This window comes from Rodentibacter myodis, from assembly GCF_001999305.1.
Taxonomy (GTDB): Bacteria; Pseudomonadota; Gammaproteobacteria; order Enterobacterales; family Pasteurellaceae; genus Rodentibacter; species Rodentibacter myodis.
The window spans coordinates 1-57,671 of sequence record NZ_MLHQ01000022.1 but is presented as its reverse complement, the minus strand read 5'-3'; the positions used below and the strand labels follow the sequence as shown (position 1 = coordinate 57,671).

Below are 57,671 nucleotides of genomic sequence, written 5' to 3'. Positions count from 1 at the left end.
AAAATCCTATAAAAAATGACCGCACTTTGATATAAAGTGCGGTCATTTTAAAGCCTGTTTTGATGCTTAATACACGCCCTGTGCCAACATTGCATCTGCAACTTTCACAAAGCCTGCCACATTTGCCCCCACCACATAGTTGATGTTTTCTTGACCTTCCACCGTACCGTATTTTTTACAGTTTGCGTGAATATCAAGCATAATGCGGTGTAATTTGGCATCCACTTCTTCCGAAGTCCAATATAAACGTTGTGAGCTTTGCGCCATTTCCAAACCGGAAGTTGCCACACCACCGGCATTGGCTGCTTTACCCGGGCCAAATAATACACCGGCTTCTAAGAAGGCATCCGTAGCTTCAATTGAAGTCGGCATATTCGCGCCTTCTACAACCAATTTCACACCATTTGCAATTAAGGCTTTGGCATCTGCAATTTCAAGTTCATTTTGCGTTGCGCAAGGTAAGGCGATATCCACTTTCACTTCCCAAGGGCGTTTACCTTCCACATATTGCAAGCCAAATTGTGCCGCATAATCTTTCACGCGACCACGTTTTACATTTTTAATTTCTAAAAGTGCGGCCAATTTTTCAGCAGTAAAACCTTCCGGATCATAAACATAACCTGAAGAATCCGAACAGGTTACCACTTTTGCCCCTAACGCCAAGGCTTTTTCAATGGCATATTGTGCCACATTACCGGAACCTGAAACCGACACCACTTTATCTTTAAAGCTATCCCCTTTTTCCGCCAACATCGCTTGGGCGAAGTAAACCAAACCATAACCGGTGGCTTCAGGACGAATCAAACTTCCCCCAAAAGATAAGCCACGACCGGTAAACACACAAGCCGCTTGGTTAGATAATTTTTTCATATAGCCGGCAAGGTAACCTACTTCACGTCCACCCACGCCAATATCGCCTGCCGGTACATCCGTATCAGGGCCGATATGGCGATATAATTCAGCCATTAATGCTTGACAGAAACGCATCACTTCTGCGTCAGATTTGCCTTTCGGATCAAAATCCGAACCGCCTTTACCACCGCCCATTGGCAAAGTCGTTAAAGCATTTTTAAAAATTTGTTCAAAGCCTAAGAATTTTAAAATAGATAAGTTTACGGAAGGATGAAAACGCATACCGCCTTTATAGGGGCCAATCGCACTATTATATTGAACACGGAATGCACGGTTTACCTGCACTTGACCTTTGTCATCCGTCCAAGCCACACGGAATTGGAAGGCACGTTCAGGCTCAACCAAACGCTCTAATAAGGCTTCCGAACGATATTTAGGGTTTGCTTCCAAAAACGGCCAAATAGAAGTGAAAACTTCACGAACCGCTTGTAAAAATTCAGGTTGGTGTCCATCGCGTTGAGCGACTTTTGCTAAGAATGCTTCTAAAGATGCGACTGTTGACATATTGTGTTTCCTCTTAATGGTTGATGTTGTGTATTTATTTTTTTATTTGCCACCGTTTTTGAAAACAGCGTGGACACAATATGCAATGGCACAATTAATATTGCAACGACTTTTTTATGGAAAAAATCAAGAAAAACAAAAAAACGAGAAAATATTTAATATTTTCTCGTTTTTATTAAATTAGATCTAAGCAAGTCAATAAAAAACTATAACTGTTAAAAAATTGTTATTTATTTTTACCTTCCAGATATAGCCATTCCGCTACCTGTTTCGCAAAATAGGTCAAAATCCCATCCGCACCGGCACGTTTGAAACAAAGTAACGATTCCATAATACATTCTTTTTCTTTTAACCAGCCATTTTGAATGGCAGCCATATGCATTGCATATTCACCGGAGACTTGGTAGGCAAAAGTTGGCACGCCAAAATGGGTTTTAACACGATAAACCATATCTAAATACGGCATTCCCGGTTTCACCATCACCATATCCGCCCCTTCTTGTAAATCCAGCGCGACTTCCTGCAAACCTTCATCACCATTTGCCGGATCAAGTTGATAAGTTTTCTTATCACCGCCTTTTAGATTACCTGATGATCCCACCGCATCACGGAAAGGCCCATAATAATTAGAGGCATATTTTGCCGAATACGCCATAATTTGCGTGTTAATAAACCCTTTTTCTTCCAACGCTTGACGAATTCGTCCAATACGTCCGTCCATCATATCGCTCGGGGCAACAATATCCGCACCGGCTTCTGCGTGGGAAAGGGCTTGTTTAATCAAGACTTCGGTGGTGATGTCATTTAATACATAACTTTCTTCATCAATAATCCCATCTTGACCGTGAATCGTGTAAGGATCAAGTGCCACATCGGTTAATACGCCCAATTCCGGATAAGCCGCTTTTAAAGCACGCACTGCACGTTGCACAAGCCCCTGCGGATTGTATGCTTCTTCAGCCATAAGGGATTTTTTATCTTGTCCAATAACAGGAAACAGCGCGATAACCGGTACACCGTATTTCACTAAAAGCCCGGCTTCAATTAATAATTGATCGATAGTTAAACGCTCCACGCCCGGCATAGACGGCACGGCTTCACGATAATTTTCCCCTTCTAAAATAAAAACCGGATAAATTAAATCATCTACCGTCAGTTTGTTTTCCGCCACCAAACGGCGGCTAAAATCGTGTTTACGCAAACGGCGTAAACGGCGGGTTGGAAAGCCTGTGAAAATTTGTTGAGTCATTTTGTCATCCTTTTTATTTACTACTTAATAATGAGAAAGGGGGCATTGCCCCCGTTTGTTTATTCCATTTTGGTTGATTCTTCCGAATTTTCAACCGCACTTTCGTCCTCTTTGGGTTGATAGAAGCGTGCTATCAATAAACCGATTTCAAACAATAAGCACATTGGCACGGCAAGTAAGGTCTGAGAAAACATATCCGGCGGCGTTAAAATCATTCCGATAAAAAATGCCGCGACAATAATATAAGGGCGTTTTTCGGCAAGGGCTTTTACCGTGGTAACACCTGTCCAACAAAGTAAAATAATCGCAATCGGCACTTCAAAACAAACCCCAAAAGCCAAAAATAACGCCAAGGCAAAATCAAGGTAACTGCTGATGTCCGTTGCAATTGCCACACCTTCCGGAGCGGTTTGGGTAAAAAATCCAAACACAAAAGGAAACACCACATAATAAGCAAATGCCACACCGCAATAAAATAAAATGGTACTGGAAATCAGCAGAGGATAAATCATTCGTTTTTCGTGCTGATATAACGCCGGCGCAACAAACGCCCAAATTTGGTAAAGCAAATAAGGCACTGAAATAAACACAGCAACAATTGCCGTTAATTTAATTGGCGTGAAAAAAGGCGTTTGAATATTCGTTGCAATCATTGTTGCCCCTTCCGGCATTACTGCGGTTAAAGGTGCGGCAACGAAGTGATAAATATCATTAGAAAAATACACTAAGGCGATAAACACCACCAAAATGCAAATCACACAACGTAATAGTCGATTTCTTAATTCAACAAGATGAGTGATAAGAGGTTGAGATTCATCCACATTACTCATAAAAAACTCACTATGATGGGGATTTTGGTGTAGATGATGGCGTGATGTCCATATCATCCGGTGGGTAGTAATCCGATAGACGTTCGGTCAATTCCGCTTGTTCGTGGGCTTCAAGTGCGGTCAAATCCGATGTTGTTTTTTCAATTGTTTCTACGCTTTCGGTTTGGGTTTCATTTGAAGATGAAATATGTTCAGAAACTGGGGATTTATCGCCATTTTCAACCGCACTTTTCATTTCTTTAATTTGTTCTTCCACCGTTGTGCCGGCCTCTGCCGCTTTGGCTTCTAATTCTGCCCGCATTTTATCCGCCTGCACTTTTAATTCATCAACGGTTTTACTCAATTCGGGGGAAAGGGATTGTAAATTTAACGCTTCTGCTTTCTTAATGCTCTCTTGCAATTCCTGCAATTTTAGCTCTTGTTTTAATTCATTTTGAACATTTGCCGCCAATCCACGAATCGTTTTCACCCAGCCCATCACGGTTCTAATTGCCACAGGCAAACGTTTAGGGCCTAGTACCACTAAGCCCACAATCATCAATAAAACAAGTTCGGAAAAACCAATATCAAACACAGATTACGCCTGTTCTTTCTCTTTTACGGTTTCAGTTTTTGCAGTATTTGTCGATTCATCTTGAATCGATTTAAATTCCGCATCTTTGGCTTTTGGTTCATCATCCTGCATTGCTTTTTTAAAGCCTTTCACCGCCGCCCCAAGATCAGAACCCGCATTTCTTAATTTTTTTGTACCAAAAACCAATAAAATCACCACCAACAAGATGATCATTTGTGTAGGGGATAAACCAAACATAATAAAAACTCCGTGCTTTAAAAAAGAAAAATTTGGGGCTGAATATACTCTTTTTGCCCACATTGAACAATAGCTAAGGGGGATTATTTTCTTAGGGGGAACAAAAGTGCGGTCAATATTAAGCGTAAATTTAAAAGTTGGAAGAAAAGCAAAAATTGCTATAATCTCCCGCCTATTTTTTATGAGGACAACGAAGAATGAACGAAATTTCTTATTGGCAACGTCTAAAAGTTGCCTTTCAATATGTAATGCCACAGCATTATTTAACCCAATTTGCAGGTTGGTTTGCCAAGCAAAAATGGGGCGCGGTGACACATCTTGCCATCAAGGCATTTGCCAAAAAATACAATATTGATATGAGCATTGCGCAAAAGGAACAATTCAACCAATACGCCAGTTTTAACGAATTTTTCATTCGCCCATTAAAAGAAAATGCCCGTCCGATTAATCAAAACCCAACGGCACTTTGTCTGCCGGCAGACGGTCGTATCAGCGAATGTGGTCATATCGATGACAACCGTTTATTACAAGCCAAAGGGCATTTTTTCCGTTTAGAAGATTTGCTGGCGGAAGATAAAGAATTGATTGAAGCCTTTAAAAATGGTGAGTTTGCCACCACTTACCTCTCGCCACGTGATTATCACCGCGTGCATATGCCTTGTGACGGCACATTACGCAAAATGATTTATGTACCGGGTGAACTCTTTTCCGTAAACCCTTTTTTAGCGCGGCATATACCCAATTTGTTTGCCCGTAACGAGCGTGTCATTTGTGTCTTTGATACCGAATTTGGCACAGTGGTGCAAATTTTAGTCGGTGCAACCATCACGGCAAGCATTGGTACCACTTGGGCAGGGGTGATTAACCCGCCACGTCACAATGAAGTGAAAACTTGGACTTACGAAGGCGAAAGTGCGGTCAAATTATTGAAAGGTCAAGAAATGGGTTGGTTCCAGCTCGGATCTACCGTGATCAATTTATTCCAAGCAAACCAAGTCCGTCTTGCCGACCATTTAAGTGCGGATGAACCGGTGCGAATGGGTGAAATCTTGGCATACAAACACTAATTTTTTTAACAAAGGAAAACAACAATGAGTTTTGAAAACGTAAAATTAGAGAGTATCTCTGAAAAAGGCAGTTACGGCATCGGTTTACAAATCGGTCAACAATTATTAGATAGCCAAATGGACATCGCTGTTGAAGCGGTGGCAAAAGGGATTTTTGATGCCTTAAATCACAACCAACCGGCATTAGACATTAATGATTTAATGCTTTCCGTACAGCAACTTCAACAACAAGCGGCGGAAGCGCAACAGGCGCAATTTAAAGTCATTGAAGAAGAAGGCAAAGCATTCCTTGCCGAAAATGCCAAAAAAGACGGAGTAAACATCACCGATAGCGGTCTTCAATATGAAATCATCACCGAAGGTAACGGGGCAAAACCTGCCGCAACAGATAAAGTGCGCGTTCACTACATCGGTACATTACCAAATGGTACGGTTTTCGACAGCTCTGTCGCCCGTGGTCAACCGGCTGAATTTCCGGTAAAAGGCGTAATTCGTGGTTGGGTCGAAGCATTGCAAATGATGCCGGTGGGATCTAAATGGAAATTAACCATTCCACACGAATTAGCCTATGGTGAACGTGGTGCCGGTGCGTCCATTCCACCATTCTCGCCATTAGTGTTTGAAGTGGAATTGTTAGATATTCTTTAATTTTTAGAATAAAAAGTGCGGTCAAAAATCTTCGTGTTTTTGACCGCACTTTATTATTTCCGCTAAGTCAACTTCTCCATTTATAGAATAATCATATCATCACGATGAAGGGCTACTGCACCGTATTCATAACCAAGAATTGCTTCAATTTCGTGTGATTGTTTGCCCTTAATTAATTGCAATGCCTCATTGTTATAACGAGGCATACCAAGCGCAATATTTTTGCCTGCAAGATTGCGAATTTTTACCACTTCACCACGGGAAAAACGTCCTTCTACAGTAATAATGCCTGCCGGTAATAAGGATTTATTTTGAGTAAGCATTGCCAGTTCTGCACCATTATCAATAGTAATTACCCCTGCGGAAGGAGCGGCAAAGAGCCATTGTTTGCGGCTTTCTAAACGATCTGATTGGTGGGCAACAAATTTTGTGCCAATATTTTGACCGTGGGCTAAATCTACAATCACATTCGGGCAGTTCCCCGGCGCGATAATGGTTTCAATGCCTGAACGGGTTGCCACATCGGCAGCAATGATTTTTGTACTCATCCCGCCGGTGCCAAGATTTGTTCCGCTGCCACCGGCAATCGCACGGATATGATCGGTAATTTTTTCTACCACGGAAATTAATTTTGCATTTGGATTTTTACGCGGATCACTCTCAAATAAACCTTGTTGATCCGTTAATAAATAAAGCTGTTCTGCTTGCACCAAAATAGCAACCAACGCCGATAGATTATCGTTATCCCCCACTTTAATTTCTGCCGTGGCTACGGCATCGTTTTCATTAATCACCGGAATAATTTGATTATCAAGCAAGGCGTGCAAGGTATCGCGGGCATTGAGGAAACGTTCTCGATCTTCAATATCTGCACGGGTTAGCAAAATTTGTCCAATATGAATATCATAAATTGCAAACAATTTTTCCCACGTTTGAATGAGTTGGCTCTGCCCTACGGCGGCGAGCAGTTGTTTAGACGCGATGGTTGGCGGTAATTGTGGATGATTCAAATAATGTCGCCCTGCAGCAATCGCCCCTGAAGTGACGATCACAATGCGAAAACCTTCGTGGTGAAGTTGTGCAATTTGACGCACAATTTCCATCATATGGGAGGAATTTAGCTTTGCTGAACCTTGCGTTAACGTGCTTGTACCAAATTTGACAACAATGGTTTTATTATTCATTTTCTTTCTCTTTTTAATCTGGAAAATGCCGCCCACATTAACACTAAACTTTTTAAAAAGCATTAAAATTATTTAATGCTGTGATATAGTTCCCGCCAATTTAATAAGGGGTTTTTATGACACTCAGTTTAATTGTTGCCACAACACTCAATAATGTTATCGGCAAAGAAAATCAAATGCCTTGGCACTTGCCCGCAGATCTGGCGTGGTTTCGTCAAAACACTACGGGAAAACCGGTGATTATGGGGCGCAAAACCTTTGAAAGCATTGGTCGCCCCTTGCCAAAGCGGGTGAATATTGTGCTATCCCGAAAGCCCTATAAACACGAGGGGATCATTTGGAAAAACAGCCTTGAAAGTGCGGTGGATTTTGTCAAAGATTCGGAAGAAATTATGCTAATCGGTGGGGGAGAACTGTTTAAACAATATTTACCAAAAGCCGATAAACTTTATTTAACCCAAATCCAAGCAGAAATTGAAGGCGATACTTTTTTCCCTACCTTAAATTGGAATGAATGGCACATTGAATTTGAACAATTCCGAGAAAAAGATGAAAACAATTCTTATGATTGCCGTTTTTTGATTTTGTGTAGAAAGTAAAAATGCGCTCAAAATTGACCGCACTTAGGTTAAAAAACAGTGTTGTGTAGGAGTTGCACAATAAACAATTCTTAATGAAACGTTGGGACGCCACACTTAGCGTCCCCATTAAAAATTCAAACAATTTCAATGGATGAATATTCCAAACACCAAGTACCATTCCCTCAAGAATTGTCCATAATACAAGCAATCATATTATTAAACTCCACATCCCCCAACAAGGCGGCATATTTCACTGTATTTGGCGAGGATTCCAAGGCGATTTTTAATGCCATTGTGAGCGGGACGGAAAGAAGCATTCCCACGGTGCCGAGTAACCAGCCCCAAAATAAAAGGGAAAGGAAAACCACAAGCGTTGAAAGCCCAAGGCGTTTTCCCATCATTTTAGGTTCGAGGATGTTGCCGATAATCATATTGATCGCAATCACGCCAATCGCTACCCCAAAGCCGATACCAAAACCGTTTAATAATAACGCCTGTACGATAATCGGAATTGCCGCGATAATCGAGCCAATATTTGGAATGTAATTAAGTAAAAAGCTCAATGTCGCCCATAAAATCGCATATTGTACATTGCAAACTTCAAGCAAAATGAAAATGCCAATGCCGGTCAATAGGCTGGTGATACTTTTTATCCCTAAATAACCGATAACGCCTTGTAAAATGCGGTTAATGTGCCGTTCTTCTTTGGCTATCTCCGTAGGATTGGCACTCATTACCAAGGCGAATTTATGTTTCATTGTCGGGGCTTCGGCAAGCATAAAAATCACCACCAGCACCAATACAAACACATTGCTCACCACACCTGAAAAATTCAGCAATAAACGGCTGACAAAATTCATAATAATGCTTGGGTCAAAATGATCTTGAATGGTTTCCCGCGAGAAATGAATCGGCAGGTTAAAACGTTGAGCCAGTGCCATGACATCATTCACCCGTTCGGCAAGTAGTGTTTTATATTGCGGAATAGATTGGGTAAATTCCCGCACGCTACTGTTAATTAACCCCGCCAAAAAGAAGAAGATTAGGCTTATCAAAACGAAAAGTAGCACCATAGCAAGCCAATGGGGTATGCGGCGATCTGTCATTGATTTAATGATGGGTGAACAAATAATGGCAATAAAAAGGGAAAGTAAAAACGGCACCACAATTTCTGCCGCCAGTTTTATTCCCGCCAAAATGATCACCAATGCCGCCATACTGAGCAAAGTGCGGTGTAAATTCAGGTTATTTTTCACTAAATGGCTTCCTCATTTTCTTCACCGGTACGAATGCGGATCACGCGTTCCACATCGTAAACAAAAATTTTGCCGTCACCGATTTTTCCTGTCTGACAGGTTTCCACAATGGTTTCAAGGCATTGTTCCAATAAATCGTCCGGTACGACAATTTCCATTTTAACTTTAGGCAGAAAATCCACCATATATTCCGCCCCACGGTAAAGTTCCGTATGCCCTTTTTGGCGGCCAAAACCCCGCACTTCCGTTACCGTCATACCGCTAATGCCAATATCGGACAGGTTTTCCCGTACGTCATCTAATTTAAAAGGTTTAATGATGGCTTCAATTTTTTTCATTTTATTTCTCCACGTTTTCCCGTTTGGCTGTTTTTCCATCTAGCTGATTGGGGGCGGAAACTTTCAATAATTTCAGGGTGTGTGTCAATATACAAGCCATTGATAAGCTGTAAACAATAAGGCACGGCACTAAAAATCCCTTTCACTACTACCTTGCCTGTTTGATCTTTCACGCCCTCAAGGGTTTCTTTAATGGCTTTGGGTTGCCCCGGTAAATTTAAAATAAGGCTTTCTTTGCGAATCACCCCCACTTGGCGGGATAAGATCGCCGTTGGTACAAAATGCAAACTGACTTGTCGCATTTGCTCACCAAATCCCGGCATTTCCCGATCTGCCACGGCAAGGGTGGCATCGGGCGTAACATCTCGTTTCGCAGGCCCTGTGCCACCGGTAGTCAGCACCAGATGACATCCTCGTTCATCCACTAATTCTTTGAGTGTTTGTTCAATCATTGGCTGTTCATCAGGAATCAATCGGGTTTCAACCTCGAAAGGATCGATTAACGCCTGTTCCAACCAAGCCTGTAATTCGGGAATACCTTGATCTTGATACACGCCTGACGAAGCACGATCCGAGACGGAAACCAAGCCTATTTTTAAAAGTGCGGTCATATTTTTCCTTATTTTAGAATGGAAAGAAGAGAGGAATTAAAAATACGCTCACCAACATCACAATCAATGTGAAAGGAACGCCTATTTTTAAGAAATCACTAAATTTATAGCCGCCCGGCCCGAGTACCATCGTATTCACCGGCGAGGAAACCGGGGTCATAAAGGCTGCGGAAGCGGCAATGGCAACAACCATAGCAAATGGAATCGGGGAAACATTTAATTGTTGAGCCAATGAAATCGCAATGGGGGCAACCAAGATTGCCGTTGCCGTGTTGGAAATAAACAAGCCCACCACCGCACAAAAACTAAATAACATCATCAGCACCAAATACATTCCCCAATCGCCCACCAGTTGCAACATTGCTTCTACGGCAAGTTGAATCCCACCGGTTTTCTGCAATGCGGTGGCAAAGGGCATCATTCCGATAATTAAAATTAAACTCGGCCAGTGAATGGCATCGTAAGCACTTTTGGCATCCACACAGCGAAAATAGCCCAACATTAAACACCCAATCAACGCAGCAATCACATTCGGCACAATACCCGATACCATCAATGCCACCATCACCAACACAGAAATTAAGGCTTGCGGAGCTTGGCTTTGTGCAGGGGCAACACGTTCTATTTCTTTTGGATAATTCAATACCACGAAATCTTTTGTACGGCTGCGCATTTGTTGGATTTGTTTCCAATCACCAATGACAAGAATTAAATCGCCAAGTTTGTAGGGCGTGCCTGTAAAACTATCGGAAATTAATTCCCCGTCCCGTTTAATCCCCACCACATTTAAACCATAACGAGAACGAAATTCCACTTCTGCCGTTGTTTTTCCGATAATGCCGGAACCCGGTACAAGGGTGAGTTCCGCCATTCCAATGGATTTAGCCTGCTCGTTAAAAGATTGTGATTTAATTTCGGCGGGTTCTAAATGATGGCTTTGACAAAATTCCGTTAAATCAAAATCTTGTCGCCCGATATCAATCATCAAAATATCTTTCTCGTGAATTTCCGATGTGCTAAGGGGCATCGTATAGATGGGGCGAAAACGTTTCCAGCGTTCAATCGCCAACACGTTCAAGCCGTAACTTGCACGCAAATTCAGTTCAATCAAACTTTTACCGATAAAAGATGAACCGGCACGCACCACAAAACGTTTTGTTCGATCACGCAAACCATATTCATCAATCAATTCCGCCATAGAACGTTGTGGGTTTTCCTGATTTTCTGCGCTCATCTTTGCCCCCAACCAACGGCGGATGAGTAACATATAGCCGATACCAAGTAATAAAATCACCAAACCGATAGGGGTAAAATCAAAAAAACGCAGACGTGAACCGGTATCTTTGATCAATTCCGCATTCACCACCAAGTTTGGCGCGGTGGCAATTAAGGTCATCATTCCGCTAATCAAGCCTGCCACACTCAAGGGCATCATTAAACGTTTAGGCGAGAGATTCATTTGCCGACAAATCATCAACACCACCGGAATAAAAATCGCCACCACACCGGTCGAACTCATAAAAGCACCAAGTCCGGCAACTGCCAACATCAATAAAATTAATACTTTTGTTTCACTGTTTCCTGCAAGTTTTAAGATACCGTCACTCACTTGGTAAGCAACGCCGGTTCGCACCAATCCTTCGCCCACAATAAACAATAAGGCAATCAAAATAATATTCGGATCACTAAATCCGGCAAAAATTTCATCGGTGGTTAAAATGCCGCTTAAATAAAATGCCAACATCACCAAGAGTGCCACCGCATCCATTCGCACTTTATTGCGAACAAAAAGCAGCACGGCAACCGTAAGTAACACCAATGTCCAAAACAATGGGCTAACCCAAAGTGCGTTGCTGAAGATGGTGTGCATAATGCTCTCCTAACGATTTTCCAAGGCTTTTTTAACCGGTGCAAAACTACGGCGATGTTGTGGCAATGCCCCAAGTTCTGCCAATTTTTCTAAATGTAATTTTGTGGGATACCCCTTGTGTTGGGCGAAAGCATAATCGGGATATTGGCGATCCAAGTCTTCCATTTCCAGATCTCGTGCGACTTTTGCCAAAATAGAGGCGGCACTAATCTCCGCCACCAAACTGTCGCCCTTCACAATAGCCTGTGCCGGAATATCAAGATCTTTCGGAATTTTATTGCCATCCACCAACACAAAGTGCGGTTGAATTTTTAGGGATTTTACCGCACGGGTCATTGCCAATAAGGAAGCCTGCAAAATGTTTATCTCATCAATTTCATCCGCCTCGGCACGCCCTAATGCCCAAGCCAGTGCTTTTTCCTTAATTTCTTTTGCTAACGCAAGGCGTTTTTTTTCCGTCAATTTTTTAGAATCTGCCAAACCTTCAATAGGATTATTCGGATCTAAAATAACCGCCGCCGTCACCACGGCCCCCACTAAAGGCCCACGCCCGACTTCATCGACACCGGCGATGAGTGTATAACCTTGCGGATACTCAAACATTTTCCCTTCCTTCTAATAAATCAATCACGGCCTGTGCTGCCTGTTTGTCGGCATCACATTGAATTTGTTGGTGTAAATCGGTAAAACGCTGAATCAAAATATGACGATTTTTGACCGCACTTTCTTCTTCTGAAAGGTAGTCTGCAAGTTTTTCCGCCAACAGGGTTGGCTCGCATTGTGCTTGAATCATTTCCGGTACCAGCATTTCATTTGCCAATAAATTCGGTAGTGAAATATACTCGGTTTTCACCAAGCGTTTCGCTAAAAAATAGGTGAGCGGTTTCATTTTATACCCCACCACCATTGGCGATTTACAAAGCATTGCTTCCAACGCCGCCGTGCCGGAAGCCAATAAAGTGGCATTGGCTGCGATCAAAACTTGTCGGGCATTGCCATCAATAAGATGCATTGCTAAATCAGGGGCAACATGGGCTTTAATCGCCTCAAATTGTTGACGGCGTTTTTCATTCACCAATGGCACAAGGAATTGTAAATCGGGGAATTGGGCTTTCAACAATAATGCGGTTTTGAGGAAAGGCTCGGTTAAAAATTCCACTTCCGAACCCCGACTTCCTACCAAAATTGCCAAATAACGTTGCGAAGGATCAATCTTCAGAAATTGACAGGCTTCTAGGCGATTTGGTTTGAGGGGAATGGCATCTGCCATTGTGTGGCCGATAAAACGACAAGGCACATTGAATTTATCGTAAAAAGCCTTTTCAAAAGGCAAGAAAGCCAAAACTTGATTGGTGGCTTTCGCGATTTTATGAATACGATTTTGCCGCCACGCCCATACGGACGGACTGACATAATGAATAGTTTTGATACCTTTTGCTTTCAGTTTCAGTTCAATATCCAAATTAAAATCCGGTGCATCAATGCCAATATAAACATCGGGCTTTTCCCGCAACATTGTTTGAATAACGTTTTGGCGAATTTTAAGTAAACGGGGCAGATGTTTGAGAATTTCAGCCAACCCCATCACGGAAAGGGCTTCCATATCGACCAAGGTTTCACAACCTTCTGCGATCATACGCGGGCCGGCGATACCGATAAAACGCGCTTGAGGGTAACGAACTTTCAGCTGTTGAATTAAACCTGCGCCTAAAATATCGCCCGAAACCTCGCCTGCCACAAGGGCAATGGTTGGATTTTCTTTGCTCATTAAATTTATCCTAAAAAACAACCGCACTTTGGAAAAAAAAGTGCGGTTGATTTGTTCATTGTTTTTTATCCTCTCATTGACAATATTAGGTCGTCTTCATAAGAAAAAATAATTCCGATAAACGGCACTGCGGACGCCAACGTGACATCCCGACTTTTTCCAAGCATTCTTCGCTCATCAATGGCTACATAATATTGCTGATTAAGAGATTAATTGTTTTAACGAATAATCCCGCGTGTTGAACGTTTAAAGAAATCCGTAAAGAAACTGATCGCGGAATCGGTTTCTGCGATTTGTTCAATTTCCGGCATTACTTCATCAAGGGTTTTGCCACTGCGGTAGATCATTTTATACACATTGCGAATGGCGTGCATTGTCGGTTTATCAAAGCCTCGGCGTTTTAAACCTTCTAAATTGACACCAAACGGACGGGCGTGATTGCCTTGCGCCATAACATAAGGCGGTACATCTTGGCTTACCATTGAACCGCCCCCCAACATAACGTGCGCCCCCACCACCACAAATTGGTGAATTGCCGACATTCCGCCGACAATCACGAAATCATCCAACTCAACGTGGCCGGCAAGAGTCGCATTGTTTGCCAAAATACAGTTATTTTTAATTTGGCAATCGTGTGCTACGTGGACGTTAATCATTAATAGGTTGTTGTTACCAATACGGGTTATCCCCCCACCCTGAATGGTGCCACGGTGAATGGTCACGTGTTCACGAATACGGTTAGCATTACCAATAATGGTTTTTGTCGCTTCGCCTTTGTATTTTAAATCTTGGTTCACTTCACCAATGCTGGCGAATTGATAAATTTCGTTATCTTCACCAATAATGGTATCGCCACGCACAACTACGTGTGATTTCAACAGGGTGCGGGCTTTAATTTCAACAGAACCTTCAACAATACAGAAAGGGCCGATAACAACCTCTTCACCAATGATCGCCCCTTCTTCAACAAGGGCGGCTGGGTGGATTTTTGCACTTGGATGGATCATCATTATCCCCTTTATTAGCGGCGTGCGCACATTAATTTTGCTTCACAAGCAACTTCACCGTTGACACTTGCCACACCGGTGAACGCAGTGATTCCGCGGCGTTCTTTAATCACTTGAACCTGTAATTCCATTTGATCTCCCGGTAACACAGGGCGTTTAAAACGTGCTTCATCAATACCGGCAAAATAGAACAATTCTCCGCCTTTTAATTCGTGGGTTTTAAATGCAAGTATCCCCATTGATTGTGCCAACGCCTCTAAAATAAGTACACCGGGTAAAATAGGCTCACCCGGGAAATGACCGGTAAAACAAGGCTCATTCACGCTGATGTTTTTAATGGCTTTTAGCCATTCACCTTCTTTGTAATCAAGCACGCGATCCACTAATAAAAATGGATAACGGTGCGGTAATAAGGTCATAATTTCTTTTGCTTCGATCACTCGGGATTGTTGTTCTGACACGTTAAGATCCTTAAAAATAACTAAAAAATAATGGCGGATTATACGATATTTGCAGTTAAAAACAAAACGCACCACAAAAGTGCGGTGCGTTTTCCAAGAGAATTAGCCGATTTTCTTTTCAAGGGCTTTCAGTCGTTTATTCATCCCATCAATGCCTAAGGTTAAGGCTGCGGTTTTACGCCATTCTTTGTTGGTTTGTAGCGGAATACCTGAAGAATATACTCCCGGTTCGGTGATTGGTCTCATCACCATTCCCATACCGGTTACGGTGACTTTATCGCAAATTTCCATATGACCGTTGATCACACTTGCGCCACCAATTAAACAATAACGCCCCACCGTTAAACTACCCGCCATAATCACCCCACCGGCGACTGCTGTGCCTGTGCCAATATGCACATTATGGGCAATCTGGCAAAGGTTATCGATAATGACATTATCTTCAATCACGGTGGCATCTAATGCGCCGCGGTCGATACAGGTACAGGCCCCGATTTCAACATTGTTGCCGATAATCACCTGCCCTACTTGTGGAATTTTAATCCAACGGCCGCGATCATTGGCATAACCAAAACCATCGCTACCAATGACGGTACCGGATTGAATGAGGCAGTTCGCACCAATTTCAACATCGTGATAAACGGTCACATTCGCCCAAAGTTGTGTACCCGCACCAATTTTGGTGTTTTTACCCACAAAACAATTCGCCCCGATAGTCACGTTATCGCCAAGCACAACCCCTTCTTCAATCACTGCATTTGCACCGATAGAGACGTTCTCCCCCAAAGAAACACCGTCAAAAATGACCGCACTTGGAGCAATGCCTTGTGCCGCTTTTGGTGTAGTGTCCATATACTGTGCCAAAATCGCATAGGCAACATAAGGATCTTTTACGATAAGCAAATTGCTTTCCAGCGCACAAAATTCTACATCGGCTTCCGACACCACTAAAATGCCTGCCTTAGCCTCTTTTAATAACGGACGAAATTTTGCGTTAGAAATGAAAGTGAGTTGATTTGATTGGGCTTTATCAAGGGGGGCGATATTGGTAACAACGACATCGGCGTTACCGCGAACGGTAGCGCCGATTTGATTCGCCAATTCTTGTAAAGAATAGGATTTTTGCATAATGAGAACCTATTATTTTTTCTCTTCTGCTTTAGCAGGTGCAGCGGCTTTTTCTGTTGCCGGAATAGATTTTAATACTTCTTCCGTAATATCTTTGCCCTCTACCGCAAACACCACAGAGTTTGCATCAAGCACATAGGTATAACCTTTTTCTTTTGCAATTTTATTTGTTGCGGTTTGAATGCTTGCTAACAATTTCTCACGTGCTTCTGCTTGACGTTTCTCATTTTGTTCTTGGAACTCGGCAACTTTTTTATCTTGCTCTTGCATTAATTTCGTAATTGCCGCTTCTTCATTTGCCGCTAATTTATTAATTTCCGCTTCACGTTTTTGCAATTCGGAAGGACGTTGTTTAGGATCTTTAGCATCTTTTTGCAGTGCGGCAACTTTTGCTTCTACTTTTTTGCGGGATGCCACAATTTTTTCATCAATTTCTTTTTTGCTTGCAGCTAATTTATCCGCAATCGGTTTAAATTCCGCATCTAATTTATCCGCAATGGCTTGGCGATCCGGATGGTTTTGGAATAAATAACCGGCGTTGATGAAGGCAATATTTTCATCTGCTGCGGCAAAACCGGAAGCAAGGGCAAGACCTAAAGAAAGTGCGGTTACTTTTAAAACATTTTTCATTGAAATTTCCTCGTTAAATTAATTTGTTAATTGGAACTTGCACGACATTTTGTCTGCCGTGCAAGGCGTTGATATTGACCGAATAATTAAAAAAAAGTTCGATTAGAAAGAACCACCAATGCTAAATTGGAATTGCTCTACATCATCGTTGTCATATTTTTTAATCGGTTTGGCATAAGAGAATACCAAAGGCCCAATCGGTGATTGCCATTGGAAACCAATACCGGCAGAAGCACGAATTCGGCTTGGATCACTATAATCCGGTAAATTGCTGAATATTCTTTTATCCTGCTCTGTCCATTTTGTATTCCATACACTCGCTGCATCCACAAAGAGTGAGGTTCTGACCGAATTTTGATTTTTATCTGCCACAAACGGGGTTGGGATAATTAATTCGGCACTTGCTGTGGCAATCGCATTACCGCCAACAATATCTGTGCTTCCGTTGGTATTATATCCCTCTTCATTACGGGCTTGATCTCTCACCCAGTAAATGGCATTAGGGCCGACCGCACCATAGGCAAAGCCACGTAATGAACCGATTCCCCCTGCGGTATAGTTTTGATAGAACGGTAAACGTTTACCGCCAAAGCCATTTGCATAGCCTAAACCTGCTTTACCGGAAACCACCCAACGATGATCACGATCAAGCGGATAATAGCCTTGAATATCGGCATTTAATTTGTAGTATTTATTATCCGAACCCGGAATTGTTACACGCCCACCAATGCTTGCTTTCACCCCTTTAGTTGGGAAATAACCTCGGTTTAAGCTGTTATAATTCCAACCAAACGATAAATCAAAATCGTGTGTTCTCACAGAAAGAGAATCGGAACGTGTCGGATCTAAACCCATTGAGACTAAATAGAGATCACGGTTGTATTCACGAGAGAAGTTACTAATTTTATTGTAGGTATAACCCAAACCGACATAGTATGAATTGTTTTCATTCACCGGGAAACCAAGGGTAACATTACCGCCGTAGGTGGTACGTTTATAGTTTGATGCGGTGTCGCTGTCGGAGTTATCGTAAGTTTCATAGAATACGTTTCCGCCCAGACTCACACCATCTTTTGTGAAATAGGGTTCGGTATAGCCTAAATTAATGGTTGTGCCGTAGTCATTGCGTGAACCCGCTAAACTGACTGCCGCACCTGTTCCCAAAAAGTTATCCTGTTTTACACTGGCTTGGTAACTGATACCGCTTTCCGTACCATAACCTACACCAAAGTTGATACTACCGGTATTACGTTCTTTTACTTTGTAAACAACGTTAATTTCATCATTTGTGCCTTCGACAGGATCAATTCGGCTTTCTACGCTTTCAAAAAAGCCGGTTCTGTCTAAACGAATTTTACCCAACTCAACCAATTGTGAGTTATACCAAGAACCTTCTTGTTGGCGCATTTCTTGACGCAAGGTACTATCGGCTGAAACCGTATTACCTTCAAACTGAACTTGGCGAACGGATAAACGGCGACCGGCATCTACCACAAAAGTTAATGCCACGGTTTTATTGGCTTCATCAAAGGTTGGTGCAGTCGTGACTGTAGCACTACCATAGCCACGCTCACCCAATCTTGCTTTAATAGCCCCTTCAACTTCCAATACATCGGCTCGGCTAAAAGTATCATTTAAATGGAGACGATTTAATAATGGCTGTAATTCATTTGCCATACCACCCACATTTCCTACAATACGTGCGCTACTTAAATCGTATTTTTCGCCTTCATTAATATCAATCACCACTTCGGCTTTGGTTTGATCATCATTTAATTGAACATCGGTATGCGTGATACGGGCTTTGGCATAACCATTGTTTTGATAATATTCTTGGATTGCCTGTAAATCTTTATCAAACTGGCTACCGTCAAATTTATTGCCCCAAAGTTTCCACCACGCATCCGGTTGCAATTCCATTTGTTCCTGCAACGTGCTACTTGAAATGGCTTGGTTACCGTTAAAAGTAATGGAGGCTAATTTTGCCGTATCATCTTCATCAATTTGAAGGGTGATTTCCGCACGATTATTTGGAAGTGTGTTCACAATGGCATCCACTTTGGCATTATAGCGACCGACACTTTGATAATGCTCTTTCACCCCTTTTACAAATTCATTCAATTTGGCACGATTAAGCACATCGCCGGATTTAAAACCGTTTGCATCCAAATTTTGTTTGAGGGCTTCCGTTGGAATTAATGAATTACCTTTAATATGTACTTCTGAGATGATCGGTTTTGCAATTACGCTCACCACTAACGCATCACCTTCTTGGTAGGCTTTTACATCATCAAATCGACCGCTTACGAATAAAGTACGAACAATATTCGCCACATCATTATCCGTGACACGTTGACCCGAACGAACCGGTAAACTCGCAAGAATTTGTTGTTCTAAATCCCCTTGAACGCCATCCACACGAATGTCTTTTGCCACAAAAGGTGCCGCAAATACGCTTGCTGTCGTACCGAATAATAAACTTGCGATTAGAAGTTTTTTCATCGATTTTGTCCTATTAAATAATATTTATAAACGTAAGAAATCATTGAACAGCGCAAAAACCATTAAGGTTAATAGCAGTGCCGCACCAATGCGATAACTTAAATTCTGAACCCGTTCCGAAACGGGCTTTCCTTTAATTGCTTCCGCCGCCAAGAACACCAAATGACCACCATCTAATACCGGCAACGGAAATAAATTCATAATGCCTAAATTTACACTAATAAGTGCCATAAAGCTCAAAAAATATACCAATCCAATACTTGAAGAAGCACCCGCACCTTTTGCAATGGAAATCGGCCCGCTTAAATTATTCAGGGAAAGATCACCGGTAAATAATTTACCGATCACTTTAACCGTCAACCAAGATAACTGTACGGTTTTTTCTACGCCTTTAGACAGGGCGTCAAGAATACCATATTTTAATTCGGTTCGATACTGCTCGCCTATATTTAAAAAAGTAGGGCTGACCCCAACAAACCAACGTTTATCTTTCTGTTCCGGTTGCAGGGTTTTGTCAAAAATTTGTCCGTCCCGTTCGAGCTTAATTGTAAAAGGCTGCCCTTGTTCGACCTGTTTTATAAAATCCTGCCAGAGAAGTGCGGTCAAATTTTCCGTTAAAATTTTATCCCCCACCTGCAAGCCTGCTTTTTGTGCCGGTGAATTTTCAACAACTTTGGATAAAGTCATTTCAACTTTTGGACGAATCGGATTCATTCCTAAGGATTCAAAGGCACTTTCTTTTTCCGGATCAAATTTCCAGCCCGACAAATCCAATTGTTTTTCATAAGTAACATTGGAACCAAAAGGGGAAAATGTCATCTCCACTTGATCATTCCCCAGCTTTGCCGCAAGCAACATATTAATGGTTTCCCAATCTTCTGCCGCCTCGCCGTCAATTGCGATAATTTGTGAGTTCGGCTCAATTTTTGCCTGTGCCGCAATGGAATGTGGTGAAATATTTTCAATCACCGGTTTAACACTCGGGACACCAACGGAATAAATTACCCAATACGCCATCATCGCAAAAATAAAATTGGCAAATGGCCCTGCGGCAATAATAAAGGCTCGTTGCAGAATGGATTTTTGATCAAAGGCTTGTGATTTTAAGTCGTCCGGTACATTTTCCACCCGCCCATCAAGCATTTTGACATAGCCACCAAGCGGCATTAAGGAAAGCGCAAATTCAGTTCCTTGTTTATCGGTTCGCCGCCAAATCACCTTACCAAAGCCGATAGAAAAACGATGTACTTTTACACCGCACTTTCGTGCAGCCCAAAAGTGTCCAAATTCGTGAACTGCCACTAAGACAGAAATAGCAATAAGAAAAGAGCCAAGCGACCACAAAAATGACATCAACAATCCTTACAACATAAAGAAATAGAAATAAGTGAAAAACGGTACTGCCGCCGTTAAGCTGTCAATGCGATCCAAAATACCACCGTGTCCGGGAATAAGTTGACTGCTATCTTTAATGCCGGCTTCCCGCTTAAACATACTTTCGGTTAAATCCCCTAAAACGGAAATTGCCACCGTTACCACAGAAAGTACCACAAAACCTGCCATTGCACGGTTTCCCAATAAACTTTCGGCGGCAAAATGAATAAATACAAAAGCAAGCACTGCCGCCGTGATTAAACCGCCTAACACCCCCTCCCAAGTTTTACCGGGGGACACTTTCGGCGCAAGTTTATGTTTACCAAAAGCCCGACCGGCAAAATAAGCACCGGAATCAGCCGCCCAAACCAACACAAATACGTAAAGTAATAAGAATAAACCGTGATGAGGATCAAGCGTGTAATTATCTAAACGCAGGCGGAGTACCGCGGCAACAAAAGGGATTAATGTGGAAAAAGCAAAAAGTAATTGAAGTGGTTTATTTTTACGCCAATACTTCGCCGAGTTTGGATAAGTGACCACCAACAACAAGGCAAGTCCCCACCAACCGACCGAATTAATTAATAAAAGCGGGAGATAACTTTCAAATACTCTTCCCGCATCAAGATAATTGCCTTCGGTAAAAAGCCATAAAAAGATAAAAGCACCAAGAAATGCGGCAAGACATAGGCGAACCAAAGGCTGTTTAAAATGCGCAAATTGTGTCCACTCCCATACGCCTAATACCGCAATCAAGCCTAATGCCAACGCAAAATAGAAAGGGGTAAATAAAAATAAGGCACATAGCACCAATGCAATCAGTACAATTGCTGATAATACACGTTCTTTAAGCATAAAATCTCCGCATTATTCTGTCCCGCCAAAACGGCGATGACGTTGTTGATAATCGGCAATCGCCCGATTAAATTCTTTTTCACCAAAATCAGGCCACAACACATCTAAAAAACAAAGCTCTGCATAGGCAATTTGCCAAAGTAAAAAGTTACTAATACGTTGTTCGCCACTGGTGCGAATTAACAGATCCACCGGCGGTTGATTCTGTGTCAGTAAATACTGTTGGAACATCTGTTCTGTAATTTCTTCCGCCGATATATCGCTGTTTTTCACTTTTATGGCAAGTTGTCGGGCGGCTTGAACAATATCCCAACAACCACCGTAATTTGCTGCGATATTTAAGGTAAGTGCGGTATTTTTTTCCGTTAAATGTTCAGCCTTTGCAATTTTTTCTTGCAGTTTTTCGCTAAAACGGGATGTATCGCCAATAATGTTGAGCCGAATATCGTTTTTGTGTAATTTTTTTACTTCGCGATCGAGTGCCTGTATAAAAAGCGTCATTAAGGCATTCACTTCTTGTTCAGGCCGGTTCCAGTTCTCGCTACTGAAAGCATAAAGCGTTAACACTTTCACCCCCACCTCTCGGGCATAACTCACCGCTCGGCGTACGGCGGCAACACCATTGGTATGCCCAAAGATGCGTAATTTATTCCGTTGTTTTGCCCAACGCCCGTTGCCATCCATAATAATAGCAACGTGTTCGGGAATATTATTCTTATCGAGTTCTAACATAAAATAAGAGGATTTATGACCGCACTTTTAATGGCGATCAATCAGTTGTTGTGCAATGACACGTGCCTGAGCATCGACCGCTAATACATCATCAATCGCAGAAATTGTAATACGTGGTATTTTTGCTATGGTTTCTTGATTAATGCGTGCAATATCCATAAAGGAAATTTGACGATCTAAAAAGGCTTGTACGGCGATTTCATTTGCCGCATTCATTGCCGTTGTCGCATACTGCCCTTCTGCAAAGGCATCCATTGCAAGTTTTAAATTAGGATAACGGTTGAAATCCGGTTCAATAAACGTCAATTCTTTGATTTTAAAGAAGTCTAAAGGTTCAACGCCGGCAAGAGTACGGTGCGGATACGCCATCGTTTCTGCAATTGGTGTTCGCATATCCGGATTGCCCATTTGTGCGATGACCGAGCCATCCACATAACGCACCATTGAATGAATGATTGATTGCGGGTGAATAATCACTTCCATTTCATCGGCATTCGCATTAAACAGCCATCGTGCTTCAATATATTCCAAGCCTTTATTCATCATTGTGGCAGAATCTACGGAGATCTTTTTCCCCATTGACCAATTCGGATGTGCCACCGCTTGTTCCGGTGTAATCGTTGCAAATTCATTTAATGGCATATAACGAAAAGGCCCGCCTGAACCGGTCAATATAATTTTACTGATTCCCAGTTCACCTAAAGGGCAAAAACCGATTTGTTGTTGCGCTTCAGGTGGTAAGGACTGAAAAATCGCATTGTGTTCGCTATCTACCGGTAACAACCTTGCCCCATATTGTTTTACCGCATCAATAAAAATCTGCCCACAAGTGACCAAGGCTTCTTTATTGGCTAATAACACGCGTTTACCGGCTTTTACGGCAGATAATGTCGGGAGCAAACCTGCCGCCCCTACAATCGCCGCCATCACTTGATCCGCCTCAGGATGTGCCGCCAAATCACAGATTGCTTGTTGTCCGGCTAATACCTCGGTGGCAACGCCGTGAATTTTGAGTTTTTCACGCAATAGATGCGCTGCATTCAGATCATCAAGTGCAGCAAAGTGCGGTCGAAATTTCACGCATTTTTCAAACATTGTTTCCACATTTTTACCGCCAACCAAGGCAAAAGCGTGGTACTTTTCAGGATTATGTTCAATCACCGATAAGGTACTTTGCCCGATAGATCCGGTAGCCCCCAGAATCACTATATTTTGTTTTTGCATAAAATATCGACCGCACTTTTTAAATAAGAGAATAGAACAAGGGCAGACACGCCGGTCTGCCCCAATAATCGGTTCAGAAATTAGAAATCCATTAGTTCTTTTTCTTTATCCGCCAAAATTTCATCCACTTTTTTGATGTATTGATCGGTTAATTTTTGGATGATTTCTTCTGCTTTATGCTGATCGTTTTCACTGATTTCTTTATCTTTCAATAAGGCTTTGATTTTATCATTGGCATCACGGCGCACATTACGAATTGCCACTTTGCCTTGCTCGCCTTCGCCTTTGACAATTTTGATTAAATCACGGCGACGTTCTTCCGTTAATGGTGGAAGTGGAACACGAATCGTTGTACCCGCAGAAGACGGATTCAACCCTAAATCGGAAGTTAAAATCGCTTTTTCTACCGCACTAATTAATGAACGATCGAACACGGTTACCGCTAACGTACGGGCATCTTCCGCCACCACATTGGCTAATTGGCGTAGAGGGGTTGCCGCACCATAATATTCCACTTGAATCGCATCTAACAAACTTGGTTGCGCACGACCGGTACGGATTTTTGCGATATGCCCTTTTAACGCTTCAAGGCTTTTTTCCATACGCTGTTCGGCATCTTGTCTAATTTCATTAATCATTGAGTTGTCCTTTTATATTTGGCAAAAATAAAACGGGGTGATTTTACTGGATTTTTTACCGTTTTTGAATTGTTTTATTTAGAAAGCATTAAACCCAAATTGATGTTTAATTTTGTCGATTTTCACGATCTTTGCCGCAAAATTTGCAAGATGAAATTGAGGCAATCGATAAGGCTAAGTTATCTTAAACAAAAATGAGATTTAGGATAATGATGATGTGGGATCTTTTTAAACGTCCAATTAATAAAGACAGTCTAGAATCTTGGGTGAAAATTTTGGATGATATTGCCAAAGTTGCAATTTTAGCAATGCCTGTTATAGTGTACGGCGAAAAGTCGATTTTATTTAAAATAACAAATGTCATCTTGTTAGTAGTAACAACCTATCTATTACTCTTTATCTCAAATGTATTGAGAAAAAATAAACAATCCTTAACAGAGGAGAAATGAAAATGGATATTATGATTGGTTTGTTAGTTATCATAATGCTTCTACTTGCATTTAATTTTGCAATTCAACGGGCAATTAAGGAAGCGGAAAAAGAAAAATCTCAAAAATAATAAACAAAACGGCAGAACCCAATTCTGCCGTTTTTACATTTAATATCCGATTAACAAATCGTTGTCCCTTCATCTGTGCCTAACACCACATTGCGTAACGCACCCGGTCTTCCCATATTAAACACGCGAATCGGCATACCGTGATCACGCGCTAAAGTAAACGCAGCTAAATCCATCACTTGTAATTCTTTATCAATCACTTCTGCATAAGTCAGGTTTTTATAAAGTTTTGCATCGGTATTTTTTGCCGGATCGCAATCATACACGCCATCTACTTTGGTTGCCTTCAATACCACATCCGCTTCAATTTCAATACCGCGTAAGCAAGCGGCGGAATCGGTGGTGAAAAATGGACTACCCGTACCGGCGGAGAAAATCACCACACGTTTCTCACGTAACATTTTGATCGCTTCAGACCAGTTATAAGTGTCACAAATCCCGTTTAATTGAAATGCCGACATTAATTTGGCATTCACATCCGCACGATGTAGGGCATCACGCATTGCCAACCCATTCATTACCGTTGCAAGCATTCCCATATGGTCACCCACCACACGATTCATTCCGGCTTTAGCGAGTTTTGCACCACGGAATAAGTTACCGCCACCAAGTACAACGCCCACTTCCACGCCCATTTCCACCAGCTCTTTAATCTCTAATGCCATACGATCAAGAATGGAGGGATCAATGCCAAATCCTTCCTCACCCTGTAATGCTTCACCACTTAATTTCAATAAAATACGTTTATAAATTGGTTGGCTCATTGTCTTTTCCTTTTTGGGGTTAAAAAATTGTCTTATTTTATAGAATAAGCGTGCAAGAGTGAAGAAGTTAAGGATGGAAATTCCAATTAAAAAAGGGATAATAAGCGCGTTTATTTTTAGCAAAGAGAGAATATGAAAACACAAAAAACTCCGCCAATTTTGACCGCACTTTTTATTATTGTTTGTGCGGCGGCTGCCGGCTACTTTATGTTGATTGGCTCAGGAATGTTTCCCCACCCCAATATTGAGCTAATTTTACTTGCCACCACTATTATTCTTTTATTAAGCAGTAGCAAAAAAATCTTCTACATTGTGCTGCTTCCGCTTTCCTTTGTGTATGCGATTTACACGCCAACAGGATTAAATTTTGGTGCACCGAGTTATCAGTATATCGCCTCCCTTTTCGCCACAGATATGTTGGAAACCAAAGAATTCTTGTTGCAAATTCCGCTGAGCAGTTACTTCATCGCGTTGGCTATCCCTCTTTTGGTATTTCTGCAATATAAAAGTGCGGTCAAATTCGGCGTTAAATTTTATCGCAATAAAACCTTCATTGCCGTTGCTGCCCTGCTTTTCGCTTACCATCTTCCACTTGCCGATCCATTGAAAGAAACCATTAATTCAACGGCAAAAATTTACGATGAAATGAATAAATTAAAACAAATGTCGCAATCGGATAATTGGGGAAAATCCACCTTAGAAAACAGTCGGTACGATGATTATGTGATTGTATTGGGGGAAAGTGCGCGCAGTGATTATCATCAGGCTTATGGTTATCCCATTGAAAATACGCCCTTTATGTCAAATGCAAAAGGCACGTTGATTAATGGCTTTCGCTCCGCCGGAACAAACACCGTGGCTTCGCTACGCCTAATGCTCACCCTTCCCAACAAAGAAAAATGGGAACCCGACTATGAACTCAGTTTAGTGGATTTAATTAAATCGGCAGGCATCAAAACCTATTGGCTTTCCAACCAAGGATTTTTAGGGGAATTTGATACACCGGTTTCTTCCCTCGCCTCAAAATCGGATGAAACCGTTTTCTTGAAAAAAGGCGGCAGTTTTAACTCTAACAATTACAGTGATTTTGATCTCTTACCCAAATTCGCTCAAGTATTGGAAGCGCCAATTCAGGGAAAACGCTTTATTTTGTTACACCTTTATGGCTCGCATCCACTGGCTTGTGATCGCTTGGAAGATTACCCCAAAATTTTTAACGAAAAAGAAATTGATCCCAAATTCGGTTACTTAAATTGCTATATTTCTTCCATCAAAAAAACCGATGAATTTTTAAAGCGAGTGTATGAAAAACTGCAAGAAAACGGGCAAAAAACGCACCGCACTTTTTCGATGATTTACCTTTCCGATCACGGTTTATGCCATCAGCAAGATGAAAAACACAATGTACTGTTATTCAATCAAAACTGTTTTAGTCGTGAACATCATAATATTCCATTGTTTAAGATTTCTTCCGATGATACCGAACGCCGGGAATATAAGGTGTTTAAATCCGGTTTAAATTTCTTGGAAGGCATTGCAAATTGGATAGGCATAAAAAATCCTAAACTTACACCGGAAGAAGATTTATTTTCTAATGAATCGGACAAGGATGACTTTGGTTTGCAAAAACGAATTGATGAAAAATATCGTCAAGATGATGATCCGGCGATAGATATTCGCCCGGCACAAAAATAGAAAAGCAAAAATAAAAAAACAAAAAAGCCGATAAATATCGGCTTTTTTATGATTCCACAAAGGAAAGAATTAAGCGTTACCGCCGGTGATTTTTGCCACTTCTGCTGCGAAATCTTCTTCCACTTTTTCAATACCTTCGCCCACTTCTAAACGAATAAAGTTGGTTACTTTGGTATTAACAGATTTTAAGTAATCGCCTACAGTAACGGAAGGATCCATAACGAATGCTTGACCGGTTAAAGAAACTTCGCCGGTGAATTTTTTCATACGGCCTTCAACCATTTTCTCAGCGATTTCTTTTGGTTTACCGGAGTTGATTGCAATATCAATTTGGATTTGACGTTCGTGTTCAACCACTTCGGCAGACACATCTTCCGGATTCACAAACTCAGGTTTAGATGCCGCAACGTGCATTGCCACTTTACGTAATTCTTCTTCAGAACCTTCACCTGCAACCAATACGCCAATTTTCGCACCGTGTAAGTATTGTGCGATCACTTGACCGTCTAAGTAAGCAACACGGCGGATTGTCATATTTTCACCAATTTTTGCCACTAATGCCGCACGTTTTTCTTCAAACTGTGCTTGTAATTGCTCAATTGTTGTACCTTTGTTTGCCGCTGCGAAGTCTGCTACTTCATTTGCTAAACCTAAGAAACCGGCATCTTTTGCTACGAAGTCGGTTTCACAGTTCATTTCAACCAACACACCGAAACCTGCGCCAACACGTGCAAGGATAACACCTTCAGCCGCTACACGACCTGCTTTTTTCGCCGCTTTTGCTTGGCCTGATTTACGCATATTGTCGATGGCTAACTCAATATCGCCGTTTGCTTCAACTAATGCTTTTTTACATTCCATCATACCTGCGCCGGTACGTTCACGAAGTTCTTTTACTAATGACGCTGTAATTTCAGCCATTTTAAAAATCCTCAGTCTTAAAGTGCGGTCGTTTTTGCCACACTTTTTTAGATAAAATAACAGGGACTAAATTTAGCCCCTGTGCCAATTAATCGTCTTGATTAATAAGGGCTAAGCCTTATTTCGATAACTTGAATTATTCTGCGTCTGCCGCTGATTCTTCAGCAACTTGTGCTTCGTTACCACGACCTTCTTTCATCGCAGCCGCTGCCGCCGTTAAGTAAAGTTGGATTGCACGGGTTGCGTCATCGTTACCCGGGATAACAAAATCCACACCAGCCGGCGTAGAGTTGGTATCAACGATAGCAAATACAGGAATACCCAAGTTGTTTGCTTCTTTTACGGCGATATGTTCGTGGTCGGCACCGATAACAAATAATGCATCCGGTAAACCACCCATATCTTTGATACCGCCAAGGCTTAATTCAAGTTTTTCCATCTCACGGCTACGCATTAACGCTTCTTTTTTGGTTAATTTGTCGAAAGTGCCGTCTTGAGATTGTGCTTCTAAATCTTTTAAACGTTTAATTGATTGACGAACCGTTTTCCAGTTAGTCAACATACCACCTAACCAACGGTGGTTTACATAATATTGTTGACAATCTAATGCTGCCGCTTGAACCGCTTCAGACGCTGCACGTTTTGTACCCACAAATAAAACTTTACCGTTATTGCTCGCAATGCGGGTTAATTCTGCTAATGCTTCATTAAATAAAGGTAAGGTTTTTTCAAGGTTGATGATGTGAACACCATTACGCGCACCAAAAATGAAAGGTTTCATTTGTGGGTTCCAGTAACGTGTTTGGTGTCCGAAGTGTACGCCCGCGTTGATCATATCGCGCATTGAAACTTGTGCCATAATATTTTCCTTTTAATTGGGGTTGAGCCTCCACATATCAGCCCATCGACCGTTTGGCACCCCGATGAAGCCTTGATGATATGTGTGTGTTGTTTAAATTAAAAATTTACTCTTTTTTAACGGCAAAAGAGCGGTGCGTTTTATATCACAAAGTGCGGTCGGATTCCAGCTTATTTTTAACAATTTTCCGCAGCACGCTGTTGCAAATGGCGTAATGTCGTCATTGCAAGATCAGCCTTTTCGTAGGGAACAAAAATATGATCGTGAAAATTTCCCGCCACCACATTGCAACTAATATTGACTTCGCCTAAGGCTTTCGCAAAAGCGGCGGTGAGTCCTACCGCCGCCAAATCAGAATGAACGGTTAAAGTAATCCACGCGGCTTTAAATTGCGCCTCTAATTTATAATATTGAGCCGTTTCTTCTGTCACCACCACTGACAAGCCTTCTTCTTCACGAATGGTTGCGATTAAGGCTGAAAGCGGTAAATCTTGTCCGTTTTTTAATGTCGCAAAATAATAAATGCCCTCATTTAAAGTGGGTGCCATTGAAGCTAATAACACCTCAAGATCATTAATAGGATTGGTCATTTTTTCTCTCCAATTTTGTTGCTTTCACAAATAACAACACCGGACGATGCTGTAAATCTTTAAATTCTGCGTGCCACTCGGGTTGCGCTGTGAGCATTGGTTCGGCAATGTGATCAATATGAAAACCTGCCGAAATCAAATCATTGAGAATAGTCGCCATCGTGCGGTGGTAGGTTTTGAAAGGCTGTTTAAACCAATTTCTATCACGTTCCCCTTCATCACGATAATAATTAAGGCGATATGCCACTTGTTGTTTATTTTCGTCTTTTTCCCAACGTTCGCCCGTTTTATGGCAGGTCGTGATGGGATGTTCTTGAGAAAAAATTAACGTGCCGTTTGGCGCAAGTTTATGGAAAATTGCCGCTAACAATGCCGGAAAATCCTGCACATAATGGAAAGCAAAAGAACTTGTGATGACATCAAAATTGCCATTCGGCAGATCAGCAAGTTTTTCCATTGGCAGTTGATACAATGAAAAACGCCCTTGAAATTGACCGCACTTTTCCAGATCGGCTTTCGCCTGTTGGAGCATATTGGCAGAGAGATCGATCCCCGTCACTGTCTCCGCTCCTCGTTCTAAATAAAGCTGTAAATGCCCACCCGTACCGCAACCCAGATCAAGTAATTTTTTATGATGAAGATCGGGTAAAAGTGAAAGCATTGTCGGTTTTTCCACAATTTCATTCAGACTGATAGGGTTTGAACGCAGTTTTTGGTAAAGGGTAAAGAAGTTTTCTCTGTCGTAAACACTGGTTTGATGGGTCATTTTATTCTTCCAAAATATTCCCTCCGCTTAGGGAGAAAATAACCCAAAACGGAGGGAAGAAAAAGTGCGGTTATATTGATAAGCGTTTTTTATCTTTAAACAGAAAAAACGAAAATTAACCGTTAAAACTTGCAAACCAACCTAAGTTTGCCCCAATTTGCGCCACAATATTTAATACGCCAAAAAGAATAATGAAACCGATCATAAAATTACCACCATAGACTTTATAGGTCGCCTTCGGAAATTTTTGGCGACTGGCTCGGGCAAGCAATGCCGGTACGATTGCCGCCCAAATGGTGGCGGCCAATCCTGCATAGCCAATTGCAATCACGAAGCCATAAGGGAATTGAAGGCTCAATAATAATGGCGGTAAGAAGGTGACTAAAGTTGTTTTGGTTCTGCCTGACAGGCTATCGTCAAATTTGCATAAATCCGCAATATAATCGAATAGCCCCAAGGTTACACCTAAGAAGGAACTGGCAATCGCCATATAAGCAAAGAAATTCAAAATCACAGCGATATAATCTGTTTCAATATAATGATGTAACGCAGCCAACAGAGCGGAAACATCGCCCCCTTTTTCAATCACCGGCGCGAATTCGGCACGCGGTAAATTACCTTGAATGGCAAGCTGCCACAAAATATAGATCACCAATGCCAATCCTGTGCCGATAAAGATCGATTTCATCACACGTTTGCCGTCACGATTATAATATTTCACCAAACTTGGCACATTGCCGTGAAAGCCAAAAGAAACCAAACACACGGGAAGTGCGGTCAATAAATAAGGTAAATATTGTTGTTCGCCTTGTGCAAGGGTGTTGAATAACACATCGCTTTTAACCGAACCCAATAATCCTGCGGTAGAAAGGAAAAAGGCAATCACCATTCCGCCAATTAAAATGGTGGTGAAGCGATCCACGGCTTTGGTCGAAAACCATACAAACGCCGCCAATACAATACAGAAAATTAACGATCCGACCGTTCGCCCAATATCAACCGCACTTTCTGCCGAACCCAAGGCTTGATTTAATAAATTTTGTGTAATGCCACCGCCGGAGGTGATATAAGCATAGGTTAAGATATAAAGCACAAATGCAACAGATAAGCCGTTCACCGCATTCCAGCCCTTACCGAGCAAGTCTTTTACAATTGTGTCAAAACTTGAACCGGTGGGATAATGCAAGTTTGCTTCTAAAATCATTAAACCGGATGTGGTCATACAAAACCAAGTATAAATTAAGGCAAAAATGGAGCCGATAAACCAAACACCGGCAGTAGAAGTGGGGTTAGCCAGCATACCGGCACCGATCGCCGTGCCTGCGATAATCATTGCGCCGCCAAGTAAAGAAGGCGTTTTTTGTTGTTCCATAGGTCGTCCCTGAAAGTAAAAAAAGTTGCACTATTATAATAGTGCAAATTCAAAACTCAATTGTTTTTTATTAGACAAATAAAGTCGGTTTTACTTATAATTCGGTAGCTTTATTCCTTTAATCTTCACGAGAGAATCTCACAATGAAAAAACAAATTAAATCCTTTGTCTTAGCGGCGATGACCGCTTTTGTTCTCAATGCCTGTGCCGATTCGGCATCTATTAATCAACAAGCGGCTTCAAGCTATGCTCAGGAAATGAATAAAATCCGTAGCCAAGGTGCGGTTGATACTTCCTCCCTAACCGCCCAACGTATCCACCGTGTTTTTAACAAAATTGTGCCTTATGCCAACAAAGAAAATCAAACAGGCCAGCCATTCAACTGGCAAATTACGGTGATCAGATCAAAAGAATTAAATGCGTGGGCAATGCCGGGTGGGAAAATGGCGTTCTATACCGGACTGGTTGATACATTAAAATTGAATGATGATGAAATTGCCACCGTGATGGGACACGAAATGGCACACGCTTTAAAAGAACACGGCAAAGCGAAAACCAATTTCGGAATGGTAACAGGCATTGCCGCTCAATTAGGCCATATTGCACTTTCTACCGTGGTTGGTTCTGATTTAAGTGGTGTGGCAATTAGCCTCACCAAAGACTATGCCCTCGATAAACCCTATTCCCGCAGTGCCGAAACCGAAGCCGATGAAGTGGGGTTACTCTTAATGGCAAAATCGGGCTTTAATCCGCAAGCCGCACCGGGGTTGTGGGATAAAATGAAAAAAGCCTCCGGGGGTTCTAAAGGGGCATTGGATGCACTTGCTTCCACCCACCCAACCGATGAAGATCGCCAAGAAAACTTACGCCGTTTACTACCTGAAGCGATGAAATATTACGAAGCATCAAAAAAATAGTGATAAAAATGACCGCACTTCAATGTGCGGTTTTTATTTACTTTTTCTGCTTAAAACAAAACCGCACTTTCGTTTCCAAAAGTGCGGTTAAATTTTAAGGTGTTTTATTAATGTGCCGGTTTCGTTTCGCTTTCTTCAAATTCCGGCAATGGTTTGTGTTCGGTTGCAACATAGCTGTAAATCACCGGTAACACAAAGAGGGTGAAAATCGTACCGATTGATAAGCCCGCTACGATAACGATACCGATACTGAAGCGGGATACCGCCCCTGCGCCGGTAGCATAAAGCAATGGAATCAAACCTGCCACCATTGCACCGGTTGTCATCAAAATCGGGCGTAAACGCACTTTTGCCGCCGCCGTAATGGCATCAATACGGCTTTTACCGTGCAATAATTGTTCTTCTTTTGCCACTTCACACATCAAAATACCGTGTTTGGTGATCAATCCCACCAGCGTAATCAACCCAACCTGAGAATAAATATTCAAGGTTGTGCCTGAAATACCGAAGAAGGATAAGAAGTTGAGTGTTAATAATGCTCCACTCACCGCCAATGGTACGGAAATCATAATCACCATTGGGTCACGAACGGATTCAAACTGAATCGCCAACACCAAGAAAATAATGATAACCGCTAAAGCAAAGGTAACCACCAACGCATTCCCTTCTTGAACCAACTGACGGGATTCCGAACGGAAATCGTATGTATAACCTTGCGGTAATGTCGTATCGGCGTGTTGTTGTAACCACGCCACCGCATCACCGGTTGATGTTCCCGGCATTGGTACGGCTTGAATTGTCGCCGAATTCAACTGACTAAAACGCGGTAACGAAGTCGGTTGGGTTTCAAGTTTCATCGTTACCAAACTGCTTAACGGAATAGATTCACCATTACTTGCATTTAAATAGTAATTTTTGAAACTTTCCGGTGATAAGCGATCATCACGTTTTACTTGTGAAATTACTTTATACGCACGTCCGTCCACATCAACACGGGTAATGGTTGCACCGGAGAGGAAACTTCCCAAAGTGGTACTAATTTGCTGCATCGTAATGCCGTAAGTACCGGCTTTTTCTTTATCCACAGAAATGGTCATTTGTGCCGTGTCGTATTTTAAGTCAAGGTTGGTATAAACAAACTTGCCTGACGCACGCATTGCCTCTAAGAATTGTCCTGCGGTATTCGCCAGTGCGTTATAACCTTCAGCGGTTTTTAACACGATAGAAACCGGCGGCCCTTGTTCCCCGGTATCAATCTCCGGGAAGTTAAACGCAGAAACAGACACTTCCGGTAATTCTTTTGCTTTGGCGTTGAGTTCATTCATTATTTCCGGTTGTTTGCGTGAACGTTTTTTCCAATCTTCCAAGGTAATGATATTCAATGATTGATTAGAATTTGGCGCACCGGCAATACTCATCCCAAAAGAAACTTCCGGCGTATCCATCACCGTTTTCATATAAGGTTGCATTGCATCTTGAATGTAATCCAAATTCACATTAGACGGTGCCGTCCCCATTGCAATAAATGCCCCTTTGTCTTCATTCGGCGTTAATTCACCGGAAAGTGAATTAAACAAGAATGGCAAGGTTGCAAAAATTGCGACAGCAAACACCACCATTGATTTGCGATTCAACATCACAATATCGAGCATATAGTTATACACATTATTCATTTTAGATAATGTATGCTCAACTTTACGCTCTAACCAAGAAGGCTCCGCATTAGATTTGAGTAACTTACTCGACATCATCGGAGAAAGCGTTAATGCCACAATCCCTGAAATAAATACCGCCCCGGCTAGGGTTAATGCAAACTCTTTAAAGAGTGTTCCGGTAATTCCCCCCATTAATGCCATTGGCGAGTACACCGCAATCAAAGAGATGGTCATAGAAATAACCGGTAAGGCAATTTCACGTGTACCAATAATTGCAGCACGGAATGGGGTTTCGCCTTCTTTAATATGACGGTCAACGTTTTCAAGTACCACAATCGCATCATCCACCACCAACCCGATAGCGAGAATCAACGCCAGCAATGTCATCAAGTTAATGGAGAAATCCAAACTTTGTAGCATCATCAATACCCCGATCAAGGAAATCGGAATCGTGATAACCGGAATTAAAATGGCGCGGAATGAACCGATAAACATCAAAATCACCACTAATACGATAACGGTCGCTTCAAAGATCGTTTTTACCACCTCATTGATTGAACTGTTGATGGCGATCGTGCGGTCATAAAGAATATCGGTTTCCATACTGTCCGGAAGTTGCTTCTTAATGCTTTCATACAACGGACGAATTTTTTCTGCCACCGTTAAAGGGTTTGCCGAAGAGGTCGGGTTTATCCCTAACACCACAGAATCCGCACCGTTTGCCGTTGCACGTGAGTTATCGCTCTCTTTGTTAAGCTCAATGGTCGCAACATCACGTAAACGCACTAAACTGTCGCCATTGGAAGCCACAATGAGGTTACCTAACTGCTCAACCGATTTTGTGGTGGTTTCCACTTTGTTGCGGTAAGACACATAATAGCCGTTATCGCTCCCTGCTGCCGTTTGAATATTATTGGCAGAAAGTGCCGACATTACTTGCGAAGCGGAAAGGTTTTGTCCCGCCATTTTTTGCGGATCAAGCCAAATACGTAAAGCATATTCCGCCGCACCGAAAATTTGAACTTCCGCCACCCCTTCAATGGTGAAGAACTGCGGTTTTACAATACGGTTGATATAGTCCGTTACTTGGCTGGAATCTAATTTTTTCGAGCGGAAACTAATATACATAATCCCCGTTCCCCCCGATGAGGAAGCCACGGTTGGATCTTCAATCCCGCTTGGCAATTCGGAACGTACCGCATTAACTTTTGCCAATACATCCGCCAACGCCCCCGCAGGATCGGTATTTAATTTCATTTTAACGGTAATAGTGGACGAACTTGGCGCACTTGAGGAGGACATATAGTCAATATTATCCGCCTGCGCGATGGATTCTTCCAACTTTGAGGTAACGAATGCCTGAATTAAATTGGCATCAGCCCCCGGATAAGCTGTCGTGACGGTGATTACCGTCGTTGTCATTTTAGGATATTCACGCACTGCCAATTTCGAGATCGCCTGCAAACCTAAAATAACGATAAGCAAGCTGATCGAAACCGCTAAAACAGGGCGACGAATAAATATATCGGTAAATTTCATTCGCTTTTCCTAAGTGATTACAGATTGGTTTTCTTCGCCGGTGCTGTGCCGCCAACGATATCTTTCTTAACCCACTCAACAAGGCTACCGTTACCGATGCCTTGTTGGCCACCGGTAATAATCTTGTCACCTACTTTTACTTCATCGCCTTGTAATTGAGAATAAATACCTTGGCGATCTTTAGTAAACACGGTGATTTGTTTTGCACGATAAAGTGAATCCAATTTCGGATTATTTGCCAATTTTTCCTTGTCTTCTTCAGAAAGCGGTTCTAACAAATAAGCGATTTCACCATACATATTGTAGCTTATCGCCACTTGTGGCACGACAATCTGATTGGTTTCCGTAGGCAATGCCACACGCAAACGTGAGAACATACCGGAAAGCAATTTACGACCATCTTCCGGCTCAAAGGTTGCTTGAATATCGACCAAACCGGTAGAAGAATCAATCGCCGGTTCAATTGCTGTGATGCGGGCAGAGAAAGTCTCGCCTTGACGGGCATCAGTTGTGGCGGTAACACGCTGACCGATTGTTAATTTATCCAACTCATTTTGTGAAATGGCAAAATCGATTTTCATTGCGCTGGTGTCTTCTACACGCACAATTTCTGTACCAACATTCACATATTGCCCTACGTTCACCTTCACAATACCGGTTTTACCATCAAAAGGTGCCACAATTTGACGGCGTTCAATGGTGGCTTTTAATGACTCAATATTTGCCACTTGTGCATCGTAAGCCGCTTTGGCATTGTCTGCTTCTTGGCGGGAAACCGCATTACTGCTTAACAAACTTGCATAGCGTTGATAAGTTTGGCGTAGTGCAGGTAATTGTGCTTGTGCCGCCTGCAAACTTGCACGTTCCACAGAACTATCAAGCTCCACCAACAAATCGCCTTTTTTCACGTTTTGCCCGTTTGTTACCAACACTTTAGAAACCGTGCCGGCATTTTGTGAGCTCAACATCGCCCCTTGATTCGGACGAACAAGCCCCGTGGTGTTAATCACCGGTGTCCACTCCCTTGCTTTCACTTCAAGCGCAGTAACCGGACTTGAAGATTCCGGCATATTGGCTAATGCCTTCCCGATCATAATGCTACGAAAGACGTTAAAACCGATAACGCCGGCAAAAATTAAGACGAACACCGCTAAAATAATTTTCATAAAGAAAACGTGCGAGCGTTTTGGTCTATTCGTTTGAGTCTGACTCATCTTTTTTAAAGCTCCGTTAATGTTAAAAAAGTAAAGTTACTTCTGAATTGCCCGCCAAGTGCGTTCAATCACAGATTCTAAAATTTCGGTGGTTAATTCCACCTTTAAAAATTTGCTTCCCGATGCAATCGTAATTGCCGTTTTTAATCCCAATTGAAAGAGAATATCATTCGGCAACTCAACCAATTCACCGGCAGCTTTTGCCCGCTGACAAAAATTATCCCAACAACTGTGATCAACCGATTTACATATTTCTGCCAAATTAGGTAGAAGCTCGTATTGATTCAAATTCGACAACATTGTGGGATTGTCCTGTAAAAACCGCCAAATGTTCCACCACATTTGCCGATATTGTTCAAAGAAAGAATGAGATTCATCTAAATCTTTCTCAACTGCCGCCATAAATATGGCAAATAAACGCCTTGCAAATTGCTCTAACAATTCCTCTTTATTCTTAAAATAAAGATAAATCGTTCCTGCCGCTACATTCGCTTCTTTTGCTAATTTGTGCATAGAAAGGTGGTGTAACCCTTCTTTTGCCATTAAGCGATCCGTCGCCATAAAAATTTGCTCGGCCAAATCCGTTTTAGAATGCCGCATAAAATTTTAGATTAAGTAAAAATGAAATGAAAAAAGACGATCAGGCTTGATCGCCCCGAATGAACGGGCGTTCATTTTAGACATTTTTATTTTTTTCGCAAGTCAAAAGAATAAAAAAAGTGCGGTTGTTTTCACCACACTTTTTAGGAAAATCATCAATACTATTTACATTCCAATAATCACACAACCTGCGATGGATTTTGCTTTGTCTTGTGCTTGGGCGGCACCATCACGGTTAGGAAACGGCCCTACGCGCACACGGTTCCATTCACCGGCGACTACCACCTGCGCATTAACACCGGACATCACTAAACGTCCTTGTAGATTTTCGGCTTGTGCGCGGTTTTTAAATGCGCCACATTGCAAGCCAAAACGTTTGCCACTTGCAGCCGTTTCTGTCGATTTTGTTTCAGTTGGTTTGGTTTCTACCGGTTTCGCTTCCACTTTTTTCGCTGTTTCGACTTTCGCCGGTTCAGGCTTTTTCGGCGGTTCCGTTTTTTTCACCGTTGCCACCGTTTTCTTCGCTTCTTGTTTTGATGTTTCAACCTTCGCCATTTCGAGGGATGGCTGCTGCGCCTTGGCGGCTTCTTCCGCTTTACGCTGTTCTGCCAATTTACGCGCTTCTTCTGCCGCTTTTTGTTCTTTTTCCATTTGAATTAGCACTTGGCGTTGTTCTTCCGTTAAACGCATATTTTTTTCCACGCTGGAAGGCTTATCATCCACCGGTACAGTGCGGGTTTCCAAAGCTTTGATATAGCTCCACACTTCCTCCGGACGGTTTGGCAACACGCTTTTCGGCTGTTGTTTTTCAGGTTGGGCAACGGTTTTCGGAGCAGGCTCAGGGGTTTTGCTTTTCAAAAAATAAAGCCCCACACCAAAGGCAAGTAACACAACCAAAGCAACACCAATTAACAAATTTTTATTTGCTTTCTTCTTTTTTTTCTTGTTTGAACCGCTGCGGGCGGCAAAATCTCGATGAGCCACGATAAAATCCTAAACTTTAATGATTTCTAAATTATTTTGGTAAAACTTGGCAATTCTACTGAAAAATACGCTTTTTTTCTAGCTCAAATCCTGCGGATCCACGTCCAAAATCAACCGCACTTGGCTGTTTTTTTCTAAATTGGCGAGTTGATAATCCCGTAATGCTTTTTGCAATAACATCCGCAGTGGATGCTGTAAAAGCAGTTGCCAGCGGAATTGTCCTGCTTTTTTGCTAAAAGGGGCAGGCATAGGGCCTAATATTTGCAGTCCCGTTATATTTTTTTGCCGAAAAAAATCCGCAATTTGCGACAGACACTGCTCCGCTAAATCGGAATGTCGTGCCTGCGCTTTAAATAAGGCTTGAAAACTAAAAGGCGGCAAGTCCATTGCGTGGCGTAAACGTAAGGTTTCTTCCGCAAAAGCCTGATAGCCTTGCCCCAATAAAACATTCAACAAAGGATGATCGGGATAATGGGTTTGCAACACCACCTCCCCTTGTTTTTCCGCCCGTCCGGCACGGCCTGCCACTTGCATATAAAGCTGTGCCAACCGTTCTTCCGCCCGAAAATCCAAAGAAAATAACGCACTGTCCACATTCACCAGTGCCACCAAAGTGACATTCGGGAAATGATGTCCCTTGGCGAGCATTTGTGTACCAATCAGGATTCGGCTTTTCCCCTGTTGGATGTCGTCTAAATACCCCTCCAGTTTACCTTTGCGAGCGGTGCTGTCACGATCAATTCGTGCAATAGGATAATCGGGAAATTGTGCTTTTAGCGTTTCTTCCAACTGTTCTGTGCCAAGTCCGGTGGTCACCAAGTGGGTTGAGCCACAATCGCCACATTGACGAGGAATGGTTTTCTGCGAACCACAATGATGACAACGCAATGCACGTTGATGTTGATGATAGGTATAAGGTTTTTCACAATGCGGGCATTGAGCAATCCAACCACATTCGTGACAAAGTAAAACCGGCGCAAATCCTCGGCGGTTTAAGAAAAGCAACACTTGATTACCTTTCTCAAGATGATTTTTCATTCGTGCCAACAAAGGTTGCGACAAGCCGTTTTGCACGTGTTGATTTTTTAGATCAATGACAAAATGACGAAGTGCGGTCGCATTTCCCGCTCTTTTTGATAGCACCAAATGTTTATATTTGCCATTTCGCACATTATTAATACTTTCTAAACTTGGCGTTGCCGACCCCATCAATACCGGAATGGCCAATTTTTGTGCCAACACAATCGCCAAATCCCGCGCGTGATAACGCCAACCGTCCTGCTGTTTGAAAGAGGCATCGTGTTCTTCATCTAAGATAATCGCCCCTAAATCGGAAAACTGCGTGAACAACGCCGAACGGGTGCCGATCACAATGGCACTTTGTCCCGAACGGGCGCGTTCCCACACATTTAATCGTTGCGTATCCGTCAAATTGGAATGAAGTACATCTATTTCCACATTAAAACGGGCATTAAAACGCCGTACCGTTTGTGGCGTTAATCCAATCTCCGGCACCAGCACCAGCACTTGCTTACCGGATTTTAAAATTTCTTCAATATATTGCAGATAGATTTCTGTTTTGCCCGATCCCGTCACTCCGTCTAACAACCACACATTAAAATCACGCTGAAACATCAACTGACTAAATGCCAACGCCTGTTGTTTGTTTAAGGTTAGGCGATTATCCACATTCACTATCGGCTTATCGCCTAAGGCTTTTTGCCAAGGCTGAGGCTTGATTTCAACCGTGATTTCTTCCACGAAATCTTTCGTTTTCAACGCTGCCCAAACCGCTGTATTAAAATCGTTATTGCCTTTTTCGAGATCTTGCTCAAGCAAACATTGCAAAGCCTCAACCTGTTTTTTAGCGCGTTTTAACTCCCCTGAAGCCAAGGCATTTTTCCCCGCCGCATTAATTCGCCAAAAAGTGCGGTCATTTTTCACCGCACTTTCACCATTGCGCAATTTCACCGGCAAGGCTTGAAATAACACCTCGCCCAATGCCCCTTGATAATAATTCGCCGCCCAATGCAACCAATCCCAATAGGGCGGCATAAAAAGGGATGCCGTATCAAGGGCAAGGATAACGGCTTTCATTTTATCCGTTGGAATTTCCGATTTCTCAGGCAATTCCGCCACTATCGCCACCCGTTTTTGCGAGCCAAAAGGCACAAGCACACGACTTCCCACCGCCAAGTACACATCATCGGGTGCAAGATAATCAAATAATCGGGGAAGCGGCACCGCAAGTGCCACACGGACAATTTTCATAGAAATCTCAGGCAAAAAATTTGGCTTATTATACGGGAAAAGCGGGGATTTCGTGTATAATCGCCGCCTATTTTTTAGCACCGAATAAGACAGATTTATGACACAAACCTTTGCCGATCAAAAACGTAAAACCGTGGAAACCGCAGAATTTACCGAGGACGGTCGCTATAAACGCAAAGTACGTAGCTTTGTTTTGCGTACCGGTCGCTTGAGCGAATTTCAAAAAAATATGATGAATGACCATTGGGGCGAACTCGGTTTAGATTATCAAACCACACCTTTTGATTTTGCCTACATCTATGGCAACAATCATCCTGTGGTATTGGAAATCGGTTTTGGTATGGGAAAATCTTTAGTTGATATGGCGCTTGCCAATCCTGATAAAAACTACCTTGGCATTGAAGTTCACACCCCCGGTGTGGGTGCGTGCATTGCCTATACGGTGGAAAAAGGCGTGAAAAACTTACGTGTAATTTGCCACGATGCCACGGAAATCCTACGGGACAGTATTGCGGATAGTTCACTCGGCGGTTTGCAATTATTTTTTCCTGATCCTTGGCACAAAGCAAAACACCATAAACGCCGCATTGTTCAACCGCACTTTGTGGAGCAGGTAGTGAAAAAGCTAGCCAATAAAGGTTTTATCCATATGGCAACCGACTGGGAAAACTATGCAGAGCAAATGTTGGAAGTGCTAAGTGCCAATACAAATTTGATAAATACTGCAGAAAGCGGAAATTATATCCCCCGCCCAAATTTCCGTCCCCTCACAAAATTTGAAGCCCGTGGGAATAAGTTAGGACATGGAGTGTGGGATTTGTATTTTATTAAAAAATAAAATTCCTTTATTTTTGAAAAATTATCTTTTTAATAGAATATCTAAATCGTGTTTCGTCGATGCCCAAAAAACAAAATTAATATAAAATACCCCTCAATTCCAACTAAAACAGGAGAAAAACCAAATGTCCAAATCCTACAACCAACGCCAACGCAAAAAACTTCACCTCGCAGAATTCCAAGAGCTTGGTTTTCTTGTCAATTTCCAATTCGCCGAAGGCACTGCCATTGAAACCGTAGATGAAATCGTAGATCGTTTTATCAGCGAAGTGATTCAACCAAATGGCTTGGCTTATGAAGGTAGCGGCTATTTACACTGGGAAGGCTTAGTGTGCTTAGAAAAAATCGGCAAATGTGACGAAAGCCACCGTGAAACGGTGAAAAAATGGCTTGAAGCGAACGGATTACAACAAATTGAAATCAGTGAATTGTTCGATATTTGGTGGGAATATCCGGCAAATAAACCATAATTTAACAAGATAAAAAACAGCGTGAAAACCATTCTCACGCTGTTCTTTTTTCAAAAACTTACCAAAAATCGACCGCACTTTAGAAAAACTTTTCCATTCAATCATTTTTCTATTTGAAATGAAAATTATGTTATCCGTCTACCCGATAACAAAGCATTATGATTTCTCAAAATTCCCCCCTATCCCACTTTCCTTGATCTACCACAACAAAAGTTCAAATTTTTATCAATCTACCTATTTTAGGTAGTTCTTATCCTTTGCGGAGCGTGCATAATTCGCAGCCACTAAAAAGAGTGAAAATCGGTTCTAAGGGCAAATAAAATGACAGTTGAAAACTTACCACGCAGGCAGTTTTTACGGGGTAAATTTTTAGCATCATTGCACACGAAAAAAGAGCAAATTCAAGGCTTTGAAGGGATTCGTCCACCTTGGTCGGTCGCAAATAATGAGTTTATTGCACAATGCACCCGTTGTGGGGATTGTGTTGATATTTGTGAAACGCAGATTTTGGTGAAAGGCGAGGGCGGTTTTCCGGAGGTACGATTTGACAAAGGTGAATGCACCTTTTGTGGAAAATGCGTTGAAATCTGTCAGCAGCCCATTTTTCGTTCGTTAACAGGACTGCCTTGGGAACATAAAATTGAAATCGGTGCAAGCTGTTTGGCGCAACGGCATATTGAATGTCGTGCTTGTCAGGATAATTGTCCGCAAAATGCCATTCGTTTTCGCTTGCAAATGGGGGGCGTGGCTCAGCCCATTGTGGATTTGGAAAGCTGTAATGGCTGCGGGGCTTGTGTGAAAACTTGTCCGGTGGATGTGATAAAAATAAGTAATACAAAATGAATAATACAAATTTAACGGCGGAAAACGCACAAGATTGGCACGTGGTGGGGTTAATCGTGCAGGGAAATCCTGAAAAAACAGCCTCAATTCAGACCGCACTTTTAGCCATTGAACATACCGAAATTCCGACTTTTGATGAAAAAACGGGAAAAATTGTCGTGGTGATGCAATCTTATGATCCGCATATTTTGCTCGACAATATGGAAAGCGTGAAAGAGATTGACGGCGTGATTAATGTGTCGTTGGTTTATCACGAGCAGGACGAAAAGAAATAATTTATATCATCTAAGATCAACGTTTAACTTGGGGGAAATACGATGAATGTAAGTCGCCGAGACTTTATGAAAGCCAATGCGGCAATGGCTGCGGCTACGGCAGCAGGATTAACAATTCCGGTCAAAAATGTGGTTGCGGCAGAATCCGAAATTAAGTGGGATAAGGCGGTATGCCGTTTCTGTGGTACGGGTTGTGCCGTTTTAGTCGGTACGAAGGATGGACGTGTGGTGGCATCGCAAGGCGATCCGGATGCCGAAGTCAACCGCGGTTTAAACTGTATTAAAGGGTATTTTTTACCGAAAATTATGTACGGTAAAGACCGTGTTACGCAGCCTATGTTGAGAATGACAAACGGCAAATTCGACAAGAACGGGGATTTTACACCGGTTTCTTGGGATGTTGCTTTCAAAACTATGGCGGAAAAATTTAAAGAAGCCTTCAAAAAGAACGGTCAAAATGCGGTGGGAATGTTTAGTTCCGGTCAATCCACTATTTGGGAAGGCTATGCGAAGAACAAACTTTGGAAAGCCGGCTTCCGTTCTAACAATGTTGACCCCAATGCCCGCCATTGTATGGCATCTGCTGCGGTAGCATTTATGCGTACTTTCGGAATGGATGAGCCAATGGGTTGCTATAACGATATTGAACAGGCGGAAGCCTTTGTGCTTTGGGGGTCAAATATGGCGGAAATGCACCCTATTTTGTGGTCACGTATTACGGATCGCCGTATTTCTAATCCTGATGTAAAAGTTGCCGTCCTTTCCACCTTTGAGCATCGTAGTTTTGAGCTTGCCGATTATGGATTGGTGTTTACGCCGCAAACCGACTTGGCAATTATGAACTACATCATTAATTACCTTATTCAAAATAATGCGATTAACTGGGATTTCGTCAATAAACACACTAAATTTAAACGAGGCGAAACCAATATCGGTTATGGTTTACGCCCTGAAAATCCATTAGAAAAAGACACAAATCGCAAAACCGCAGGCAAAATGTATGATTCCAATTTTGAGGAATTAAAACAGCTTGTTTCTGAATACACGCTGGAGAAAACACACGAATTATCCGGTGTGCCGAAAGATCAACTTGAGCATTTAGCCAAACTTTATGCCGATCCGAAGAAAAAAGTGGTGTCATTTTGGACAATGGGCTTCAATCAACACACCCGTGGCGTGTGGGCGAACCACTTAATTTATAATATTCACTTATTAACTGGCAAAATCTCCATTCCGGGTTGTGGGCCGTTTTCACTAACCGGTCAGCCGTCTGCTTGCGGTACCGCGCGTGAAGTGGGGTCATTCCCTCACCGTTTACCTGCCGATTTAGTGGTGACCAACCCTAAACACCGTGAAACGGCAGAACGCATTTGGAAATTACCGGCAGGCACCATTTCTGAAAAACTCGGTTTAGACACCATTGCGCAAGATCGTGCCATGCACGATGGCACAATGAATGTATTGTGGCAGATGTGTAATAACAATATGCAGGCAGGCCCGAATATTAATGCAGATCGCTTACCGGGGTGGCGTAAAGAAGGCAATTTTGTGATTGTCTCCGATCCTTATCCAACGGTTTCTGCATTATCTGCCGATTTAATTCTTCCAACTGCAATGTGGGTAGAAAAAGAAGGCGCATACGGCAATGCAGAACGCCGCACCCAATTCTGGCGTCAGCAAGTGAAAGCACCGGGGGAAGCAAAATCCGATTTATGGCAGTTAATGGAATTTGCCAAATATTTCACCACCGATGAAATGTGGACGGAAGAATTATTGGCACAAATGCCGGAATATCGTGGTAAAACCCTATACGAAGTGTTGTTCAAAAACGGTCAAGTGGATAAATTCCCACTCAGCGAACTTGCCGAAGGTCAATTAAACGATGAATCGGAACACTTTGGCTACTACGTTCACAAAGGTTTATTTGAAGAATATGCCGAATTCGGACGTGGACACGGCCACGATCTCGCCCCATTTGATATGTATCACAAAGCACGCGGTTTGCGTTGGCCGGTGGTGGACGGCAAAGAAACCTTATGGCGTTATCGTGAAGGCTTCGATCCTTATGTCAAAGCAGGCGAAGGGGTGGCGTTCTACGGTTATCCGGATAAAAAAGCGATCATTCTTGCCGTACCTTATGAGCCGCCTGCGGAATCACCGGATGCCGAATTTGATTTATGGTTATCCACCGGTCGTGTGCTTGAACACTGGCATACCGGCACGATGACCCGCCGCGTACCGGAATTACACCGTGCGTTCCCAAATAATCTCGTGTGGATGCACCCACTGGATGCCGAAGCACGCGGTTTACGCCATGGTGATAAAATTAAGATTTCATCACGCCGTGGTGAGATGATTTCTTATCTTGATACCCGTGGACGCAATAAGCCGCCTCGTGGCTTGGTTTACACCACTTTCTTTGATGCCGGTCAGCTTGCAAACGCCTTAACCTTAGATGCAACCGACCCGATTTCAAAAGAGACGGACTTTAAAAAATGCGCCGTAAAAGTGGAAAAGGCAGCGTAAAAACAAGGTAAAAATCAACCGCACTTTATCTTCTTCATTTCCCTTCCGGCAGTTTAGAGAGGGAAGAAAATTGAAAAAGTGCGGTCAAAAATCAAAAAGAAAATGAAGAAACCAATAGGCAATCCTGAACGCAGACGATTTTTAAAAGAGACGGCACGCACCGCAGGCGGTCTTGCCGGCGTAGGGATTTTGTTAGGGTTACAGCAAAAACAAAGCCTTGCTCGTGAAGGTGTGCCATTACGTCCGCCTTTTGCCCTGCAAGGTGCCAAAGCCTTTTCTGCGGCTTGTATTCGTTGTGGCCAGTGCGTGCAAGCCTGCCCTTATGAGATGTTGCATTTGGCTTCATTGTTATCATCGGTAGAAGCCGGAACACCTTATTTTATCGCACGTGATAAACCTTGCGAAATGTGCCCCGATATTCCTTGTGCGCACGCTTGCCCAAGTGGTGCGTTAGATCGCAATGCAAGCGACATCAACGAATCACGAATGGGGCTATCGGTGTTATTGGATCACGAAACCTGCTTAAACTGGCAAGGATTGCGTTGTGATGTGTGTTATCGGGTTTGTCCGCTTATTGATAAAGCGATCACACTGGAAAAACAACACAACCCACGTTCGGATAAGCACGCCTTGTTCATTCCAACGGTACATTCCGATGCCTGTACCGGTTGTGGCAAATGCGAACAAGCCTGCGTGTTGGAAGAAGCGGCAATTAAAGTGCTACCAATGGATTTGGCGAAAGGAATGTTAGGGAAGCATTATCGTTTAGGCTGGGAAGAAAAAGCGAAAGCAGGTCATTCTCTCGCACCGAAGGATATGATTTCCCTACCAATACGCACTCCCGAAACCACAGTACAGGAAGCGACTGATCCTGTTTTAGCACCGGTATTAGGAGGAAAATAATGGCAAATGCACCCAAATACGCCGGTAGAGAATCCCGTGAAAAATGGGGTTGGTGGTACGCCAATCGCTTTTTATTTTGGCGGCGATTAAGCCAGTTCGGCATTCTTGCGATGTTTCTAAGCGGGCCTTACTTCGGTGTATGGATTTTAAAAGGCAATTATAGCGGCAGCTTGTTGTTTGATACGATTCCGTTAAGCGATCCTTTAATCACCGCCGAAAGCCTTGCCGCAGGGCATTTGCCCGATATGATCACCTTAATGGGGGCAGTGATTATCGTGCTTTTCTATGCCTTGCTCGGCAGTAAAGTTTTTTGCGGCTGGGTTTGCCCGTTAAATATCGTTACCGATATTGCCGCTTGGTTACGCCGTAAATTAGGACTTCGCCAAACGGCAAAACTTTCCCGTCATTTACGTTATGGCATTCTGGCAATGATTTTGTTGGGGAGTGCGGTAAGCGGAATGTTGTTATGGGAATGGATTAATCCCGTTGCGACACTGGGGCGTGCTTTTGTATTCGGCTTAGGGGCGACAGCGTGGCTCATATTGGTGATTTTTCTTTTTGATTTCTTGATGGTAGAACACGGCTGGTGCGGGCATCTCTGCCCCATTGGCGCAGCTTATGGACTGATTGGCGCAAAAAGTCTTATCCGAATTAAAGTGATTGATCGCAAAAAATGCGACAACTGTATGGATTGCTACAATGTTTGCCCTGAAGCCCAAGTGTTACGTTCACCTTTGCACGGAAAAAAAGACGAAAGCCTGCTTGTGCTTTCCAAAGATTGTATTAGCTGCGGACGTTGCATTGACGTTTGTGCAGAAAAAGTTTTCAAATTTTCAACCAGATTTGATCATTCAGGGGAGTGATGACGATGACTAAACAGGTATCTAAAATTTTAATCGGATTAATGACCGCACTTTTTACCGGTTCTTTAATGGCGACAGATGTTCCACCAATCGGGAAAGATTTAACCCAATCACCGGAAGACATAGCACCGGCATTTCATAATGCACCACGCCAAAGCGAATTACCGGCATTAAACTATGTTAATCAACCGCCAATGGTGCCGCACAGTGTGGCAAACTATCAAGTAACAAAAAACGTGAACCAATGCTTAAACTGCCATAGTCCGGAAAATGCCCGTTTGAGTGGGGCGACCCGTATCAGCCCAACTCATTTTATGGATCGTGATGGCAACGTAGGATCAAGTTCCTCACCACGCCGCTATTTTTGCCTCCAATGTCACGTTTCTCAATCAAATGTCGATCCTATCGTACCGAACGATTTCAAACCAATGAAAGGTTACGGCAACTAAGTAAGGAAGGGTTATGTCAGAGAAAAAAACAAATTTTATCGTTCGCTTTTGGCACTGGTTTCGTAAACCAAGCCGCTTAGCCGTTGGCACTATCATCAGCCTTGCATTTATTGGCGGGATTTTATCTTGGGTCGGCTTTAATTATGGATTGGAAAAAACCAATACAGAGGAATTTTGTGCAAGCTGCCATATGCAGGATGCCTATCCGGAATACTTGCATAGCGTGCATTACCAAACCCGTACCGGCGTGGGGGCAAGCTGTCCGGATTGTCACGTGCCGCACGAGTTTATTCCAAAGATGAAACGTAAAATCATCGCAGCAAAAGAAGTCTATGCTTATTTCACCGGCAAAGTGGATACGTTGGAAAAATTCAATCAACATCGCTTAGAAATGGCAGAAAATGAATGGGCAAGAATGAAAGCCAATGATTCACAAGAATGTCGCAACTGCCACAATGTTGATCGTATGAATTTTAATGACCAACGTTCTGTCGCAGCACGAATGCACCAAAAAATGAAAACGGAAGGCAAAACCTGTATTGATTGCCACAAAGGTATCGCCCACCAATTACCGGATATGAGCGGTATTGAATCAGGCTTTAAAGACGAGCCGAAAGAAGCGAAAAAATAATCCGTATTTTGACTGCACTTTCATCCGGTTATCGGCACGTTTAGTGCCGATTATTTTTGAGCTTAAAAAATCCTTTCGTAAAAATTTGTGAACGTTGTCGAATGTTATTTACACATAACGTTTTAAATGAATATGGGTTTCTGAAGTATGAATTGCTTTGATGGAACGAATTCGTTCAAGTGCCTGTCCGAGTTCCTCCAATGAGGGGGCGATTAGTTCAACGAGAATATCCCAACGTCCATTTGTGTCATAAATGGCATTAATACAAGGCTCTCCACGAAGCGTTTGAACCACTTCAGCCGTTGCACCGCCATCAACAATCACCATTGTCCAGGCTTTAATCCTTTGCGTTTTTACCGTTGAGTGAAGTTCCACCCGATAGCCTAAAATAATGCCTTCTTTTTCCAACCGCGCAATGCGATTGGTGACAGTCGCGCGGGATACTTTTAATTTCTGGGCTAAAAATGCAATAGGATAGCGTGCATTTTCCCGTAATAAACTCAGCAATTCCTGATCGGTTTTATCTAAAAGTGACATTATGCAAACTCCTTCTGACAAAATGTCTAAATTTTGCCAAAACCTTAACACATTTCACTATTTTAATTAACAGAAAAATCTTGCATATTAGGGATGTTGCAACGATTTATTAACATTTCATTAACCACTGGAGAAACGCTATGTCATACACCTCATCTATTGCAGGAAGCCTGCCAACTATCATCATTAGCCCACAAGACGTTGCAAACATCATTAAACGTCAAGGTATTAAGGAAACGCTGGAAGGAATGAGAAATTATATTTTGGAGGATTATCTCAACTGGGACGCTTTCGATAAAACACCCCGTATTTCTAATCACGTGCCAAACGGTGTGTTGGAATTAATGCCGATCGCCAACCAAAAACAATATAGCTTCAAATATGTAAATTGCCATCCGAAAAATCCGAATGAGGGGCTTTCTACCATTTTAGCCTTTGGGGCGTTAATCAGTAATGATACCGGACAGCCTGATGTGATTAGCGAATTTACGCTTAGCACCGCATTACGCACAGCCGCCACTTCCGTGCTTGCCGCGCAGTATCTTGCCCGCCCAAATAGCAAACGAATGGCAATTATTGGTAATGGCTGTCAAAGTGAGTTTCAAGCCTTGGCATTTCACCATTTATTAGGCATTGAAGAACTCGCTTTATTTGATATTGATCGCAAAGCAAGTGAAAAGTTGGCACGAAACTTAGCAGATACCTCGTTAAAAATTGAAATTTTTGATACGGTAGCACAGGCGGTTAAAAATGCCGATATTGTGACGACTGTCACGGCAGAATATTCAAAAGCGAATATTATTACACCTGAAATGATTGAGGCGGGAATGCACATCAATGCGGTTGGTGGCGACAACGTGAATAAAACGGAGTTGCATGTAGATGTGGTGAAAAATGCCCGTGTATTTGTGGAGTTTGAACCACAAACCCGCATTGAAGGCGAATTGCAAAATATGCCTGCCGATTTTCCGGTAACGCCATTATTTGAAGTATTCCAAAAAGGTGAATCCGCACGTCAATCGGAACAGGAAGTCACATTATTTGATTCTGTGGGTTTTGCTATTGAGGATTTCTCGGCAATTCGTTATATGAATGATGCGGCAATAAAATTAGGTTTGGCTCGTCCTTTATCGCTTACGCCTGATTTGAAAGATCCAAAAGATTTATTCGGCTATCTTTCAGATTATGCCAATATTTAATGCTAAAACTCAATTAAATAAGGATATATGCAATGATGCATTAATCATATTTTTCAGCAAATAAGTACGATTCTCCCACCGGAATCGTACTTCTTAAAAGGAGAACCGTATGCCAAATACAACATCCAAACAATTCGATCAACAAATCAATATTCCTTTCTTTTATGCCTTACTGCCGGTTCTCGTTATGGTGGCAACAATGGCGGTTTCCATCATTAAATTTGAAGCCTCGCCGCACGTTCCCCTTATTATTGGGGCAATTACTGCAACCTTGGTGGCAATGAAATTTGGTTATCGTTGGAATACCATTGAGCAAGGTATTTACAGTGGTATTAAAATGGCACTGCCCGCCATTGTGATCATTATTATGATCGGGCTGACGATTGGTGCTTGGTTGGGTGGTGGAATTGTGGCAACAATGATCTACTATGGTTTAAAACTGATTTCCCCTTCACTTTTCCTGTTTACCATTTGTATTATTTGCGGATTGGTCACCCTTTCTATTGGTAGTTCTTGGTCAACAATGGGGACGATTGGCGTTGCCGCAATCGGCATTGGATTAAGCATTGGCATTCCCACGCCAATGGTCGCCGGTGCGGTGATTTCAGGTGCTTATTTCGGCGATAAAATGTCACCACTTTCAGACACCACCAACCTTGCCGCCGGTATTACCGGTACGGATTTATTTGAACATATCAAACATATGTTCACCACAACATTACCCGCCTATCTTATTGCATTGGGGTTCTACTTATATATGGGAATGCAGTTTGATTCTTCACAAACCAATCTTTCCCACATACAAAGCGTAATGGAGAACATCGCACAAAATTTTGTGATTAGCCCTTGGTTATTACTTGTACCGGTGATCGTTGTTTTATTGGTAATGAAAAAAGTCTCCGCCATTCCGGCATTAACAATTGGCATAGTACTTGGCACGCTTTGTCATATTTTTGTGCAAGGTAGCGACATTGGAACGGCGGTGAAAACCTTACACGATGGGTTTAAAATTCAAAGTGGACACGAGATCATAGATACCTTATTCAATCGTGGCGGTATTGAATCAATGATGTACACCATTTCATTGACCATTGTCGCAATGAGTTTTGGTGGCATTGCGGAAAAAACAGGAATGTTGAGATCCGTTGTTTCTACTATTTTACATTTTGCCCGCAATGCGAGTATGTTGATTATCGCCACTATCTTTTCTTCCGTTATCACAAACTGTACCACATCAGAACAATACATCTCTATTTTGCTGCCCGGTAGAATGTATGTTACCGCCTATAACGAACGAAAATTACATTCCAAAAATCTTTCCCGTGCATTGGAAGACGGTGGTACTGTGACTTCAGTACTTGTGCCGTGGAACACTTGTGGGGTTTATGCGTATTCAATGCTTCAAGTCAGTGCCTTTGAATATGCACCTTATGCGATTTTTAACTATACCGTGCCATTACTTGCCATTCTCTTCGCACTATTTAATTTCAAAATTGAACGAATTGAATAAGGCTCCGTTATGTAACAAAAAGCCGACAGTATTGTCGGCTTTAAAAACATTGAAAAATTGACCGCACTTTTCCGTGCCTATTTTGCAAAATACCACTTGGCTAATAACACACCGCTATTCACCGCGATATTTAAACCGTTTTTTAAGGGATTACTCAAGGATAAACGCACATTTAAATCTTGTTTTTCCCGCAAATCGGTGGTGTTGCCTTCACTGAGTAAAAATACCACTTTATTGCCAAACTGTATCTGATTTAACCCAATGCCCTCTTTGCCTTGGGCAATATGTACAATTTGATACCCTGCTTGACGGAGTTGTTGCAATGCCAATTCCACATCCAAACATTCCAATAAACGAACGTACTCCGCCCCGCCTTCCGCCACACGCATTGCCGCCGCTGAATAAATCTTATCGGCATTTTCGGTAACAAGGTGTTTTACACCATAAAATGCACAAGTACGCAATACACCACCAATGTTTTGGGCGTTATTAACATTATCCAGCAACACGAGTGCATCTTCTTGGCGTGGAATATCCAGATAACCTTGTAGTGTAAAAGGACGTTGTTTTTTAACCAGCATACAAATGCCACCGTGGTGTTCCGTGCCACTTACCAAGGTTAATTCTTCCTGATCTACCACGTGATACACTTTCTTGTTTGCGGCTAAGTAGCCGAACATTTCGCCGATTTTGTGTGACATCTGCACCGTAGCCCACACCCGAACAATACTTTCCGGACGTTGTGCGAACAATTCCAGACAAGCATTTTCACCATAGACTTTCATTTCTTCCGCACGATTTTGTTTAATTTTTTCCGGCGCACGAGGCGACAAAGGGCCTGTTTTCTTTTCCTTCGGTTTATACGCAATGCCTGTACTTTTCACCATCACTTTCACATTGCCCTGTTCACCATTGGCTTTGTTTAAAGAAAATTGCGTAATTTTCGGCTCGCGAACTTCCTGTTGAAAACGGCGATTTACACTGCGTTCATCACCTTTTCGCGCAAAGTGCGGTCGATTTTGAGAACGTTTTTCCTGCGATTGACGATCATCAAAACGGCGTCCTTTTACATTGTTAGAAGGTTGTTTGGGGCTACGTTCTTGGAAAGATTTCGTGGCGGGTTGTTGAAAAGTCGGTTTGCGTGAATTTGTCATAGGGGTTCTCAATAAAAATTGGCGAATAATTCGCCGAAAAATTCAAAATTTTGTGAGCATTATAACGAAAAAAAACCTTTTTTCTATCAATCCCTCAGGGAAATATTGTAAACTAGCCCCTTCCTAAAAATTGCAGAGATCAATTATGTTAATCAATAAATTAAAACGTGCCGAGCATAATCTTAAAAATTTGCCTTTCCTACCTTTGGAGAAAGAACAAATTGAATTTTTGTTTGACCCGTCTGAATTTAAAACACAGATTATTGAATTAATTAAAAATGCGAAAAAACGCATTTATGTGACCGCACTTTACTGGCAAAAAGATGAAGCAGGACAAGAAATTCTTGATGAAATTTATCGTGTGAAACAAGAAAATCCAGATTTAGATGTCAAAATTCTTGTCGATTGGCACCGCGCTCAACGCAATTTATTAGGGGCAGAAAAATCGGACACCAATGCAGATTGGTACTGCGAGCAACGCCAAACCTACCAACTTTCCGATGATCCGAATATGTTCTTCGGCGTGCCGATTAATACCCGTGAAGTCTTTGGTGTTCTGCATATTAAAGGTTTTATTTTTGATGATACCGTGCTGTATAGCGGGGCAAGTATCAATAATGTTTATCTCAACCAAAATGGTAAATACCGTTACGATCGCTATCAAAAAATCACCAATGCCGAGCTGGCAAATTCAATGGTGGATTTTATTAATCATTATTTATTAGATTTCACTGCGGTTCACCCCTTGGATGTGAGCAATCGTCCCCGTACAAAAGAGATTCGTGCGGCAATTCGTGCTTATCGTAAGAATTTAGCCAATCACGCAGAATATCAATTACAAAGTGCGGTCAATTATTCCGATGTTTTAAGTATTTCCCCTTTATTTGGCTTGGGTGCATCGGGCAATGAATTAAATCAAGTGATTGAAGATTTGTTTTTACAAGTGCAGGAAAATTTGGTGATCTGCACACCGTATTTTAATTTCCCTCGTACCTTGCAAAACAAAATCGCACAATTATTAGAAAGCGGCAAGAAGGTGGAAATCATTGTCGGTGACAAAGTCGCAAACGATTTCTATATTCCACCGGAACAGCCCTTCAAAATCGCCGGTGCATTGCCTTATTTGTATGAAAGTAACTTACGCCGTTTTTGCGAGAAATTCCAACAGGAAATAGACCAAGGACGATTAGTCGTGCGTTTGTGGAAAGACGGCGATAACACCTATCACCTAAAAGGGGTTTGGGTGGATGATAAGTATATTTTGCTCACCGGTAATAATTTGAATCCTCGTGCGTGGCGTTTGGATGCGGAAAATGGTTTATTAATTCACGATCCGAAGCAGGCATTACGCCTTCAAACGGAGAAAGAATTGAGCCATATTCGCCAGCACACCCAAATTTTAGCCCATTATTCTGAATTGGAAGAATTGGCACAATATCCCGAACCGGTGCAAAAATTGCTGAAAAAATTCGCACGGGTTAAGGCGGATAAATTAGTCAAGATGATTCTTTAATATTGAGGGGAAATACAACATTTCCCCTTGTACCTTTTATTCAACCCCATTTTTATCAATATTATGCGTGTTTCAGATTTCTACTTTGATTTACCCGATGAACTTATTGCCCGTTATCCAAAAGAAGATCGCACCTCCTGCCGTTTACTGCAATTAAATGGCGAAAACGGCGAAGTTTTTCACCGCACTTTCACCGATGTTTTAGCATTAATTAATGAAGGTGATCTTCTCATTTTTAACAATACGCGCGTCATTCCGGCTCGAATGTTTGGACGTAAAGCAAGCGGCGGTAAAATTGAAGTGTTGGTGGAGCGGATATTGGATGAACATCGTTTCCTCGCTCATATTCGCTCCTCCAAATCCCCTAAAGAGGGTGCGGAGTTATTTCTTGGTGAAGATAAACTCGGTGAAAATAACGGCATTAAAGCCGTGATGATGGCACGCCACGGGGCATTATTTGAAGTGGCATTAAGCGATAAATCCACCGCACTTTTAACCGTGTTGCAAGAAATTGGTCATATGCCGTTGCCGCCCTATATCGATCGCCCCGATGAAGAAGCGGATCAAGAATGTTACCAAACGGTTTATGGCACAGTGCCGGGGGCGGTGGCAGCTCCCACAGCAGGGCTGCATTTTGATGATGCCTTGTTGGAAAAACTCCGCGCCAAAGGCGTCAATTTTGAATTTGTTACCTTACACGTGGGGGCAGGTACATTCCAGCCGGTTCGGGTAGAAAATATTGAAGATCATATCATGCACGCCGAATACGTTGAACTTTCACAAGAAGTGTGCAACGCCATTATTGACACTAAAAAAGCAGGAAAACGTGTGATTGCCGTGGGGACAACCTCTGTGCGTTCCATTGAAACCGCTGCGTTATCGGCTGAAGAAAACGGTAATCCCGATTTAATTGAACCTTATTTTTCCGATACCGCTATTTTTATTTATCCGGGAAAAAAATTCCGTGTGGTTGATGCGCTTATCACCAATTTCCACTTGCCGGAAAGCACCTTGATTATGCTAGTTTCTGCTTTTGCAGGGTATCAAAACACAATGAATGCCTATAAAAGTGCGGTCGAAAATCGCTATCGTTTTTTCAGTTATGGCGATGCGATGTTTATTACCAAAAATCCTCAGGTGAAAGGATTGGAATAAGTCGTTTGACTAAAAATCACCTTACACCTACAATGAAAACTTCACAAAATAAGGGCGGTACGCCTTCCCTTGTGATAAGAACGACAACAAAGCCTGTCAATCCAAACAGGCTTTTTTATTAACCAAAACCCTCGAACTGTTTATTCGTTGGAGCAAAAAATGAAGTATGAACTTGATAAAACGAGCGGCAATGCACGCCGTGGTCGTTTAGTGTTTGAACGTCCGCAAGGCACGTTTAGTGTAGAAACGCCGGCTTTTATGCCGGTAGGAACTTATGGCACGGTGAAAGGAATGACACCGGAAGAAGTGCGTGCGACCGGTGCAGAAATCTTATTGGGTAATACCTTCCACTTATGGTTACGCCCGGGACAAGCGGTAATGCGTAAACACGGTGATTTGCACGATTTTATGCAATGGCATCGTCCTATTTTGACCGACAGTGGCGGCTTCCAAGTATTTAGTCTTGGTAAACTTCGTAAAATCACCGAAGAAGGGGTGAAATTCCAAAATCCAATTAATGGTGAACGCATTTTCTTATCACCTGAAAAATCAATGGAAATCCAATATGATCTTGGTTCGGATATCGTGATGATTTTCGATGAATGTACGCCTTATCCTGCCACCTTTGATTACGCCAAAAAATCAATGGAAATGTCGCTACGTTGGGCGAAACGCAGCCGTGATCGTTTTGACGAATTAGGCAATAAAAACGCCCTATTTGGCATTATTCAAGGTGGTGTATTTGAAGAATTGCGCAAAGCCTCTCTGGAAGGCTTGGTGAATATCGGCTTTGACGGCTATGCGGTAGGCGGTTTAGCGGTGGGCGAACCGAAAGAAGATATGCACCGTATTTTGGAATACATTTGCCCGCAAATTCCGGCGGATAAACCACGTTACTTAATGGGGGTGGGTAAACCGGAAGATTTGGTGGAAGGGGTACGCCGTGGCATTGATATGTTTGATTGCGTAATGCCAACCCGTAATGCGCGCAATGGTCATTTATTTGTCACCGATGGCATCGTGAAAATCCGCAATGCAAAATACCGTGACGACACCGGTCCGCTTGATCCCCATTGCGACTGTTACACCTGCAAAAATTACACCAAAGCCTATTTATATCACTTAGACAAATGCGGTGAAATTTTAGGCGCACGTTTAAACACTATTCATAACTTGCGTTATTACCAACGTTTAATGGCAGAAATTCGTCAAGCCATTGAAGAGGATCGTTTTGATGATTTTGTGGTGGAATTTTATGCCCGTATGGGAAAACCCGTGCCGCCTTTACAATTAGAATTAAGCCAATCTACCGAAACCCAATTATCGGCATAATAAGCAATAAAGTGCGGTGATTTTTGACCGCACTTTCTACATTAAGGAAAGATAATGCAAATTCTATCACCTCAACAATTCGCCACTTGGAATGAACCCATTGAAATGCTTTATGCCTGCCATAGTAAAGTGAAACGTTTTTGTCATCAGCTCAGAATCCTCCCCGCTTATTTAGAAAAAAACGGTGTAAATCAAGCCGTGCTGAATGATGTCAAAATTATTCTGCAATATTTCAACCAAGCCGCGCCGTTGCACCACGAAGACGAAGAAAAGGATTTCTTTCCGGCGTTACTCGCCAAAGTGCCGCACGCCAAAGCCGATGTGGAAGATCTCGCACACCAACATACCCACTTACACGAAAGTTGGCGTTTACTTTCCGAACAATTAAATGCGCTGATTGCCCATCAACGCAATGAGGTTGATGACGAATTAATCCAACGTTTTGTACAGGCTTATGATAAACATATCGCCATTGAAGAACCGCTTTTTGAGCTGGGTAAACAATATTTGTCTGAATCGGAATTGCATAGCATTGGTGAGATAATGTCAAAACGCCGTCATTCTTAAGTAATGAATTATCAACTTGAT

At 42.4% G+C, this 57,671-nt stretch carries 56 protein-coding genes; 21 read left to right on the top strand and 35 right to left on the bottom strand.

Going from position 1 to position 57,671, the window contains the following annotated elements; all coding sequences use genetic code 11:
* Positions 1 to 66: 66 nt before the first annotated feature.
* From gdhA to tatA, 5 genes are all read right to left on the bottom strand, one after another.
* A complete protein-coding gene (gene gdhA / locus BKL49_RS08635; RefSeq protein ID WP_077424541.1) occupies positions 67 to 1,416 on the bottom strand; it encodes an NADP-specific glutamate dehydrogenase in 1,350 nt (449 codons plus the stop codon).
* A 226-nt stretch (positions 1,417 to 1,642) separates the two neighbouring features.
* Positions 1,643 to 2,665, bottom strand: a complete 1,023-nt coding sequence (gene hemB, locus BKL49_RS08630; protein WP_077424539.1) for a porphobilinogen synthase — start codon at positions 2,663 to 2,665, stop codon at positions 1,643 to 1,645.
* Between the two features lie 59 nt (positions 2,666 to 2,724).
* Complete coding sequence (tatC, locus tag BKL49_RS08625; protein WP_077424536.1) at positions 2,725 to 3,495, bottom strand: twin-arginine translocase subunit TatC; 771 nt, start codon at positions 3,493 to 3,495, stop codon at positions 2,725 to 2,727.
* A 10-nt stretch (positions 3,496 to 3,505) separates the two neighbouring features.
* Positions 3,506 to 4,069 (bottom strand): Sec-independent protein translocase protein TatB, encoded by a 564-nt coding sequence (gene tatB / locus BKL49_RS08620; RefSeq protein ID WP_077424534.1) that lies wholly within the window; start codon positions 4,067 to 4,069, stop codon positions 3,506 to 3,508.
* Between the two features lie 3 nt (positions 4,070 to 4,072).
* Complete coding sequence (gene tatA / locus BKL49_RS08615) at positions 4,073 to 4,306, bottom strand: twin-arginine translocase TatA/TatE family subunit (protein ID WP_077424532.1); 234 nt, start codon at positions 4,304 to 4,306, stop codon at positions 4,073 to 4,075.
* A 197-nt stretch (positions 4,307 to 4,503) separates the two neighbouring features.
* On the opposite strand from tatA, the gene asd reads away from it, so the two are divergent.
* Positions 4,504 to 5,373 (top strand): archaetidylserine decarboxylase, encoded by an 870-nt coding sequence (gene asd / locus BKL49_RS08610; RefSeq protein ID WP_077424530.1) that lies wholly within the window; start codon positions 4,504 to 4,506, stop codon positions 5,371 to 5,373.
* 24 nt (positions 5,374 to 5,397) lie between these two features.
* Positions 5,398 to 6,021 carry a BamJ family beta-barrel-assembly machinery protein gene (bamJ, locus tag BKL49_RS08605; protein ID WP_077424528.1) on the top strand — a complete coding sequence of 208 codons (624 nt, stop codon included), beginning with the start codon at positions 5,398 to 5,400 and terminating at the stop codon, positions 6,019 to 6,021.
* An 80-nt stretch (positions 6,022 to 6,101) separates the two neighbouring features.
* Here bamJ and proB read toward each other — a convergent pair whose 3' ends face one another.
* Positions 6,102 to 7,205 (bottom strand): glutamate 5-kinase, encoded by a 1,104-nt coding sequence (gene proB, locus BKL49_RS08600; RefSeq protein ID WP_077424526.1) that lies wholly within the window; start codon positions 7,203 to 7,205, stop codon positions 6,102 to 6,104.
* A gap of 116 nt (positions 7,206 to 7,321) precedes the next feature.
* Here proB and folA point away from each other — a divergent pair, with 116 nt between their 5' ends.
* Positions 7,322 to 7,804, top strand: coding sequence for a type 3 dihydrofolate reductase (gene folA / locus BKL49_RS08595; protein ID WP_077424524.1), 483 nt, complete (start codon positions 7,322 to 7,324; stop codon positions 7,802 to 7,804).
* Positions 7,805 to 7,968: 164 nt separating this feature from the next.
* Here the strand turns inward: folA and BKL49_RS08590 are convergent, their stop codons facing one another.
* The 16 genes from BKL49_RS08590 to frr form a co-directional block, all read right to left on the bottom strand.
* A complete protein-coding gene (locus tag BKL49_RS08590) occupies positions 7,969 to 9,042 on the bottom strand; it encodes an AI-2E family transporter (RefSeq protein WP_077424522.1) in 1,074 nt (357 codons plus the stop codon).
* A complete protein-coding gene (gene glnB, locus BKL49_RS08585; RefSeq protein WP_077424520.1) occupies positions 9,042 to 9,380 on the bottom strand; it encodes a nitrogen regulatory protein P-II in 339 nt (112 codons plus the stop codon). The genes BKL49_RS08590 and glnB overlap by 1 nt, the downstream gene beginning before the upstream one ends.
* Positions 9,377 to 9,991 carry a molybdopterin adenylyltransferase gene (mog, locus tag BKL49_RS08580; protein ID WP_077424518.1) on the bottom strand — a complete coding sequence of 205 codons (615 nt, stop codon included), beginning with the start codon at positions 9,989 to 9,991 and terminating at the stop codon, positions 9,377 to 9,379. The genes glnB and mog overlap by 4 nt, the downstream gene beginning before the upstream one ends.
* Before the next feature lie 13 nt (positions 9,992 to 10,004).
* A complete protein-coding gene (locus BKL49_RS08575) occupies positions 10,005 to 11,861 on the bottom strand; it encodes an SLC13 family permease (RefSeq protein ID WP_077424516.1) in 1,857 nt (618 codons plus the stop codon).
* Positions 11,862 to 11,870: 9 nt separating this feature from the next.
* Positions 11,871 to 12,464: a ribonuclease HII gene (gene rnhB, locus BKL49_RS08570; RefSeq protein WP_077424514.1), complete on the bottom strand. Its 594-nt coding sequence runs from the start codon at positions 12,462 to 12,464 to the stop codon at positions 11,871 to 11,873.
* Positions 12,457 to 13,629 carry a lipid-A-disaccharide synthase gene (gene lpxB, locus BKL49_RS08565; protein ID WP_077424512.1) on the bottom strand — a complete coding sequence of 391 codons (1,173 nt, stop codon included), beginning with the start codon at positions 13,627 to 13,629 and terminating at the stop codon, positions 12,457 to 12,459. Before lpxB ends, rnhB begins: the two co-directional genes overlap by 8 nt.
* Positions 13,630 to 13,847: 218 nt before the next feature.
* Complete coding sequence (gene lpxA / locus BKL49_RS08560; protein ID WP_077424510.1) at positions 13,848 to 14,636, bottom strand: acyl-ACP--UDP-N-acetylglucosamine O-acyltransferase; 789 nt, start codon at positions 14,634 to 14,636, stop codon at positions 13,848 to 13,850.
* Positions 14,637 to 14,650: 14 nt separating this feature from the next.
* Positions 14,651 to 15,097, bottom strand: coding sequence for a 3-hydroxyacyl-ACP dehydratase FabZ (fabZ, locus tag BKL49_RS08555; protein ID WP_077424508.1), 447 nt, complete (start codon positions 15,095 to 15,097; stop codon positions 14,651 to 14,653).
* Between the two features lie 102 nt (positions 15,098 to 15,199).
* Positions 15,200 to 16,225 carry a UDP-3-O-(3-hydroxymyristoyl)glucosamine N-acyltransferase gene (gene lpxD, locus BKL49_RS08550; RefSeq protein WP_077424506.1) on the bottom strand — a complete coding sequence of 342 codons (1,026 nt, stop codon included), beginning with the start codon at positions 16,223 to 16,225 and terminating at the stop codon, positions 15,200 to 15,202.
* Positions 16,226 to 16,237: 12 nt separating this feature from the next.
* Entirely contained in the window at positions 16,238 to 16,855 is a 618-nt protein-coding gene (locus BKL49_RS08545; protein WP_077424504.1) for an OmpH/Skp family outer membrane protein, read from the bottom strand.
* Between the two features lie 102 nt (positions 16,856 to 16,957).
* A complete protein-coding gene (gene bamA, locus BKL49_RS08540; RefSeq protein WP_077424501.1) occupies positions 16,958 to 19,357 on the bottom strand; it encodes an outer membrane protein assembly factor BamA in 2,400 nt (799 codons plus the stop codon).
* 24 nt (positions 19,358 to 19,381) lie between these two features.
* A complete protein-coding gene (gene rseP, locus BKL49_RS08535) occupies positions 19,382 to 20,710 on the bottom strand; it encodes a sigma E protease regulator RseP (protein WP_077424499.1) in 1,329 nt (442 codons plus the stop codon).
* 9 nt (positions 20,711 to 20,719) lie between these two features.
* Positions 20,720 to 21,586: a phosphatidate cytidylyltransferase gene (locus BKL49_RS08530; protein ID WP_077424496.1), complete on the bottom strand. Its 867-nt coding sequence runs from the start codon at positions 21,584 to 21,586 to the stop codon at positions 20,720 to 20,722.
* Between the two features lie 12 nt (positions 21,587 to 21,598).
* Positions 21,599 to 22,318, bottom strand: coding sequence for a polyprenyl diphosphate synthase (gene uppS / locus BKL49_RS08525; protein WP_077424494.1), 720 nt, complete (start codon positions 22,316 to 22,318; stop codon positions 21,599 to 21,601).
* Between the two features lie 27 nt (positions 22,319 to 22,345).
* Positions 22,346 to 23,542 carry a 1-deoxy-D-xylulose-5-phosphate reductoisomerase gene (ispC, locus tag BKL49_RS08520; RefSeq protein ID WP_077424492.1) on the bottom strand — a complete coding sequence of 399 codons (1,197 nt, stop codon included), beginning with the start codon at positions 23,540 to 23,542 and terminating at the stop codon, positions 22,346 to 22,348.
* A gap of 80 nt (positions 23,543 to 23,622) precedes the next feature.
* Complete coding sequence (frr, locus tag BKL49_RS08515; protein ID WP_077424490.1) at positions 23,623 to 24,180, bottom strand: ribosome recycling factor; 558 nt, start codon at positions 24,178 to 24,180, stop codon at positions 23,623 to 23,625.
* Between the two features lie 212 nt (positions 24,181 to 24,392).
* On the opposite strand from frr, the gene BKL49_RS08510 reads away from it, so the two are divergent.
* Complete coding sequence (locus BKL49_RS08510; protein WP_425271880.1) at positions 24,393 to 24,629, top strand: hypothetical protein; 237 nt, start codon at positions 24,393 to 24,395, stop codon at positions 24,627 to 24,629.
* Positions 24,630 to 24,789: 160 nt separating this feature from the next.
* On the opposite strand, the gene pyrH is transcribed toward BKL49_RS08510, so the two are convergent.
* Positions 24,790 to 25,503: a UMP kinase gene (pyrH, locus tag BKL49_RS08505; RefSeq protein ID WP_077424486.1), complete on the bottom strand. Its 714-nt coding sequence runs from the start codon at positions 25,501 to 25,503 to the stop codon at positions 24,790 to 24,792.
* 132 nt (positions 25,504 to 25,635) lie between these two features.
* Here pyrH and BKL49_RS08500 point away from each other — a divergent pair, with 132 nt between their 5' ends.
* Positions 25,636 to 27,198 carry a phosphoethanolamine transferase gene (locus BKL49_RS08500; protein ID WP_077424484.1) on the top strand — a complete coding sequence of 521 codons (1,563 nt, stop codon included), beginning with the start codon at positions 25,636 to 25,638 and terminating at the stop codon, positions 27,196 to 27,198.
* 69 nt (positions 27,199 to 27,267) lie between these two features.
* Here the strand turns inward: BKL49_RS08500 and tsf are convergent, their stop codons facing one another.
* From tsf to mtr, 5 genes are all read right to left on the bottom strand, one after another.
* Entirely contained in the window at positions 27,268 to 28,119 is an 852-nt protein-coding gene (gene tsf, locus BKL49_RS08495; protein WP_077424482.1) for a translation elongation factor Ts, read from the bottom strand.
* A gap of 136 nt (positions 28,120 to 28,255) precedes the next feature.
* Positions 28,256 to 28,978 (bottom strand): 30S ribosomal protein S2, encoded by a 723-nt coding sequence (rpsB, locus tag BKL49_RS08490; RefSeq protein WP_077424480.1) that lies wholly within the window; start codon positions 28,976 to 28,978, stop codon positions 28,256 to 28,258.
* Positions 28,979 to 29,154: 176 nt separating this feature from the next.
* The gene (locus BKL49_RS08485) at positions 29,155 to 29,568 is read right to left on the bottom strand and encodes an ACT domain-containing protein (protein WP_077424478.1); all 414 of its coding nucleotides are present in this window, start codon (positions 29,566 to 29,568) and stop codon (positions 29,155 to 29,157) included.
* Complete coding sequence (locus tag BKL49_RS08480) at positions 29,552 to 30,334, bottom strand: class I SAM-dependent methyltransferase (protein WP_077424476.1); 783 nt, start codon at positions 30,332 to 30,334, stop codon at positions 29,552 to 29,554. Before BKL49_RS08480 ends, BKL49_RS08485 begins: the two co-directional genes overlap by 17 nt.
* A gap of 115 nt (positions 30,335 to 30,449) precedes the next feature.
* A complete protein-coding gene (mtr, locus tag BKL49_RS08475) occupies positions 30,450 to 31,706 on the bottom strand; it encodes a tryptophan permease (protein ID WP_077424474.1) in 1,257 nt (418 codons plus the stop codon).
* A gap of 143 nt (positions 31,707 to 31,849) precedes the next feature.
* Here mtr and BKL49_RS08470 point away from each other — a divergent pair, with 143 nt between their 5' ends.
* A complete protein-coding gene (locus BKL49_RS08470) occupies positions 31,850 to 32,623 on the top strand; it encodes a M48 family metallopeptidase (RefSeq protein WP_077424472.1) in 774 nt (257 codons plus the stop codon).
* A gap of 107 nt (positions 32,624 to 32,730) precedes the next feature.
* Here the strand turns inward: BKL49_RS08470 and acrB are convergent, their stop codons facing one another.
* The 5 genes from acrB to priA all read right to left on the bottom strand — a co-directional run bounded on the left by acrB (position 32,731) and on the right by priA (position 40,886).
* On the bottom strand, positions 32,731 to 35,817 hold the full coding sequence (acrB, locus tag BKL49_RS08465) for a multidrug efflux RND transporter permease subunit AcrB (RefSeq protein ID WP_077424470.1): 3,087 nt from the start codon (positions 35,815 to 35,817) through the stop codon (positions 32,731 to 32,733).
* A gap of 17 nt (positions 35,818 to 35,834) precedes the next feature.
* Complete coding sequence (gene acrA / locus BKL49_RS08460; protein WP_167367134.1) at positions 35,835 to 37,031, bottom strand: multidrug efflux RND transporter periplasmic adaptor subunit AcrA; 1,197 nt, start codon at positions 37,029 to 37,031, stop codon at positions 35,835 to 35,837.
* Between the two features lie 36 nt (positions 37,032 to 37,067).
* The gene (gene acrR / locus BKL49_RS08455) at positions 37,068 to 37,631 is read right to left on the bottom strand and encodes an efflux transporter AcrAB transcriptional repressor AcrR (protein ID WP_077424466.1); all 564 of its coding nucleotides are present in this window, start codon (positions 37,629 to 37,631) and stop codon (positions 37,068 to 37,070) included.
* A 165-nt stretch (positions 37,632 to 37,796) separates the two neighbouring features.
* Positions 37,797 to 38,615: a cell division protein FtsN gene (gene ftsN, locus BKL49_RS08450; RefSeq protein ID WP_077424464.1), complete on the bottom strand. Its 819-nt coding sequence runs from the start codon at positions 38,613 to 38,615 to the stop codon at positions 37,797 to 37,799.
* A gap of 78 nt (positions 38,616 to 38,693) precedes the next feature.
* On the bottom strand, positions 38,694 to 40,886 hold the full coding sequence (priA, locus tag BKL49_RS08445; protein WP_077424462.1) for a primosomal protein N': 2,193 nt from the start codon (positions 40,884 to 40,886) through the stop codon (positions 38,694 to 38,696).
* A 97-nt stretch (positions 40,887 to 40,983) separates the two neighbouring features.
* Between priA and trmB the strand changes: the two genes are divergently transcribed.
* From trmB to BKL49_RS08400, 9 genes are all read left to right on the top strand, one after another.
* Complete coding sequence (gene trmB, locus BKL49_RS08440; protein ID WP_077424460.1) at positions 40,984 to 41,724, top strand: tRNA (guanosine(46)-N7)-methyltransferase TrmB; 741 nt, start codon at positions 40,984 to 40,986, stop codon at positions 41,722 to 41,724.
* A gap of 124 nt (positions 41,725 to 41,848) precedes the next feature.
* The gene (locus BKL49_RS08435; protein ID WP_077424458.1) at positions 41,849 to 42,193 is read left to right on the top strand and encodes a YggL family protein; all 345 of its coding nucleotides are present in this window, start codon (positions 41,849 to 41,851) and stop codon (positions 42,191 to 42,193) included.
* A gap of 321 nt (positions 42,194 to 42,514) precedes the next feature.
* A complete protein-coding gene (gene napF / locus BKL49_RS08430) occupies positions 42,515 to 43,036 on the top strand; it encodes a ferredoxin-type protein NapF (protein WP_077424456.1) in 522 nt (173 codons plus the stop codon).
* On the top strand, positions 43,033 to 43,311 hold the full coding sequence (locus BKL49_RS08425; RefSeq protein WP_077424454.1) for a chaperone NapD: 279 nt from the start codon (positions 43,033 to 43,035) through the stop codon (positions 43,309 to 43,311). The genes napF and BKL49_RS08425 overlap by 4 nt, the downstream gene beginning before the upstream one ends.
* A 42-nt stretch (positions 43,312 to 43,353) precedes the next feature.
* Positions 43,354 to 45,837, top strand: coding sequence for a nitrate reductase catalytic subunit NapA (gene napA, locus BKL49_RS08420; protein WP_077424452.1), 2,484 nt, complete (start codon positions 43,354 to 43,356; stop codon positions 45,835 to 45,837).
* Positions 45,838 to 45,939: 102 nt separating this feature from the next.
* Entirely contained in the window at positions 45,940 to 46,740 is an 801-nt protein-coding gene (gene napG / locus BKL49_RS08415; RefSeq protein ID WP_077424450.1) for a ferredoxin-type protein NapG, read from the top strand.
* Positions 46,740 to 47,603, top strand: coding sequence for a quinol dehydrogenase ferredoxin subunit NapH (napH, locus tag BKL49_RS08410; RefSeq protein ID WP_077424448.1), 864 nt, complete (start codon positions 46,740 to 46,742; stop codon positions 47,601 to 47,603). Before napG ends, napH begins: the two co-directional genes overlap by 1 nt.
* Before the next feature lie 5 nt (positions 47,604 to 47,608).
* Complete coding sequence (locus tag BKL49_RS08405) at positions 47,609 to 48,052, top strand: nitrate reductase cytochrome c-type subunit (RefSeq protein WP_167367133.1); 444 nt, start codon at positions 47,609 to 47,611, stop codon at positions 48,050 to 48,052.
* A gap of 13 nt (positions 48,053 to 48,065) precedes the next feature.
* Positions 48,066 to 48,683 (top strand): cytochrome c3 family protein, encoded by a 618-nt coding sequence (locus tag BKL49_RS08400; protein WP_077424444.1) that lies wholly within the window; start codon positions 48,066 to 48,068, stop codon positions 48,681 to 48,683.
* A gap of 108 nt (positions 48,684 to 48,791) precedes the next feature.
* On the opposite strand, the gene BKL49_RS08395 is transcribed toward BKL49_RS08400, so the two are convergent.
* Positions 48,792 to 49,220 (bottom strand): Lrp/AsnC family transcriptional regulator, encoded by a 429-nt coding sequence (locus BKL49_RS08395; RefSeq protein WP_077424442.1) that lies wholly within the window; start codon positions 49,218 to 49,220, stop codon positions 48,792 to 48,794.
* A gap of 140 nt (positions 49,221 to 49,360) precedes the next feature.
* Here BKL49_RS08395 and BKL49_RS08390 point away from each other — a divergent pair, with 140 nt between their 5' ends.
* Both BKL49_RS08390 and nhaC read left to right on the top strand, forming a co-directional pair.
* Entirely contained in the window at positions 49,361 to 50,419 is a 1,059-nt protein-coding gene (locus BKL49_RS08390; RefSeq protein WP_077424440.1) for an ornithine cyclodeaminase, read from the top strand.
* 109 nt (positions 50,420 to 50,528) lie between these two features.
* Positions 50,529 to 51,929 (top strand): Na+/H+ antiporter NhaC, encoded by a 1,401-nt coding sequence (gene nhaC, locus BKL49_RS08385; protein WP_077424438.1) that lies wholly within the window; start codon positions 50,529 to 50,531, stop codon positions 51,927 to 51,929.
* Positions 51,930 to 52,006: 77 nt separating this feature from the next.
* Here nhaC and BKL49_RS08380 read toward each other — a convergent pair whose 3' ends face one another.
* A complete protein-coding gene (locus tag BKL49_RS08380) occupies positions 52,007 to 53,083 on the bottom strand; it encodes a TrmH family RNA methyltransferase (RefSeq protein ID WP_077424436.1) in 1,077 nt (358 codons plus the stop codon).
* A gap of 145 nt (positions 53,084 to 53,228) precedes the next feature.
* Here BKL49_RS08380 and pssA point away from each other — a divergent pair, with 145 nt between their 5' ends.
* The 4 genes from pssA (at position 53,229) to BKL49_RS08360 (ending at position 57,650) form a co-directional block, all read left to right on the top strand.
* Complete coding sequence (gene pssA / locus BKL49_RS08375; RefSeq protein ID WP_077424434.1) at positions 53,229 to 54,596, top strand: CDP-diacylglycerol--serine O-phosphatidyltransferase; 1,368 nt, start codon at positions 53,229 to 53,231, stop codon at positions 54,594 to 54,596.
* 63 nt (positions 54,597 to 54,659) lie between these two features.
* A complete protein-coding gene (queA, locus tag BKL49_RS08370) occupies positions 54,660 to 55,751 on the top strand; it encodes a tRNA preQ1(34) S-adenosylmethionine ribosyltransferase-isomerase QueA (RefSeq protein WP_077424432.1) in 1,092 nt (363 codons plus the stop codon).
* 159 nt (positions 55,752 to 55,910) lie between these two features.
* Positions 55,911 to 57,083 (top strand): tRNA guanosine(34) transglycosylase Tgt, encoded by a 1,173-nt coding sequence (tgt, locus tag BKL49_RS08365; protein WP_077424430.1) that lies wholly within the window; start codon positions 55,911 to 55,913, stop codon positions 57,081 to 57,083.
* Positions 57,084 to 57,137: 54 nt separating this feature from the next.
* Positions 57,138 to 57,650, top strand: a complete 513-nt coding sequence (locus BKL49_RS08360) for a hemerythrin domain-containing protein (protein WP_077424428.1) — start codon at positions 57,138 to 57,140, stop codon at positions 57,648 to 57,650.
* Positions 57,651 to 57,671: the final 21 nt, after the last annotated feature.

Excerpts from the sequence above, each read along its gene's own strand:
- BKL49_RS08435 (WP_077424458.1), top strand. The coding sequence starts at position 41,849 with ATGTCCAAATCCTACAACCAACGCCAACGCAAAAAACTTCACCTCGCA.
- lpxB (WP_077424512.1), bottom strand. The coding sequence starts at position 13,629 with ATGAGCAAAGAAAATCCAACCATTGCCCTTGTGGCAGGCGAGGTTTCG.
- hemB (WP_077424539.1), bottom strand. The coding sequence starts at position 2,665 with ATGACTCAACAAATTTTCACAGGCTTTCCAACCCGCCGTTTACGCCGT.
- folA (WP_077424524.1), top strand. The coding sequence starts at position 7,322 with ATGACACTCAGTTTAATTGTTGCCACAACACTCAATAATGTTATCGGC.
- BKL49_RS08360 (WP_077424428.1), top strand. The coding sequence starts at position 57,138 with ATGCAAATTCTATCACCTCAACAATTCGCCACTTGGAATGAACCCATT.
- nhaC (WP_077424438.1), top strand. The coding sequence starts at position 50,529 with ATGCCAAATACAACATCCAAACAATTCGATCAACAAATCAATATTCCT.
- proB (WP_077424526.1), bottom strand. The coding sequence starts at position 7,205 with ATGAATAATAAAACCATTGTTGTCAAATTTGGTACAAGCACGTTAACG.
- BKL49_RS08485 (WP_077424478.1), bottom strand. The coding sequence starts at position 29,568 with ATGACCAATCCTATTAATGATCTTGAGGTGTTATTAGCTTCAATGGCA.
- priA (WP_077424462.1), bottom strand. The coding sequence starts at position 40,886 with ATGAAAATTGTCCGTGTGGCACTTGCGGTGCCGCTTCCCCGATTATTT.
- queA (WP_077424432.1), top strand. The coding sequence starts at position 54,660 with ATGCGTGTTTCAGATTTCTACTTTGATTTACCCGATGAACTTATTGCC.
- ispC (WP_077424492.1), bottom strand. The coding sequence starts at position 23,542 with ATGCAAAAACAAAATATAGTGATTCTGGGGGCTACCGGATCTATCGGG.
- BKL49_RS08545 (WP_077424504.1), bottom strand. The coding sequence starts at position 16,855 with ATGAAAAATGTTTTAAAAGTAACCGCACTTTCTTTAGGTCTTGCCCTT.
- bamJ (WP_077424528.1), top strand. The coding sequence starts at position 5,398 with ATGAGTTTTGAAAACGTAAAATTAGAGAGTATCTCTGAAAAAGGCAGT.
- tgt (WP_077424430.1), top strand. The coding sequence starts at position 55,911 with ATGAAGTATGAACTTGATAAAACGAGCGGCAATGCACGCCGTGGTCGT.
- frr (WP_077424490.1), bottom strand. The coding sequence starts at position 24,180 with ATGATTAATGAAATTAGACAAGATGCCGAACAGCGTATGGAAAAAAGC.
- gdhA (WP_077424541.1), bottom strand. The coding sequence starts at position 1,416 with ATGTCAACAGTCGCATCTTTAGAAGCATTCTTAGCAAAAGTCGCTCAA.
- napF (WP_077424456.1), top strand. The coding sequence starts at position 42,515 with ATGACAGTTGAAAACTTACCACGCAGGCAGTTTTTACGGGGTAAATTT.
- tatA (WP_077424532.1), bottom strand. The coding sequence starts at position 4,306 with ATGTTTGGTTTATCCCCTACACAAATGATCATCTTGTTGGTGGTGATT.
- BKL49_RS08390 (WP_077424440.1), top strand. The coding sequence starts at position 49,361 with ATGTCATACACCTCATCTATTGCAGGAAGCCTGCCAACTATCATCATT.
- trmB (WP_077424460.1), top strand. The coding sequence starts at position 40,984 with ATGACACAAACCTTTGCCGATCAAAAACGTAAAACCGTGGAAACCGCA.
- pyrH (WP_077424486.1), bottom strand. The coding sequence starts at position 25,503 with ATGAGCCAACCAATTTATAAACGTATTTTATTGAAATTAAGTGGTGAA.
- BKL49_RS08575 (WP_077424516.1), bottom strand. The coding sequence starts at position 11,861 with ATGCACACCATCTTCAGCAACGCACTTTGGGTTAGCCCATTGTTTTGG.
- napA (WP_077424452.1), top strand. The coding sequence starts at position 43,354 with ATGAATGTAAGTCGCCGAGACTTTATGAAAGCCAATGCGGCAATGGCT.
- rnhB (WP_077424514.1), bottom strand. The coding sequence starts at position 12,464 with ATGTTTGAGTATCCGCAAGGTTATACACTCATCGCCGGTGTCGATGAA.
- napG (WP_077424450.1), top strand. The coding sequence starts at position 45,940 with ATGAAGAAACCAATAGGCAATCCTGAACGCAGACGATTTTTAAAAGAG.
- BKL49_RS08530 (WP_077424496.1), bottom strand. The coding sequence starts at position 21,586 with ATGCTTAAAGAACGTGTATTATCAGCAATTGTACTGATTGCATTGGTG.
- acrB (WP_077424470.1), bottom strand. The coding sequence starts at position 35,817 with ATGAAATTTACCGATATATTTATTCGTCGCCCTGTTTTAGCGGTTTCG.
- BKL49_RS08395 (WP_077424442.1), bottom strand. The coding sequence starts at position 49,220 with ATGTCACTTTTAGATAAAACCGATCAGGAATTGCTGAGTTTATTACGG.
- mog (WP_077424518.1), bottom strand. The coding sequence starts at position 9,991 with ATGACCGCACTTTTAAAAATAGGCTTGGTTTCCGTCTCGGATCGTGCT.
- mtr (WP_077424474.1), bottom strand. The coding sequence starts at position 31,706 with ATGGAACAACAAAAAACGCCTTCTTTACTTGGCGGCGCAATGATTATC.
- BKL49_RS08510 (WP_425271880.1), top strand. The coding sequence starts at position 24,393 with ATGATGTGGGATCTTTTTAAACGTCCAATTAATAAAGACAGTCTAGAA.
- BKL49_RS08480 (WP_077424476.1), bottom strand. The coding sequence starts at position 30,334 with ATGACCCATCAAACCAGTGTTTACGACAGAGAAAACTTCTTTACCCTT.
- rseP (WP_077424499.1), bottom strand. The coding sequence starts at position 20,710 with ATGTCATTTTTGTGGTCGCTTGGCTCTTTTCTTATTGCTATTTCTGTC.
- napH (WP_077424448.1), top strand. The coding sequence starts at position 46,740 with ATGGCAAATGCACCCAAATACGCCGGTAGAGAATCCCGTGAAAAATGG.
- asd (WP_077424530.1), top strand. The coding sequence starts at position 4,504 with ATGAACGAAATTTCTTATTGGCAACGTCTAAAAGTTGCCTTTCAATAT.
- bamA (WP_077424501.1), bottom strand. The coding sequence starts at position 19,357 with ATGAAAAAACTTCTAATCGCAAGTTTATTATTCGGTACGACAGCAAGC.
- rpsB (WP_077424480.1), bottom strand. The coding sequence starts at position 28,978 with ATGGCACAAGTTTCAATGCGCGATATGATCAACGCGGGCGTACACTTC.
- acrA (WP_167367134.1), bottom strand. The coding sequence starts at position 37,031 with ATGAGTCAGACTCAAACGAATAGACCAAAACGCTCGCACGTTTTCTTT.
- lpxA (WP_077424510.1), bottom strand. The coding sequence starts at position 14,636 with ATGATCCATCCAAGTGCAAAAATCCACCCAGCCGCCCTTGTTGAAGAA.
- BKL49_RS08400 (WP_077424444.1), top strand. The coding sequence starts at position 48,066 with ATGTCAGAGAAAAAAACAAATTTTATCGTTCGCTTTTGGCACTGGTTT.
- BKL49_RS08380 (WP_077424436.1), bottom strand. The coding sequence starts at position 53,083 with ATGACAAATTCACGCAAACCGACTTTTCAACAACCCGCCACGAAATCT.
- BKL49_RS08405 (WP_167367133.1), top strand. The coding sequence starts at position 47,609 with ATGACTAAACAGGTATCTAAAATTTTAATCGGATTAATGACCGCACTT.
- BKL49_RS08470 (WP_077424472.1), top strand. The coding sequence starts at position 31,850 with ATGAAAAAACAAATTAAATCCTTTGTCTTAGCGGCGATGACCGCTTTT.
- lpxD (WP_077424506.1), bottom strand. The coding sequence starts at position 16,225 with ATGCAAAAATCCTATTCTTTACAAGAATTGGCGAATCAAATCGGCGCT.
- tsf (WP_077424482.1), bottom strand. The coding sequence starts at position 28,119 with ATGGCTGAAATTACAGCGTCATTAGTAAAAGAACTTCGTGAACGTACC.
- BKL49_RS08425 (WP_077424454.1), top strand. The coding sequence starts at position 43,033 with ATGAATAATACAAATTTAACGGCGGAAAACGCACAAGATTGGCACGTG.
- glnB (WP_077424520.1), bottom strand. The coding sequence starts at position 9,380 with ATGAAAAAAATTGAAGCCATCATTAAACCTTTTAAATTAGATGACGTA.
- BKL49_RS08500 (WP_077424484.1), top strand. The coding sequence starts at position 25,636 with ATGAAAACACAAAAAACTCCGCCAATTTTGACCGCACTTTTTATTATT.
- tatC (WP_077424536.1), bottom strand. The coding sequence starts at position 3,495 with ATGAGTAATGTGGATGAATCTCAACCTCTTATCACTCATCTTGTTGAA.
- uppS (WP_077424494.1), bottom strand. The coding sequence starts at position 22,318 with ATGTTAGAACTCGATAAGAATAATATTCCCGAACACGTTGCTATTATT.
- acrR (WP_077424466.1), bottom strand. The coding sequence starts at position 37,631 with ATGCGGCATTCTAAAACGGATTTGGCCGAGCAAATTTTTATGGCGACG.
- pssA (WP_077424434.1), top strand. The coding sequence starts at position 53,229 with ATGTTAATCAATAAATTAAAACGTGCCGAGCATAATCTTAAAAATTTG.